Origin of the sequence: Microvirga sp. HBU67558 (assembly GCF_018069605.1) — a bacterium.
GTDB lineage: Bacteria > Pseudomonadota > Alphaproteobacteria > Rhizobiales > Beijerinckiaceae > Microvirga > Microvirga terrae.
Genome location: NZ_JAGPUP010000554.1, coordinates 1 through 54,833, shown reverse-complemented (window position 1 = coordinate 54,833; position 54,833 = coordinate 1). Strand labels below are relative to the sequence as shown.

The 54,833-nt window shown below is 67.4% G+C and carries 57 protein-coding genes (1 of these 57 running past the window's edge); 28 read left to right on the top strand and 29 right to left on the bottom strand.

Going from position 1 to position 54,833, the window contains the following annotated elements; all coding sequences use genetic code 11:
* A protein-coding gene (pnp, locus tag KBI52_RS25855) for a polyribonucleotide nucleotidyltransferase (protein WP_173948756.1) crosses the window boundary here: on the top strand, positions 1-1,863 show its 3' portion. The gene continues 312 nt to the left of window position 1, outside the view; 1,863 of the gene's 2,175 nt are visible here — the last part of the coding sequence; the start codon falls outside the window, past its left edge; it ends in the stop codon at positions 1,861-1,863.
* Between the two features lie 74 nt (positions 1,864-1,937).
* Here the strand turns inward: pnp and KBI52_RS25850 are convergent, their stop codons facing one another.
* Both KBI52_RS25850 and KBI52_RS25845 read right to left on the bottom strand, forming a co-directional pair.
* A complete protein-coding gene (locus tag KBI52_RS25850; protein WP_210812207.1) occupies positions 1,938-2,786 on the bottom strand; it encodes a GyrI-like domain-containing protein in 849 nt (282 codons plus the stop codon).
* A 74-nt stretch (positions 2,787-2,860) separates the two neighbouring features.
* Positions 2,861-4,540, bottom strand: a complete 1,680-nt coding sequence (locus KBI52_RS25845; RefSeq protein WP_173948754.1) for an adenylate/guanylate cyclase domain-containing protein — start codon at positions 4,538-4,540, stop codon at positions 2,861-2,863.
* Between the two features lie 114 nt (positions 4,541-4,654).
* On the opposite strand from KBI52_RS25845, the gene KBI52_RS25840 reads away from it, so the two are divergent.
* Together KBI52_RS25840 and KBI52_RS25835 are read left to right on the top strand one after the other, a co-directional pair.
* Complete coding sequence (locus KBI52_RS25840) at positions 4,655-5,269, top strand: pyridoxamine 5'-phosphate oxidase family protein (protein WP_173948753.1); 615 nt, start codon at positions 4,655-4,657, stop codon at positions 5,267-5,269.
* Positions 5,270-5,349: 80 nt separating this feature from the next.
* Entirely contained in the window at positions 5,350-5,700 is a 351-nt protein-coding gene (locus KBI52_RS25835) for a RidA family protein (RefSeq protein WP_173948752.1), read from the top strand.
* 60 nt (positions 5,701-5,760) lie between these two features.
* On the opposite strand, the gene KBI52_RS25830 is transcribed toward KBI52_RS25835, so the two are convergent.
* From KBI52_RS25830 to hslV, 4 genes are all read right to left on the bottom strand, one after another.
* Complete coding sequence (locus tag KBI52_RS25830) at positions 5,761-6,237, bottom strand: BA14K family protein (RefSeq protein WP_173948751.1); 477 nt, start codon at positions 6,235-6,237, stop codon at positions 5,761-5,763.
* 73 nt (positions 6,238-6,310) lie between these two features.
* Complete coding sequence (gene nth, locus KBI52_RS25825; protein WP_247654664.1) at positions 6,311-7,081, bottom strand: endonuclease III; 771 nt, start codon at positions 7,079-7,081, stop codon at positions 6,311-6,313.
* A 149-nt stretch (positions 7,082-7,230) separates the two neighbouring features.
* The gene (hslU, locus tag KBI52_RS25820) at positions 7,231-8,544 is read right to left on the bottom strand and encodes an ATP-dependent protease ATPase subunit HslU (protein WP_173948750.1); all 1,314 of its coding nucleotides are present in this window, start codon (positions 8,542-8,544) and stop codon (positions 7,231-7,233) included.
* Positions 8,541-9,071 carry an ATP-dependent protease subunit HslV gene (gene hslV, locus KBI52_RS25815; protein ID WP_173948799.1) on the bottom strand — a complete coding sequence of 177 codons (531 nt, stop codon included), beginning with the start codon at positions 9,069-9,071 and terminating at the stop codon, positions 8,541-8,543. The genes hslU and hslV overlap by 4 nt, the downstream gene beginning before the upstream one ends.
* Before the next feature lie 254 nt (positions 9,072-9,325).
* Here hslV and hisB point away from each other — a divergent pair, with 254 nt between their 5' ends.
* From hisB to KBI52_RS25770, 9 genes are all read left to right on the top strand, one after another.
* Positions 9,326-9,913, top strand: coding sequence for an imidazoleglycerol-phosphate dehydratase HisB (gene hisB, locus KBI52_RS25810; protein WP_210812206.1), 588 nt, complete (start codon positions 9,326-9,328; stop codon positions 9,911-9,913).
* A gap of 177 nt (positions 9,914-10,090) precedes the next feature.
* Positions 10,091-10,603, top strand: a complete 513-nt coding sequence (locus KBI52_RS25805) for a DUF2628 domain-containing protein (protein ID WP_210812205.1) — start codon at positions 10,091-10,093, stop codon at positions 10,601-10,603.
* On the top strand, positions 10,600-11,250 hold the full coding sequence (hisH, locus tag KBI52_RS25800; RefSeq protein ID WP_173948748.1) for an imidazole glycerol phosphate synthase subunit HisH: 651 nt from the start codon (positions 10,600-10,602) through the stop codon (positions 11,248-11,250). The genes KBI52_RS25805 and hisH overlap by 4 nt, the downstream gene beginning before the upstream one ends.
* Positions 11,238-11,990 carry a 1-(5-phosphoribosyl)-5-[(5-phosphoribosylamino)methylideneamino]imidazole-4-carboxamide isomerase gene (gene hisA, locus KBI52_RS25795; protein ID WP_173948747.1) on the top strand — a complete coding sequence of 251 codons (753 nt, stop codon included), beginning with the start codon at positions 11,238-11,240 and terminating at the stop codon, positions 11,988-11,990. The genes hisH and hisA overlap by 13 nt, the downstream gene beginning before the upstream one ends.
* Positions 11,990-12,793, top strand: a complete 804-nt coding sequence (hisF, locus tag KBI52_RS25790; RefSeq protein ID WP_173948746.1) for an imidazole glycerol phosphate synthase subunit HisF — start codon at positions 11,990-11,992, stop codon at positions 12,791-12,793. The genes hisA and hisF overlap by 1 nt, the downstream gene beginning before the upstream one ends.
* A 58-nt stretch (positions 12,794-12,851) precedes the next feature.
* Positions 12,852-13,601, top strand: a complete 750-nt coding sequence (map, locus tag KBI52_RS25785; RefSeq protein WP_173948745.1) for a type I methionyl aminopeptidase — start codon at positions 12,852-12,854, stop codon at positions 13,599-13,601.
* Positions 13,602-13,608: 7 nt separating this feature from the next.
* A complete protein-coding gene (locus tag KBI52_RS25780; RefSeq protein WP_173948744.1) occupies positions 13,609-13,929 on the top strand; it encodes a phosphoribosyl-ATP diphosphatase in 321 nt (106 codons plus the stop codon).
* 23 nt (positions 13,930-13,952) lie between these two features.
* On the top strand, positions 13,953-14,930 hold the full coding sequence (gene coaA, locus KBI52_RS25775; RefSeq protein ID WP_173948743.1) for a type I pantothenate kinase: 978 nt from the start codon (positions 13,953-13,955) through the stop codon (positions 14,928-14,930).
* Positions 14,931-14,986: 56 nt separating this feature from the next.
* A complete protein-coding gene (locus KBI52_RS25770; RefSeq protein WP_173948742.1) occupies positions 14,987-15,505 on the top strand; it encodes a YidH family protein in 519 nt (172 codons plus the stop codon).
* A gap of 141 nt (positions 15,506-15,646) precedes the next feature.
* Here KBI52_RS25770 and KBI52_RS25765 read toward each other — a convergent pair whose 3' ends face one another.
* From KBI52_RS25765 to KBI52_RS25745, 5 genes are all read right to left on the bottom strand, one after another.
* The gene (locus tag KBI52_RS25765) at positions 15,647-16,648 is read right to left on the bottom strand and encodes an adenosine kinase (RefSeq protein WP_173948741.1); all 1,002 of its coding nucleotides are present in this window, start codon (positions 16,646-16,648) and stop codon (positions 15,647-15,649) included.
* 70 nt (positions 16,649-16,718) lie between these two features.
* Positions 16,719-17,126, bottom strand: a complete 408-nt coding sequence (locus KBI52_RS25760) for a helix-turn-helix domain-containing protein (RefSeq protein ID WP_210812204.1) — start codon at positions 17,124-17,126, stop codon at positions 16,719-16,721.
* A gap of 4 nt (positions 17,127-17,130) precedes the next feature.
* Positions 17,131-17,697 (bottom strand): Smr/MutS family protein, encoded by a 567-nt coding sequence (locus KBI52_RS25755; protein ID WP_210812203.1) that lies wholly within the window; start codon positions 17,695-17,697, stop codon positions 17,131-17,133.
* Positions 17,694-18,809, bottom strand: a complete 1,116-nt coding sequence (locus KBI52_RS25750; RefSeq protein ID WP_247654657.1) for a murein transglycosylase A — start codon at positions 18,807-18,809, stop codon at positions 17,694-17,696. The genes KBI52_RS25755 and KBI52_RS25750 overlap by 4 nt, the downstream gene beginning before the upstream one ends.
* Before the next feature lie 50 nt (positions 18,810-18,859).
* Positions 18,860-19,582 carry a Tim44/TimA family putative adaptor protein gene (locus tag KBI52_RS25745; protein ID WP_173948737.1) on the bottom strand — a complete coding sequence of 241 codons (723 nt, stop codon included), beginning with the start codon at positions 19,580-19,582 and terminating at the stop codon, positions 18,860-18,862.
* 262 nt (positions 19,583-19,844) lie between these two features.
* On the opposite strand from KBI52_RS25745, the gene secB reads away from it, so the two are divergent.
* The gene (gene secB / locus KBI52_RS25740; RefSeq protein ID WP_173948736.1) at positions 19,845-20,324 is read left to right on the top strand and encodes a protein-export chaperone SecB; all 480 of its coding nucleotides are present in this window, start codon (positions 19,845-19,847) and stop codon (positions 20,322-20,324) included.
* A gap of 158 nt (positions 20,325-20,482) precedes the next feature.
* Here the strand turns inward: secB and dnaQ are convergent, their stop codons facing one another.
* From dnaQ to KBI52_RS25715, 5 genes are read right to left on the bottom strand one after another with little or no spacing between them, the layout of a single operon-like run.
* Entirely contained in the window at positions 20,483-21,208 is a 726-nt protein-coding gene (dnaQ, locus tag KBI52_RS25735) for a DNA polymerase III subunit epsilon (RefSeq protein WP_210812202.1), read from the bottom strand.
* Positions 21,209-21,215: 7 nt separating this feature from the next.
* Positions 21,216-21,830: a dephospho-CoA kinase gene (coaE, locus tag KBI52_RS25730; RefSeq protein ID WP_210812201.1), complete on the bottom strand. Its 615-nt coding sequence runs from the start codon at positions 21,828-21,830 to the stop codon at positions 21,216-21,218.
* Positions 21,827-22,675 (bottom strand): shikimate dehydrogenase, encoded by an 849-nt coding sequence (locus KBI52_RS25725; protein ID WP_210812200.1) that lies wholly within the window; start codon positions 22,673-22,675, stop codon positions 21,827-21,829. The genes coaE and KBI52_RS25725 overlap by 4 nt, the downstream gene beginning before the upstream one ends.
* Positions 22,676-22,687: 12 nt before the next feature.
* On the bottom strand, positions 22,688-23,305 hold the full coding sequence (locus KBI52_RS25720; RefSeq protein ID WP_210812199.1) for a nucleoside triphosphate pyrophosphatase: 618 nt from the start codon (positions 23,303-23,305) through the stop codon (positions 22,688-22,690).
* Positions 23,306-23,309: 4 nt separating this feature from the next.
* Positions 23,310-24,140, bottom strand: a complete 831-nt coding sequence (locus KBI52_RS25715) for a pyruvate, water dikinase regulatory protein (RefSeq protein ID WP_173948731.1) — start codon at positions 24,138-24,140, stop codon at positions 23,310-23,312.
* Between the two features lie 379 nt (positions 24,141-24,519).
* Between KBI52_RS25715 and hemE the strand changes: the two genes are divergently transcribed.
* A complete protein-coding gene (hemE, locus tag KBI52_RS25710; protein WP_210812198.1) occupies positions 24,520-25,557 on the top strand; it encodes a uroporphyrinogen decarboxylase in 1,038 nt (345 codons plus the stop codon).
* Position 25,558: 1 nt separating this feature from the next.
* Positions 25,559-25,984: a protoporphyrinogen oxidase HemJ gene (gene hemJ, locus KBI52_RS25705; protein ID WP_173948729.1), complete on the top strand. Its 426-nt coding sequence runs from the start codon at positions 25,559-25,561 to the stop codon at positions 25,982-25,984.
* Positions 25,985-25,991: 7 nt separating this feature from the next.
* Here hemJ and KBI52_RS25700 read toward each other — a convergent pair whose 3' ends face one another.
* The gene (locus KBI52_RS25700) at positions 25,992-26,426 is read right to left on the bottom strand and encodes a pyridoxamine 5'-phosphate oxidase family protein (RefSeq protein WP_210812197.1); all 435 of its coding nucleotides are present in this window, start codon (positions 26,424-26,426) and stop codon (positions 25,992-25,994) included.
* A 256-nt stretch (positions 26,427-26,682) separates the two neighbouring features.
* On the opposite strand from KBI52_RS25700, the gene rho reads away from it, so the two are divergent.
* On the top strand, positions 26,683-27,948 hold the full coding sequence (gene rho / locus KBI52_RS25695) for a transcription termination factor Rho (RefSeq protein WP_173948728.1): 1,266 nt from the start codon (positions 26,683-26,685) through the stop codon (positions 27,946-27,948).
* Positions 27,949-28,162: 214 nt separating this feature from the next.
* Here rho and KBI52_RS25690 read toward each other — a convergent pair whose 3' ends face one another.
* On the bottom strand, positions 28,163-29,011 hold the full coding sequence (locus KBI52_RS25690) for a DMT family transporter (protein WP_210812196.1): 849 nt from the start codon (positions 29,009-29,011) through the stop codon (positions 28,163-28,165).
* 119 nt (positions 29,012-29,130) lie between these two features.
* Between KBI52_RS25690 and KBI52_RS25685 the strand changes: the two genes are divergently transcribed.
* Complete coding sequence (locus tag KBI52_RS25685; RefSeq protein WP_173948726.1) at positions 29,131-29,640, top strand: Lrp/AsnC family transcriptional regulator; 510 nt, start codon at positions 29,131-29,133, stop codon at positions 29,638-29,640.
* 155 nt (positions 29,641-29,795) lie between these two features.
* Here the strand turns inward: KBI52_RS25685 and KBI52_RS25680 are convergent, their stop codons facing one another.
* On the bottom strand, positions 29,796-31,814 hold the full coding sequence (locus KBI52_RS25680; protein ID WP_210812195.1) for a thioredoxin domain-containing protein: 2,019 nt from the start codon (positions 31,812-31,814) through the stop codon (positions 29,796-29,798).
* Positions 31,815-31,925: 111 nt separating this feature from the next.
* Between KBI52_RS25680 and mnmE the strand changes: the two genes are divergently transcribed.
* From mnmE to KBI52_RS25655, 5 genes are all read left to right on the top strand, one after another.
* Positions 31,926-33,236: a tRNA uridine-5-carboxymethylaminomethyl(34) synthesis GTPase MnmE gene (gene mnmE / locus KBI52_RS25675; protein WP_173948724.1), complete on the top strand. Its 1,311-nt coding sequence runs from the start codon at positions 31,926-31,928 to the stop codon at positions 33,234-33,236.
* Between the two features lie 313 nt (positions 33,237-33,549).
* Positions 33,550-35,433 (top strand): tRNA uridine-5-carboxymethylaminomethyl(34) synthesis enzyme MnmG, encoded by a 1,884-nt coding sequence (gene mnmG, locus KBI52_RS25670; protein ID WP_210812194.1) that lies wholly within the window; start codon positions 33,550-33,552, stop codon positions 35,431-35,433.
* Between the two features lie 11 nt (positions 35,434-35,444).
* Complete coding sequence (gene rsmG / locus KBI52_RS25665; RefSeq protein WP_173948798.1) at positions 35,445-36,059, top strand: 16S rRNA (guanine(527)-N(7))-methyltransferase RsmG; 615 nt, start codon at positions 35,445-35,447, stop codon at positions 36,057-36,059.
* Positions 36,056-36,895, top strand: a complete 840-nt coding sequence (locus KBI52_RS25660; protein ID WP_173948722.1) for a ParA family protein — start codon at positions 36,056-36,058, stop codon at positions 36,893-36,895. Before rsmG ends, KBI52_RS25660 begins: the two co-directional genes overlap by 4 nt.
* A 17-nt stretch (positions 36,896-36,912) precedes the next feature.
* Positions 36,913-37,797: a ParB/RepB/Spo0J family partition protein gene (locus tag KBI52_RS25655; protein ID WP_173948721.1), complete on the top strand. Its 885-nt coding sequence runs from the start codon at positions 36,913-36,915 to the stop codon at positions 37,795-37,797.
* Between the two features lie 132 nt (positions 37,798-37,929).
* On the opposite strand, the gene holA is transcribed toward KBI52_RS25655, so the two are convergent.
* Genes holA through leuS form a run of 3 tightly spaced genes read right to left on the bottom strand, consistent with a single transcriptional unit; the run spans position 37,930 to position 42,099 of the window.
* Positions 37,930-38,949, bottom strand: a complete 1,020-nt coding sequence (holA, locus tag KBI52_RS25650; protein WP_210812193.1) for a DNA polymerase III subunit delta — start codon at positions 38,947-38,949, stop codon at positions 37,930-37,932.
* Positions 38,950-38,954: 5 nt separating this feature from the next.
* The gene (gene lptE / locus KBI52_RS25645; RefSeq protein ID WP_173948719.1) at positions 38,955-39,491 is read right to left on the bottom strand and encodes an LPS assembly lipoprotein LptE; all 537 of its coding nucleotides are present in this window, start codon (positions 39,489-39,491) and stop codon (positions 38,955-38,957) included.
* Positions 39,478-42,099 (bottom strand): leucine--tRNA ligase, encoded by a 2,622-nt coding sequence (gene leuS, locus KBI52_RS25640; RefSeq protein WP_210812192.1) that lies wholly within the window; start codon positions 42,097-42,099, stop codon positions 39,478-39,480. Before leuS ends, lptE begins: the two co-directional genes overlap by 14 nt.
* Positions 42,100-42,224: 125 nt before the next feature.
* On the opposite strand from leuS, the gene KBI52_RS25635 reads away from it, so the two are divergent.
* Entirely contained in the window at positions 42,225-42,905 is a 681-nt protein-coding gene (locus KBI52_RS25635) for a YggS family pyridoxal phosphate-dependent enzyme (protein WP_210812191.1), read from the top strand.
* 24 nt (positions 42,906-42,929) lie between these two features.
* Here the strand turns inward: KBI52_RS25635 and KBI52_RS25630 are convergent, their stop codons facing one another.
* Positions 42,930-43,823 carry a LysR family transcriptional regulator gene (locus tag KBI52_RS25630; RefSeq protein WP_210812190.1) on the bottom strand — a complete coding sequence of 298 codons (894 nt, stop codon included), beginning with the start codon at positions 43,821-43,823 and terminating at the stop codon, positions 42,930-42,932.
* Between the two features lie 95 nt (positions 43,824-43,918).
* Between KBI52_RS25630 and KBI52_RS25625 the strand changes: the two genes are divergently transcribed.
* Positions 43,919-44,785 carry an SDR family oxidoreductase gene (locus tag KBI52_RS25625; protein ID WP_210812189.1) on the top strand — a complete coding sequence of 289 codons (867 nt, stop codon included), beginning with the start codon at positions 43,919-43,921 and terminating at the stop codon, positions 44,783-44,785.
* Between the two features lie 113 nt (positions 44,786-44,898).
* Here KBI52_RS25625 and KBI52_RS25620 read toward each other — a convergent pair whose 3' ends face one another.
* Positions 44,899-45,894: an aldo/keto reductase gene (locus tag KBI52_RS25620; protein WP_210812188.1), complete on the bottom strand. Its 996-nt coding sequence runs from the start codon at positions 45,892-45,894 to the stop codon at positions 44,899-44,901.
* 118 nt (positions 45,895-46,012) lie between these two features.
* Between KBI52_RS25620 and KBI52_RS25615 the strand changes: the two genes are divergently transcribed.
* Together KBI52_RS25615 and KBI52_RS25610 are read left to right on the top strand one after the other, a co-directional pair.
* Positions 46,013-46,939, top strand: coding sequence for a LysR family transcriptional regulator (locus KBI52_RS25615; protein WP_210812187.1), 927 nt, complete (start codon positions 46,013-46,015; stop codon positions 46,937-46,939).
* A gap of 281 nt (positions 46,940-47,220) precedes the next feature.
* The gene (locus KBI52_RS25610; RefSeq protein ID WP_210812186.1) at positions 47,221-48,735 is read left to right on the top strand and encodes an ABC-F family ATP-binding cassette domain-containing protein; all 1,515 of its coding nucleotides are present in this window, start codon (positions 47,221-47,223) and stop codon (positions 48,733-48,735) included.
* Positions 48,736-48,871: 136 nt separating this feature from the next.
* Here the strand turns inward: KBI52_RS25610 and KBI52_RS25605 are convergent, their stop codons facing one another.
* On the bottom strand, positions 48,872-49,405 hold the full coding sequence (locus KBI52_RS25605) for a L,D-transpeptidase (protein WP_210812185.1): 534 nt from the start codon (positions 49,403-49,405) through the stop codon (positions 48,872-48,874).
* Positions 49,406-49,690: 285 nt separating this feature from the next.
* Here KBI52_RS25605 and KBI52_RS25600 point away from each other — a divergent pair, with 285 nt between their 5' ends.
* The gene (locus KBI52_RS25600; protein ID WP_173948710.1) at positions 49,691-50,377 is read left to right on the top strand and encodes a response regulator transcription factor; all 687 of its coding nucleotides are present in this window, start codon (positions 49,691-49,693) and stop codon (positions 50,375-50,377) included.
* A 6-nt stretch (positions 50,378-50,383) separates the two neighbouring features.
* Positions 50,384-50,878, top strand: a complete 495-nt coding sequence (locus KBI52_RS25595) for a cyclic nucleotide-binding domain-containing protein (RefSeq protein ID WP_173948709.1) — start codon at positions 50,384-50,386, stop codon at positions 50,876-50,878.
* Positions 50,879-50,891: 13 nt separating this feature from the next.
* Here the strand turns inward: KBI52_RS25595 and KBI52_RS25590 are convergent, their stop codons facing one another.
* The 4 genes from KBI52_RS25590 to KBI52_RS34300 form a co-directional block, all read right to left on the bottom strand.
* Positions 50,892-52,604 carry a methyl-accepting chemotaxis protein gene (locus KBI52_RS25590; RefSeq protein WP_173948708.1) on the bottom strand — a complete coding sequence of 571 codons (1,713 nt, stop codon included), beginning with the start codon at positions 52,602-52,604 and terminating at the stop codon, positions 50,892-50,894.
* Between the two features lie 87 nt (positions 52,605-52,691).
* A complete protein-coding gene (locus KBI52_RS25585) occupies positions 52,692-53,507 on the bottom strand; it encodes an exodeoxyribonuclease III (protein WP_210812184.1) in 816 nt (271 codons plus the stop codon).
* A 204-nt stretch (positions 53,508-53,711) separates the two neighbouring features.
* On the bottom strand, positions 53,712-54,632 hold the full coding sequence (locus KBI52_RS25580) for an outer-membrane lipoprotein carrier protein LolA (RefSeq protein ID WP_210812183.1): 921 nt from the start codon (positions 54,630-54,632) through the stop codon (positions 53,712-53,714).
* A 99-nt stretch (positions 54,633-54,731) separates the two neighbouring features.
* The coding region (locus KBI52_RS34300; RefSeq protein ID WP_210812227.1) for a DNA translocase FtsK at positions 54,732-54,833 on the bottom strand (102 nt) is incomplete at its 5' end.

Here is a 54,833-nt window from a genome sequence, read left to right as displayed (position 1 = left end):
GCAGGCTACAAGAACGACACCCAGGTCGTCGTGACCGTGCTCTCGCACGATCTCGAGAACGATCCCGACATCGTCGCCATGGTGGCGGCCTCCGCGGCCCTGACCCTGTCCGGCGTGCCCTTCATGGGCCCGGTCGGCGCGGCCCGCGTCGGCTATATCGGCGGCCAGTACAAGCTGAACCCGCCGGTCCAGGAGATGGAATCCTCCGCTCTCGACCTCGTGGTGGCCGGCACGTCCGAGGCCGTGCTCATGGTCGAGTCCGAGGCCAAGGAGCTGCCCGAAGACGTGATGCTCGGCGCCGTCATGTTCGGCCACAAGCACTTCCAGCCGGTCATCGAGGCGATCATCCGTCTCGCCGAGAAGGCCGCCAAGGAGCCGCGCGACTACCAGCCGGCGGACGTCTCCGACGTGGAGAAGGCCGTTCTGGAGATCGCCGAGGCCGACCTGCGCGAAGCCTACAAGATCACCAAGAAGCAGGACCGCTACGCCGCTGTCGACGCCGTCAAGGCGAAGGTGATGGAGGCGCTGGTCCCGGCCGATGGCGAAGCCAAGTTCGACCCCGAGAAGGTCAAGGCCGTCTTCAAGGAGGCCCAGGCCAAGGTCGTGCGCTGGAACATCCTCGACACCAGCACCCGCATCGACGGCCGCGACCTCAAGACGGTCCGCCCGATCCTGTCGGAAGTCGGCGTCCTGCCGCGCACCCACGGTTCGGCCGTGTTCACGCGCGGCGAGACCCAGGCGCTGGTCGTGACCACCCTGGGCACCGGCGAGGACGAGCAGTTCATCGACGAGCTGGAGGGCACCCGCAAGGAGACCTTCCTGCTGCACTACAACTTCCCGCCCTATTCCGTCGGTGAGACGGGCCGCATGGGCTCGCCCGGCCGCCGCGAAATCGGCCACGGCAAGCTCGCCTGGCGCGCCATCCACCCGATGCTGCCGCCGTCGCACGAGTTCCCCTACACGATCCGCGTCGTGTCGGAGATCACCGAGTCGAACGGCTCCTCGTCGATGGCGTCCGTCTGCGGCGGCTCCCTGTCGCTGATGGATGCGGGCGTTCCCCTGCGCCGTCCGGTGGCGGGCATCGCCATGGGCCTCATCCTCGAGGGTGAGCGCTTCGCGGTCCTGTCCGACATCCTCGGCGACGAGGATCACCTCGGCGACATGGACTTCAAGGTGGCCGGCACGGACCAGGGCATCACGTCGCTCCAGATGGACATCAAGATCGCCGGCATCACCGAGGAGATCATGCGCGTCGCGCTCGATCAGGCCAAGGACGGCCGCGCGCACATCCTGGCCGAGATGAACAAGGCCCTGACGGCGCCCCGCGCCGAGCTCGGCGAGCATGCCCCGCGCATCGAGACCATGCAGATCCCGGTCGACAAGATCCGCGAGGTCATCGGTTCGGGCGGCAAGGTCATCCGCGAGATCGTGGAGAAGACCGGCGCCAAAATCGACATCAACGACGACGGCCTCATCAAGATCGCGTCCGCCGACGGCAAGTCGATCAAGGCGGCCTACAACTGGATCCGCTCCATCGTGGCCGAGCCCGAGGTCAACGTGATCTATGACGGCACGGTCGTGAAGGTGATGGAGTTCGGCGCCTTCGTGAACTTCTTCGGGTCCCGCGACGGCCTCGTGCACATCTCGGAGCTCGCCAAGAACCGGGTCGGCAAGGTCACCGACGTGGTCAAGGAAGGCGACAAGGTGAAGGTGAAGTTCCTCGGCATGGACGAGCGCGGCAAGGTCCGTCTCTCCATGAAGGTGGTCAACCAGGAGACCGGCGAGGACATCACCGAGCAGCTCAAGGCCGAGCGCGATGCGGAACGCGCCCAGCGCGACCAGCAGAAGCAGGCCGGCGAGTAAGGCTTCGGTCCCCTCTTAGGACCAGAGAAGGCGCGGCGAATGCCGCGCCTTTTTCTTTGTCTGCAGGCGTTGTCTTACGTCAATGGAAGACAGATCTCCGTCCGCAGCTCGGTCGGCGCCGTATCGCGCGGACTATTGAGATAGTCCTCGAACACCGGCGCATCGGCGGCCTCTCGGCCGGACGACGGCAGCCATTGGCCATAAAGCCAGTCATACGCCGCGCGCATGTCTCCGTAGGGACCTTTGTATTTCAGCACCGCATAATCACCGCCCCGGATCCGACTCGCGAATAGGGGTGCGTCGACCGCCATCGGTTCATTCACGACAACGGCGGCCTGTGATCTCAATTCGGATTCGGGAACGCTCGTGGGATCGTCGAGATAGACGCCGACCATAGGCAGATTCGGGCGGATCAGGCCGCGTTGGGCGAGGGTCGTGAAGAGCAGGTCGAAGCTCTTGCCGATGGCCATATAGGAACCGCGATGCTCGACGGCGATCAGGGTCTTGGGCGCAACGGTCGTGATGCCGACATCGTACATGGCATGAACTCCTTGAGGCGTTTTTGCTTTGAAGACGGAATGGCTGCCGACCTCGCGGTATTTCGCGGGCGGCAAGCCGAAGGCGGCACTGAAGGCACGGGTGAACGAGGCTTGGCTGTCGTAGCCGGCCCGCTCCGCCACATTCAGGATCGGCCTGTCGGAATGGGCGAGGTCGGCGGCTGCGCGCTGCAGTCTCAAGCGCCGGACAGTGGCGGCAACTGTTTCCCCGAAATGGGCGTGGTAGATCCGATGCCAGTGATAGGGCGAGAGACATGCAATACCGGCCAGCACATCGAGGCTGAGTTCCTCATCCAGATGATCGTGGATGTAGGCGGATACCCGCGTGAGGCGGCTGGCATAGCTTTCAAAAGTCGCTTGTTCCATCGTGTGGCATCCGCCTTCAAGGTCGTCGGTCCAACCTTAAGCGGAACGCCTTTGATAAATCCTGCTCTTCCGCATCACCGCCCCAAACCGTCCGCCCGCGGGATGATCCAGCTCCCCAGGGGAGCCGCCCGTCCCCTGATCTGGACGATCCGGCGGTCGCGGTCGGAGAGGTCGAGGCCGGCCCGGGAGGCGAGGTCCTCGGAGATGACCAGTTCCACGTCGAGTTCCTTGGCGAGGCCTTCCAGGCGGCTGGCGGCGTTGATGGTGTCGCCGACGGCCGTGAGGCTGGTGGCCTGGCCGTAGCCCATCTGCCCGACGATGGCCGGGCCGGCATGGAGCCCCATGGCGATCGTCAGGGGCTGCTCGAACTCGCTCGCATATTCCTCGTTGAGGTGCACGAGCGCGGCCTTGATCCGCAGCGCCGCGTCGAGGGCCTGCCGGGCCGCCTGCTGGGGCGAGGCCTTGAGGCCGAAGAGGGCGAGCACGCCGTCGCCGATGAACTTGTCGATATAGCCGCCCGCATCCTCCACCGCCTGGCCCACCGCCTCGAAATAGCGGTTGAGGATGAAGACCGTGTCGAAGGGCAGGCGCCGCTCGGCGAGGCTCGTGAAGCCGCGCAGGTCGCAGAACAGCACCGCGATCTCCTGCTCCTGGCCCTGGGCCCGGCCGCCGCGCACCAGCGCGGTCACGCCGTTGCGCCCGGTGGACAGGATCGGTACGACCGAGACGTCGTGGGTGGGCCGGAACTGGCAGGCGAGCCGCACGTTCGGACCCGCCTTGATGCGGGCGAGCGTGCCACGCTCCTGGGGCGTGGGCGGCGGCTGGCGCTGATGACCGTCGAGCACCCGCACCCGGCAGGTGGAGCAGCGCCCGCGCCCGCCGCAGACGGAGATGTGGGGAATACCGGCGCTGCGGCTTGCCTCCAGGACGCTGAAGCCGAGCGGCACGGTGGCCACCTGATCGTTCGGGTAGAACACGCGCACGCGCCGCGACCACAAGGGCACGCTGCGGATGAAGCGGGCGGCGAGCGTCGCCGCGATGAGCCCGCCGAAAGCCGCATAAAGAAGCGGGCCGGCCGCCGGCAGGATGTCGGACGAGGGGGGAACGGGCGTCCCGAACCGGCCGGGCGCGTCCGCGATCTCCCGCCCGGCCTCCGCGAAGCCGAGCAGCGCGAGGACCGGGACAAGGACGGCGCCCGTGTAGAGAAGCAGCGCCGAGCGCGGGAACCAGCTTTTCGGACGCAGCCAGAAATAGACCCCGAGGCACCCGTGCAGCCAGGCGATCAGGAGGGCGACGGACTGGCGGGCCCCGATCCCGGGATTGAGGACCCAGAGGTTGCGGACCACTTCGGGATAGCCGGAATCGTGCCCGGTCAGGGCCCATTCGATCCGGGTTCCGACCACGTGCCCGACCAGAAGGAACGGCAGGCTCACTCCCAGGATCAGCTGGGCGGCCTCGCGCCAGGGCATGCGCAGGGTCCGGCGCCGGTAGAGCGCCAGCAGCGCGAGCAGGAAATGCACCAGGATGGACCCGTAGAGGAGCACCGTGCCGGCCGGGTTGCGCCACAGGCGGTTGAACCAGGAGCGGCCGTCCTCCATGGCCTCGACTGACACCAACCCGAGGGCATGATTGGAGAAATGGGTGAGGAGAAAGGCCCCGAGCACGAGCCCCGTGAACAGACGGATCTCGCGGGTCCGGAGATGGATCTCGGAGCTCCCTGAATCGGGTGCCGGTTTGCCTCGAACACTGGTCATACGCGTCTTTCAGATCAGCCCGGCGGCGTCTCGTCTTCAGGCTTGCCTGCCGCCATGCAGTTGCACCAAGGTGCCGGTTGTCAAATCACGATCCCTGCACCGGCTCTCCGCACCATGTCCCACATCATCACCAGCGTTACAGAACTCGAAGCCCTCTATGGCGAGGTCAACAGGGGCTCGCTCCTGAAGGAGACGGACCGGGTCGTGCCCGAATACCGGGCCTTCATCGAGGCGGCGCCCTTCGTGGCCTTGGCCACACGCGGCCCGGAGGGGCTCGACTGCTCCCCCCGCGGGGACGGACCGGGCTTCGTGCGGGTGCAGGACGACAAGACCCTGCTCCTGCCCGACCGGCGCGGCAACAACCGCATCGATTCGCTGAAGAACATCGTGCGCGAGCCCGCAATCGCCCTGCTGTTCCTGATCCCGGGGATCGGCGAGACCCTGCGGGTCAACGGCCGCGCGGCCATCTCGATCGAACCCGCCCTGCTCGACAGCTTCGCGGTCGACGGCAGGGCACCGAAATCGGTGATCGCGATCACCGTCGAGGCGGTCTATTTCCAGTGCGCCCGCGCGATCCTGCGCTCGGAATTGTGGAACCCGGCAAAGCACGTGGCGCGCGCCTCGCTGCCGAGCGCCGGCCAGATCCTCGCGGCCCTGACGGCCAATGAGATGGGCGGCGAGACCTACGACAAGGCCCTGCCGGAGAGGCAGCGGTCGACCCTCTATTGAAGCGGATGCTCTTGACCTGACGTCCCCTGCCCCCGAAAAGGCAGATCCCACCTGTTCTGGAAAAGGCACAAGGACATTCCATGACGATCCAACGCATCAAGCCCGGCCCGCGCATGAGCGGCGCCGTCGTCCACGGCAACACGGTCTATCTCGCCGGCCAGGTCGCCAATCAGACCGCCGGGCAAAGCGTCGCCGAGCAGACGAAGGAAATCCTCTCGATCATCGACGGCCTCCTCAGCGAGGCGGGCACCGACAAGTCGAAGATCCTGATGGCCAATATCTGGCTCACCGACATGGGAGCGTTCCAGGAGATGAACGCCGTGTGGGATGCCTGGGTGTCGGCCGGCAACACCCCGGCCCGCGCCACCGTCGAGGCGAAGCTCGCGGCTCCGGCCTTCAAGGTCGAGATCGCCGTCATCGCGGCGAAGTGAGGCTTCTCAAAAACGAAGCGGGCCGTCAGGCCCGCTTCGTTCCGTCTCGCGCCGTCGTGCTTACGGGCAGGGATGGCGCAGGCCATCGTAGCCCAGATAGGTGCCCGAGGCCGGGTCGTAGGACTTGAAGCGCTGGGCGCAATAGGCCGAGCCGCCGCCGGGGGCGACATAGGTCGGAGCGGCCTGAGCCTGCGACTGGGCGATGGCCCCGCCGATGATGGCGCCCGTGGCAAGACCGATGGCGCCGGCCGCCGCCGCCGAGCCGTAGTCGCGGCGGTAATAGCGCGGACCGTAATAGCCGTAACGCGGGCCGTAGTAGCCGCGGCGCGGCCCGTAGGCGCGGCGCTCCACGTAGCGCGGGCCGCCGCGGTAGTAGCGGCGATACTGCACGTAATCGGACTGAACCTCACCCTTCTTCAAAGCGGCAACGAGTTCGTTCACCGGCGCCGTCTGCGTCTCGGCCGCGGAGGCCGGAGCGGCGAGACCGAAGGTACCCAGGACAGCCGTCGCAGCGGCCGCCAAGACAAACTTACGCATGAGCTAACTCCTCTAATCGTGGGGAGCGAACGCGAAGAACCCGCCGGTCGTTCCGTTTTTGCGGGATTTCGGACTATCTCTCGCGGGAACGTGAGGATGAATGATCCTGCACGATGCCGTCGGGTTTGGCGGCAACGACCCGCCTGCCCTCCACCCGCCCCTGCCCGGTCGGACAGAGATCGAGAATCGCGCAGCGCCCGCAGGCCGGGCTCTTGAAGAAGCAGCAGCGCTGGCCGTGCAGCATCATGACCTCGTGGTGATCGTAGACCTGCTGCGCATCCCAGTCCTCGGGCAGCAAGGATGCCAAGGCCGCATGGGACGGGCCGACGGCAACCGATTGGGGAATGAGTCCGGTGCGTTGCGCCACCCGGTGGTGATGGCTGTCGACGGGCAGCGCGGCCTTGCGCAGCACCGAGAACGACAGCACCGCAGCGCTTGTCTTCGGGCCGATCCCCGGAATGCTCTCGAGCCACGCCCTCGCCTCCCTGACCGGCATGGCGCCAAGGAAATCGAGCGACAGGCTGCCGTGCCGCTCCTCGACGGCGCGCAGCACCGCCTGCAGGCGCGGCGCCTTCTGCTCCGGCCAGGTGACGCCCTGGATCGTCGCCTCCACCTCCTCGGTGGGCGCGCTCATCATCGCGCGCCAGTCGGCATAGCGGGCCTTGAGCGCCTTGAAGGCGCGGCCCGAATCCGCGTTGCGGGTGCGATGGGAGAGCAGCGACGAGATCAGCTCGCTCAGGGGGTCGAGGGAATGGAAATACGCGATCGGACAGCCATAGATCTGGCAGAGGCGCTCGTGGATGGCGAGCGCCTTCGCCTTGAGGTCCTGCAGGTCCGGATTCATCCCGAGGCAAGTCGCGAATCGGGAGTGTGGTTCCATTCACGCGTCATCGCCGGACTCGTCCCGGTGATCCCGATGCGAGAGGCGCCACGCTCGAGACAATCGCGATGGCCGGGACAGGCCCGGCCATGACGGCGTCATGGTCGTCGATCTTACAGAATGAACCGGCTCAGATCCGTGTTCCTGGCCAGGGTCTCCACCTCGCCGCGCACATAGGACGCATCGATGGTGACCGTCTCGCCCGAGCGGTCGGGCGCCGTGAACGAGACATCGTCGAGCACCCGCTCGAGCACCGTCTGCAGCCGGCGTGCCCCGATGTTCTCGACGGAATTGTTCACGTCGACGGCCACCTGCGCGAGCGCGTCGATGGCATCGTCCGTAAACACGAGGTCCAACCCCTCCGTCTTCATCAGCGCCACCGACTGCTTGATGAGGCTCGCCTCGGTCTCGGTGAGGATGCGCTTGAAATCCTCCACCGTCAGCGGGGCGAGTTCGACGCGGATCGGCAGGCGGCCCTGCAGTTCGGGCAGCAGGTCCGACGGCTTCGACACATGGAAGGCCCCGGAAGCGATGAACAGGATGTGGTCGGTCTTCACCGGCCCGTATTTCGTCGACACGGTCGTGCCTTCGATCAGCGGCAGCAGATCGCGCTGCACGCCTTCGCGGGAGACGTCCGCGCCCGTGCGGCCCTCGCGGCCGGCGATCTTGTCGATTTCGTCCAGGAACACGATGCCGTTGTTCTCCACCTGGCGCAGAGCCTCCTGCACGATGGCGTCCTGGTCGATCAGCTTGTCGGCCTCCTCCGTCACGAGCGGCTCGTAAGCCTCGCGCACGGTGGTGCGGCGGGTCTTCGCGCGTCCGCCGCCGAAGGCCTTGCCGAACATGTCGGAGAGGTTGATCGCGCCCACGGACGCCCCCGGCATGCCCGGGATGTCGAACATCGGCATCCCCTGCCCTCCGCCGGATTGCAGCTCGACCTCAATCTCCTTGTCGTCGAGTTCGTTGGCGCGCAACTTGCGGCGGAAGGAATCGCGGGTGGCGGCGCTGGACGTGGCGCCCACGAGGGCATCGAGCACGCGCTCTTCGGCCGCCACATGGGCCTTGGCCTGCACCTGGCGGCGGCGCTCCTCCTTGACGAGGCCGATGCCGATCTCCACGAGATCGCGCACGATCTGCTCCACGTCGCGGCCCACATAGCCCACTTCCGTGAACTTGGTCGCCTCGATCTTGATGAAGGGTGCGCCCGCCAGCTTGGCGAGACGGCGCGAGATTTCGGTCTTGCCGCAGCCGGTGGGGCCGATCATGAGGATGTTCTTGGGCGCCACCTCCTCGCGCAAGGAACCCTCGAGCTGCTGCCGGCGCCAGCGGTTGCGCAACGCGATGGCGACCGCGCGCTTGGCGTCGTTCTGGCCGACGATGTAGCGGTCGAGTTCGGAAACGATTTCGCGGGGAGAAAACGTGGTCATTCGATGTCCAGGGTCTCAATGACGATATTCGAGTTGGTATAGACGCAGATCTCGGCGGCGATCGCCAGCGACCGGCGCACGATGGCTTCCGCGTCCATGCCGGAATCGGCGAGCGCGCGGGCGGCCGCCAGCGCGTAATTGCCGCCGGACCCGATGGCCATGATGCCGTTTTCGGGCTCCAGCACGTCGCCGGCGCCGGAGAGCAGCAGGCCGACCTCCTTGTCGGCCACCAGCATCATGGCCTCGAGGCGCCGCAGGTACCGGTCGGTGCGCCAGTCCTTGGTCAGCTCCACGCAGGCGCGGGTGAGCTGGCCGGGATATTGCTCGAGCTTGGCCTCGAGGCGCTCGAACAGGGTGAAGGCATCGGCCGTCGATCCGGCGAAGCCGCCGATCACGCCGCCCTTGGCGAGACGCCGGACCTTGCGCGCATTGCCCTTCACCACGGTCTGCCCCAGGCTCACCTGCCCGTCGCCTCCGATGACGACGCGGCCGCCCTTGCGGACCATGAGGATCGTGGTGGCATGCATGCGGGGGGTGGCGTCTTCGGACACGAGGGTCAAACTCCGGTAGAGAGAAATTCGTCGTCAGCAATGCGCGCCTTCAAACGCACCATGAGCCTTATCCTGAGAAGCCGTCAGGCCGACTCGATGGACGAGGTGGAGCTTGGTTGGGCGCCTGAGGCCTGACTTAATCATTCATCGGCCAAAAGCAACGCGGGTGGCGTTTCTCGCCGCGGCTTGCTAGAAGGCCCCTGTCTCCTGTTCCGCAAAGGATTTTGATGATGCGCTCCGCGAGCGTCAGCCGTCGCACCGCCGAGACCGATGTTGCCGTGTCGATCGCCCTCGATGGCACCGGCAAGGCCGAGATCTCCACGGGGGTCGGCTTCCTCGACCACATGCTCGAACTGTTCGCCCGGCACGGTCTCTTCGACATGACCGTGAAGGTGACCGGCGACCTGCACGTGGACCAGCATCATACCACCGAGGACACCGGCATCGCCTTGGGCCAGGCCATCCTGCAGGCGCTTGGCGATAAAAAGGGCATCTCGCGCTATGCCGACATCCATCTGCCGATGGACGAGACCTTGACGCGCGTCGCCCTCGACATATCGGGCCGCCCCTTCCTGGTCTTCCGGACCACCTTCCCGACGGAGAAGATCGGCGTTTTCGACACCGAGTTGGTGCGCGAGTTCCATCAGGCCTTCGCCATCAATGCGGGGCTGACCCTGCACGTGGAGACGCTCTACGGCGAGAACAGCCATCATATCGCCGAGAGCTGCTTCAAGGGCTTGGCACGGGCCTTGCGTCAGGCCGTGGCACTGGACCCGAGGGAGGAGGGCCGCGTTCCCTCCACCAAGGGAACGCTCTAGATCACTCACGCATCGTGCGGAAAAGTCGGTCCTGTCGTCCCGCATGATGCGCCGTCTTTGAATGGAGCATTGGATCGTTCCGGAAGCGGCGTCCGCTTCCGGGTCCGATGGTCGAAGAGCCTCTTGCCTGGCGAGATCGTCGTCGTCACCTCACCGGGCAAGGCCTGAGGAAACGTCATGACCACCTATACCCTGCACCTCCCGCGCGACGCGCGGCCGGGCGACCCGACCGCTCTCGACGAGTCGGAGCTCGTGAGGGACGCCTTTTCCTGGGGGGCGTTCTTCTTCACGTTCCTGTGGTTCTTCTACCATCGGCTCTGGCTCGCCGGTCTCGGGGTCCTGGTCCTGGTCCTCGCCTTCGGGGGCCTGATGGCCCTGCTCGACGTGCATCCCCTGGCCGGCTCCCTCGCGCAGCTCCTGCTGCAGGGTCTGATCGGGCTCGAGGCCAACAGCCTGCGGCGCTGGACCCTGGCCCGCCACGGCCTGCCGGTGGCCGACGTGGTGACGGCCGAGGACCAGGACGAGGCGGAGGCCAAGGCCTTCGCCCGCTGGCTCGCGGCCAAGTCATCCTTGGCCTCATCCCTGGCCTCGTCCCCGCCCCGCGGCCCGGCACCGGCAGCCATTCTGTCCACCCCCCGGAGGTCCGAGCCGGTGATCGGCCTCTTCCCCGATGCGGAGCGTCCCCGGTGAGCGTCGTCATCATCGATTACGGGTCCGGCAACCTGCACTCCGCCGCCAAGGCCTTCGAGCGAGCGGCCCGGGAGGCCGAGCTCGACCTCTCCATTGCCGTCTCGTCCGACCCGGCCCTCGTCGCCAGGGCCGACCGGATCGTGCTGCCGGGCGTCGGCGCCTTCGCCGATTGCCGCCGCGGCCTCGACTCCGTTCCCGGCATGGTGGAGGCCCTGCAGCGGCGCGTCCATGAGGACAAGCGCCCCTTCTTCGGCATCTGCGTCGGCATGCAGCTCATGGCGACCCGCGGCCTCGAGCACACGGTCAGCTACGGCCTCGACTGGATCCACGGTGACGTGAAGCCGATCCAGCCGGGCGATCCCGCGCTCAAGATCCCCCATATGGGCTGGAACACGCTGACCCTGGCGAAGCCGCACCCCCTGCTCGACGGCATCCCGACCGGGCCGGACGGGCTGCATGCCTATTTCGTGCATTCCTACGCGCTGACGCCGGAAAGCCCCGACGACGTGGTCGCCACCGCCGATTACGGTGGCCCGGTGACCGCCATTGTCGGACGGGACAATCTCGTCGGCACCCAGTTCCATCCCGAGAAGAGCCAGGCGCTCGGCCTCAAGCTCATCGCCAATTTTTTGAGGTGGCGCCCGTGATCCTTTATCCTGCCATCGATCTCAAAGAGGGCCGCTGCGTCCGCCTCGTCCAGGGCGACATGGACCAGGCGACCGTGTTCAACGACGATCCGGCCGACCAGGCCGCCACCTTCGAGGCCCAGGGCTTCGAATGGCTGCACGTGGTCGATCTCGACGGCGCCTTCGCGGGCAAGCCGATGAACGCGGCCGCGGTCGAGACCATCCTCAAGCGGGTCGGCATCCCGGTGCAGCTCGGCGGCGGCATCCGCGACATGAAGACCGTGGAGGGCTGGCTCGGGAAGGGGGTGTCCCGCGTCATCATCGGCACGGCCGCCGTGCGCGATCCCGCTTTCGTGCGCGAGGCCGCCCGGCTCCATCCGGGCAAGATCGCGGTCGGCATCGACGCCAAGGACGGGCTGGTGGCGGTCGAAGGCTGGGCCCAGACATCGACCCTGTCGGCCGAGGAGCTCGGCCGCCGGTTCGAGGATGCGGGCGTGGCCGCCATCATCTACACGGACATCGCCCGCGACGGGATCCTCAAGGGCCTCAACTTCCCCATGACCCTAGGGCTCGCCCGCGCCGTCTCGATCCCGGTCATCGCCTCGGGCGGCCTCGCCTCCATGGCCGATATCGAGCGCCTGACCCAGCCCGATTGCGCGGTCCTTAACGGCGCCATCTCCGGCCGCGCCCTCTATGACGGACGCATCGACCCGCAGGAAGCGCTGACGCTGCTGCGCTCCGTGCGCAAGGAGCCCGCCTGATGCTCAAAGTGCGTCTCATTCCCTGCCTCGACGTGAAGGACGGGCGCGTCGTGAAGGGCGTGCAGTTCGTCGATCTGATCGACGCGGGCGACCCGGTCGAAGCCGCCAAGGCCTATGACGCGGCCGGCGCCGACGAGCTCTGCTTCCTCGACATCACGGCAAGCCACGAGGCGAGGGGGATCCTGCTCGACGTGGTGCAGCGCACGGCCGAAGCCTGCTTCATGCCGCTCACCGTCGGCGGCGGCGTGCGGACCGTCGAGGACATCCGCAGGCTGCTGCTCGCCGGCGCCGACAAGGTCTCGATCAACACGGCCGCGGTGAAGAACCCGGATTTCGTCCGCGAGGCGTCGGAAAAATTCGGCAACCAGTGCATCGTCGTGGCCATCGACGCCAAGAAGGTGTCGGGCGCAGGCGAGGAACCGCGTTGGGAGATCTTCACCCATGGCGGTCGCAACGCCACCGGGATCGACGCCATCGCGTTCGCCCGACAGGTGGCGGAGCTCGGGGCAGGGGAGCTTCTGGTCACCTCCATGGACCGGGACGGCACCAAGGGCGGCTACGACCTCGCGCTGGTGCGCGCCATCGCGGATGCGGTCTCGGTGCCGGTCATCGCGTCCGGCGGCGTCGGCAATCTCGACCATCTGGTCGACGGCGTGAAGGACGGCCATGCCAGCGCGGTGCTCGCGGCCTCGATCTTCCACTTCGGCACGCATACGATCGGCGAGGCCAAGGGCTACATGGCCGGGAAGGGCCTCAAGATGCGGCTGGACGAGCCGGCGCAGAGCGCGTCAGGTCGGCCGTGAGCGTGGCCGTCACGACGCGCGTGCCCGATCATGACCCCCAGTTGAAGGGATTCAGCGAATGACGGTCTCCAACGAGGACGATCTGACCAAGCTCCAGGACATCGGCCGGATCGTCGCCAATACCCTCGAGGCGATGGCGGCGGCCCTCGAGCCGGGCATGACCACGGCGGAGCTCGACCTGATCGGCCGCCGGCTGCTCGAGAAGGCCGGCGCCCGCTCCGGCCCGGAACTCGTCTACGATTTTCCCGGGGCAACCTGCATCAGCGTGAACGAGGAGGTGGCTCACGGCATTCCCGGCCCCCGGCGCATCGAAGCGGGCGACCTCGTCAACATCGACATCTCGGCGGAAAAGAACGGCGTTTTCGCCGATACCGGTGCGTCCTTCGCGGTCCCGCCGGTCACGAATGCGACCAAGCGGCTCTGCCGGGACGGCCGTCGCGCCATGTGGGTGGGATTGCGCCAGGTCGGTGCGAACCGGCCGATGGCCGGCATCGGGCAGGCCATCGGACAATTCGCCGAGAAGAACGGCTATACCCTGGTGCGCAACCTGGCGAGCCATGGCATCGGCCATTCCCTGCACGAGGAGCCGAAGGAAATCGCCACGTGGCCGGACCGCTCCGAGCGTCGTATCATGGCCGAGGGCCTGGTCTTCACCGTGGAGCCCTTCCTGTCCCTGGGGGCGAACTGGGCAACGGACGGCGAGGACGAATGGACCCTGCTCAGCGATCCCCGCGCCCCGACGGTCCAGTACGAGCATACGGTCGTCGCCACCCGAAACGGTCCTCTCGTCGTCACATTGCCGGGTTAGTTCCATCATGACCACCTTCACCCTCGACGACCTCGCCCGCATCGTGTCCGAGCGCGCGGCCGCGCCGGCGACCGAATCCTACACGGCCAAGCTCATTGCCGGCGGGCCGGCCAAGGCGGCCAAGAAGCTGGGCGAGGAGGCCGTCGAAGCGGCCATCGCGGCCGTCGAGCGCGACCGGAAGAACCTGACGGCGGAAGCCGCGGACGTGCTGTATCATCTTTTGGTCGTGTTGCAGGGCGCAAACATTCCTCTAAGTGACGTCATGGCCGAACTGGAGCGCCGCACGGCGCAGTCGGGTCTTGCCGAGAAGGCCGCGCGCAAGACCTAAAACCTGGAAAAGAGGTGGTTCGCATGGACCAGCCCAACCTGATGTCCGCCGACGAGGACGATGACGGCCTCTTGCCCTACCGCATCTTCTCGCGTGACGAATGGGCCCGCCTGCGCGCCGACGCGCCCATGACGCTCACCGCCGACGAGGTGGTGCAGCTGCAATCCCTCAACGATCCGATCTCCCTCGACGAGGTCGCGGCGATCTACCTGCCGCTCTCGCGCCTGCTCTCCCTCTACGTCGCGGCCACGCAGGGCCTGTTCAAGGCGACTCAGCGCTTCCTTCTGGCCGAGCAGCAGGAGAAGGTGCCCTACATCATCGGCGTGGCGGGATCGGTGGCGGTCGGCAAGTCCACCACGGCCCGCGTGCTCAAGGCGCTGCTGGCCCGCTGGCCCAACACCCCGAAGGTCGACCTCGTCACCACGGACGGGTTCCTCCTGCCGAATGCCGAGCTGACCCGGCTCAACCTGATGGAGCGCAAGGGTTTTCCGGAGAGCTACGACACGGGCAAGCTCCTGCACTTCCTGGCCGACATCAAGGCCGGCAAGCGCAACGTGAAGGCGCCGCTCTACTCCCACCTCGTCTACGACGTGGTGCCCGGCGAGGAGACCACCGTCGACCGGCCGGACATCCTGATCGTCGAGGGCCTCAACGTGCTCCAGCCCGCGCGCATGCCCAAGGACGGCACGGCCATTCCGTTCGTGTCCGACTTCTTCGACTTCTCGGTCTATATCGACGCCGACGAGGAGGACCTGCACCGCTGGTACGTGAACCGCTTCCTGCGCCTGCGCCACACCGCCTTCCGCGATCCGCTGTCCTATTTCCGGCGTTATGCGGAACTGTCGGAGTCGGAAGCCATCACCATCGCGGACGGCTTGTGGAGCCGCATCAACCTGGTGAACCTGCAGGAGAACATCGTGCCCACCCGCCAGCGCGCGAGCTTGATCCTGAAGAAGGGCCCGAGCCACCGGATCGAGACGGTGGCGCTGAGACGGCTCTAACGGGTCCAACCATTTCTCAACCGTGAGCGTTGTGCCTCCGGATGAGGGGAGGAGCCATGACGACGCACCCGGTCGACGAAAAGCTCAAGCGCAGCGCCGAGCACGCCCAGGAAGCGGCGGAGCAGAGCCAGGAGGCCGCCGAGCAGACGCAGGAAGCGGCCGCGCACACGCAGGAAGCCGCCAAGACCACCGCCAAGGCCAGCGTGCAGATGAAGGACAGCGCGGACCGGCGCACGGAGCTGGCCGCCAACCGCACGGTCTTTGCCGCCGAGCGCACCTACGCGGCCTGGGTGCGCACGGGTCTCGCCGCGCTCGCCTCCGGGATCGGGGCGAAGAAGCTCCTGGAGGGCGTGGTGCCGGACTGGATGATCGTCTCGACCGGATCGATCCTGGTGCTGTTCAGCGCCTTCTGCTTCGGCTCGGCCGTGTGGCGCCAGATTTTTACGGGCTCGCAGCCGCCACACCCGGACGTGCAGCGCCTCCCGCCGTTCCTGCTGGTGCTGTTCAACGGTTTTCTCGCGCTCGTCTCGCTCGCGGCCCTGTTCGGCCTGTGGTTCGGGCGGACGGGCGGGTGAAGCGATCACCCTATCGGGTCATCACCGGCCTCGTGCCGGTGATCTCGATGCTGTGAGTCGCGGCGCACTTCGGATCGGGATGGCCGGGACAAGCCCGGCCCCGACGGGGAGAGTATTGCCGATAAAGGGGCAGGGCGGTTCTTAGGACAGCAGCCCTTCCTGCTCGGCGAGCCCGCGCAGGTTCGCCTGAGGGCGGGCGCCGAGATGGCTGATGATCTCGGCGGCCGCGAGGCCCCCGAGCCGGGCGCAGTCGGTGAGGTCGAGATTCTTCACGAGGCCGGCCAGAAAGCCCGACGCGAAGAGGTCGCCGGCGCCCGTGGTGTCGACCACGCGCTCCACCGGGAAGGCCGGGACGGCCCTGGTCTCGCCCCGGCTGACGATGAGCGCGCCGTCCGCCGAGCGCGTGATCGCGCCGAGCACGTTCTCCTCGCGCAGGGCGGCGAGCGCTGTGTCGGCATCGGACGTGCCGTAGAGGCTCTGCAGCTCGTGGATGTTGGCGAACAGGATGTCGAGGCTGCCGTCGCGCATCAGGCCCAGAAACTCGTCGCGGTAGCGGTCGACGCAGAAGGCGTCGGAGAGGGTGAGCGCCACCTTGTTGCCGGCCTCGTGGGCGATCCTGACCGCCTTGCGGAAGGCCTCCTTGGCGGCCGGCGGATCCCAGAGATAGCCTTCGAGGTAGACGATGGACGAGGCGCGCACCGTGTCCGGGTTCACGTCGTCGGGGGTGAGGTTCTGGCAGGCGCCGAGATAGGTGTTCATGGTACGCTCGCCGTCCGGCGTCACCAGGATGAAGCTGCGGGCCGTGGCGGGGCCGTCCTCGGCCGGGGTCACGTCGTAATGGACGTCGATGGCCTTGAGGTCGTGGGCGAAAAGCCGGCCCGTCTCGTCGTTCTTCACCTTGCCGATGAAGCCGGCCTTGACCCCGAAGGAGGCGACGCCCGCCGCCGTGTTGGCGCCCGAGCCGCCCGACACGATGACCGCCGGACCCATGTCGCCGTAGAGCTCCTCGGCGCGGGCTTCGTCGATCAGCTGCATGGCGCCCTTGTGGACCTTCTTCTGGAGGAGGAAGGCCTCGTCCGTATGGGCGAGCACGTCAACGATGGCGTTGCCGAGGGTGAGGACGTCGATGCGGGTCTGGGACATGAGCCACCGGGATTGAGAAAGGACGGGGCGCTTTCGCATCCGGGGCAGGGGAGGTCAAGGCGGGCGTCCGCTAAACCTTGTCCTGCACCGCCTGGATCGGCACCGGGGCGCGCCGCTCCCGGGTCTGCGCCCGGTCGAGAATGGCCAGCATCTCCTCGAGTTCGGCCTCCGACAGGGAGCGGATCTCACGGGCGAGGCGGTTGGCGAGCAGGGTCGCCCGCGGGTCGCCGCCGGCCGTGTCGATCTTCACCCGGGGGTCGGACAGGTCGGCGAGGCGGGTCAGCTCGTCGGCCTCGTCCCAGATGATGTGGAAGTACTGCAGGACGCCCTGGATCAGCGCCCAGGTGGGCTTGCCGCGCTCGCCGCGCTCGAGGGCCGAGAGATAGGCGCTCGACACGCCGAGATGGGCGGCCATGTCCTTCAACATCCGCCCGCGCTCCTGGCGCAGCTGCCGTACTCGTTCGCCGAAGGGAGTCATCCGTCTATCCCGCGCCCCGCCGGCGGCGGAGCCTGACATAGAGTGCACCGGATCCGCCGTGCTGGGGAGAGGCCTCCTCGAAGCCGACCACCAGGGAGCGCAGGTCCGGCAGGCGCAGCCAATGCGGCACCATGCGCCGCAGCACGCCCCGTTCCTCGACGAGGCCGGAACTGACGGCCGCGCCCCCCTTGCCGGTGATCACGAGCACGAGCCCGTGGCCGGAGCCCTGCGCCCGATGGAGAAAGCGCAGAAGGGCGAAATGGGCCTCCTCCTGGCGCATCCCGTGCAGGTCGATGACGCTGTCCACGTCCTTGCGGCCGCGCCGCAGGGCCTGGAGGGTCCTGCGCTCCACCGGAGCGAGCGGCGGCAGGGCCGGCTTCGGAGGCGGGAGCGGGGCCGGAACGGGCGCGGGAGCGGCGACCTGCGGGGCCGGGGCCGTGGCGGCTCGGTCCCCCGGCTCGGGCTCGGGCGTCAGGCGCTTGCCCGCCATGGGCTTCACGTGCCGGGCCACATGGGACCAGAGCCGCTTCTCCTCGGGGCTGAGCTGGCGGGTGCGGCTTTTTCTGGTCATGAACGGGGTTTGGGCTGCAGGACCACGAAGCGCACGGGGTGGCGCAGGAGGCCGGCGCGGCGCCCCGCCTCGGCGCCGCTGCCGAAGAAGAAGTCGCCCCGCGCCGGGCCGACGATGGCCGAGCCCGTATCCTGGGCGATCATCAGCCGCCGCAGGGGTTCGGTCCTGTCGAGGGCGAGGGGCAATTCTCCGTCGAGCCAGACGGGCAGGCCGTAGGCCCAGAGGGACCGGTCGACCGCGAGGCTGCGGCCGGGCACGAGCGGGATGCCGGCCCCGCCGATCGGCCCGTCCGCGGGCGCAAGCTCGCTCGCCTCGCGGAAGAAGATGTAGGATTGATTCTGCCGCATCAGGGCCTTGGCGGGCTCCGGATGGTCCTTCAGCCAGCCCATGAGCCTGTCGAGCGTCATGGTCTCCAGATCCATCTCGCCCCGCTGGACCAGCAGGCGACCGATCGACGTGTAGGGCCGCCCGTTGCGTCCCGCATAGGCGACGCGCATCACCGTGCCGTCGGAGAGCCTGATGCGGGCGGAGCCCTGGACATGGATGATGAAGGCCTCCCCGGGCTCGCGCAGATACACGATGGGCCTCGCGCGGGCGCCCAGGGCGCCCGCCTCGATGGCGGCGCGGTCCGGATAGGGCTCGTATCCGTTCTTCGTAAGCCTCGCGGCCTGGAGGCCTTTGTCCAGACCCGGCAAGGTTTCCCCTTGAGGAACGGTGACGAGATCCGCGGGCCGGTCGAGCAGGGGCACCCGATAAACGGCGTCGGGCGCGCGCGAACCCTGGAATTCAGGCTCGTAATAACCGGTGAGAAAACCGCCGCCGGAACGGGGCGTGACGGCGACGGGCTGAAAATGGGCCTCGAAGAATCGGCGCGCCTCGGCGGGCGACGGCTCGGGGTTCCTCAGGGCCGCGCGGCAGACGGTCAGAAGGTCGTGCTGCGGCGGCTGGGCCGGGCGCAGGGCGGCGGCAGCGCCGTCCAGGGCGCGACAGGAGCGGAGAAAGGCCCGGTACGCGGCCGCATGATCGTCGGCTTCCCAGCCGGCAAGCGCCGCGAAGGGCAGGGGCTCCAGGCGCGCCTGATCCTGCAGCGCCGCAGCCGCTCCGGCGGACATGTTTAAGCCCCAGGCGAGAGAACAGGCGAGGAGAGCCCGCGCGGCATGCCTCATTGCCCCGCTTCGGTGGCCACGAGCTGCCAGTTGGGATCACGGCTGCCGAGCGTGCGGGCGAAGGTCCACACGTCGGTGACGTCGGCCACGGTCTCCGGGCTGCCGTCGACCACGGTTCCCGAAGCGTCGCGCGTCGCGGTGATCAGCTTGGACAGGAAGCGGACCACGATCTGGGCTGTCTTGCCCTGAAGCTCGGCTCCGGCCATCTCGGCCTTGTCGATGGACACGAAGGTGGTCTCGACCGTCTCGCCCCGGCGCTCGCGCTCGGTGATGGCCCGCTCGAAGCCCTCGTAAACGTCGCGGGAGAGGAGATCCTTCAGAGTCCGGCGGTCGCCCTGCGCGAAAGCCGTGACGATCATCTCATAGGCCGACTTGGCCCCTTCGAGGAACTGAGCCGGGTCGAAATTCGGCTCGGCGCGGGCAATGCCGTCCAGCGCCTGGGCCGTGGTCGAACCGGGCTCGGCAATGCCCTTCCAGCGCTCGGCGGCCGGAACCTCGGCGGCGGGACGGGCTCCGTTGGCGCCGGGCAGGCGCACCACATTGTGATCGGGCTCGGCCGGCGCATTGCCGGGGCGAAGCGGCGCATCCCGGCGCGACATCGGGTCGAAGGGGGGCTGCTCGTTGCCGGTCTTCTGTCCGAGAACGGAGCGCAGACGCCAGATCACGAAAACGGCCAGTACAATGAAAATGAGGGTCGTGATGTCGAAGGAATCCTGCATCGTCGATCCGTTGTGAGCCTGCCCGCGCCCGGTTGTCGCCGGGCGTTGTGTCGAGGAGGTGAAGGTGTCATCCTTCGCATATGGGGTCTTGAGGTCGTAACATCCACCTCCGGCCCCGACAAGCAAATGAGTCGGCTGAAATCTTGCTTCGTGTAGGAGAAGCTGATAGCGCGAAGACCCATGGCCCGAAGCGAGCCGGCGCTTTGCCTGACGACGTGTTCCGTCCGGGCCCCACAAGACACCCCTGAGGGAGCATGAACCCATGGCCGAGAACCCGGCAAACAACGGAGCGCCCGCGCTCAACGCCCTTGCGCAGTACTGCAAGGACTTTTCCTTCGAGAACCCCAACGCGCCCCGCTCCTTGCAGCAGCAATCGGAAGGCCCGCAGATCAACCTGCAGGTCAACGTAAACGCCAAGCAGCTCGCCGAGGCCGATTTCGAGGTCGACCTCACCCTCGAGGGCGATGCCAAGATCGGCGGCAAGGAGGTGCTGTTCGCCTTCGAGCTGACCTATTCGGGCGTGTTCCGGATCCAGAACATCCCGCAGGAGCAGCTGCACCCGGTCGTGATGATCGAATGCCCCCGCCTGCTCTTCCCGTTCGCCCGCCAGATGGTGGCCGACGCGGTGCGCAACGGCGGCTTCCCGCCCCTCTACATCGACCCGATCGACTTCGTCGCTCTCTATCGCCAGCGCGCCGCCGAGGTGCAGGGCCAGCAGAACGGCGGCCAGACCCTGTCGTAAGCGGTCGGTCGCGTTCCACCATGTGGATCGGGCGAGGCGGGCGACCGCCTCGCCCTTTTTGTGCCGCGTACCCCTTCAGAGATCGGCCGAACGTCGACCCCGTTCCTCATCACCGGCACAAGGCCGGCATGACGTCGAGGATCGAGCTCGCATTGAGATCAGGAGGACGCCTCGGGTGTCGTTTCTCCGAGATACTCGCGCCAGAGGGCGCTGGGCCCGAGCGACTGGATGAAGGCCTCGTGCGCCGCGCGCTCGGCCTCGGTCAGACGTGAGATCAGGGTGCGCGGACGCGCATCGCGATCCGAGGTCGTCCCCGCCAGGGCCGCAACGGCCCGGGCGGCGGGCTGCAGCGACAGGTCGAAGCCCACCTGTTTCCCACCGATCAGCTCGATATAGACCTCGGCCAGGATCTCGGCGTCGAGGAGCGCCCCGTGCTTGGTGCGCCGGGAATTGTCGATCCCGTAGCGGGAGCAGAGCGCATCCAGGTTGTTCGCAGCACCCGGGTGCTTGCGCCGGGCCATCGAGAGCGTGTCGACCGCGTCGGACAGGACGAACTGCGGGTGCCCGGTGCGGGCGAATTCCGCATTGAGGAAGCCGATGTCGAAGGCCGCGTTGTGAATGACCAGGCGGGCGTCGCGGACGAACGCCGCGAACTCGTCGGCCACGGCGGCGAAGACCGGCTTGTCCTTGAGGAATTCGTCGGAGAGCCCGTGCACCGCGAAGGCGCCGGGCGAGACCGGGCATTCGGGGTTGATGTAGACGTGGTAGCTCTTGCCCGTGGGGATGTGGTTGAGAAGCTCGACGCAGCCGATTTCGATCACCCGGTCGCCGTTCGCATGACTGGTGCCGGTGGTTTCGGTATCGAGAACGATTTCACGCAACATGGCTGGCTCACTCTGACTCGAAAGGGCGCCGCCGGCCCGGGCGGCCGGCGAGACAGGCGAGAACCGACCGCACCTGCGCCTCGGCGGAGGCGAAGCCGCGGCTGGTATCGACCAGGAAATGGGCCCTGGCCCGTTTGTCCCCGTCTTTCATCTGCTTGTCCAGGATGGCATGAAACTTTTCGTCCGTCATGCCGGGCCGGGCGAGCACCCGGGCGCGCTGAACGGACGCAGGCGCCGTGACCACGAGAACCGCGTCGCAGCGCCTCTCGCCGCCGGTCTCGAACAGGAGCGGGATGTCCAGCACGGCGAGCGGCGACTGGGCCGAGACCCGCGCAAGGAAGGCCTCCTCCTCGCCCCGCACCAGCGGATGCACGATGGCCTCGAGCTGCCTCATGCGGGCCGGATCGTTGAGGACGGCCGCGCCGAGCCGCGCACGGTCGACCGCACCGTCGGTCACGGTGCCGGGAAAGGCCCGGTCGATCACCGGCACAGCGCGGCCCCGGTAGAGCCTGTGCACGGTGGCGTCCGCGTCGTGAACCGGCACGCCGAGCCGCCGGAAGAGATCGGCCGTGGCCGATTTCCCCATCCCGATGGAACCGGTGAGGCCGAGCACGAAGGTCATCGGTGTCCCTCGATGTCGGCGAGGATCAGGGCCCGCAGCTCCGGCGTCACCTCGGGGGTCACGCCGAACCAGCGCCGGAAGCCCGGCACGGCCTGGTGCAGCAGCATGCCGAGACCGTCGACCGTTCTCAGGTTCTGCGCCGCCGCGGCCGCGAGCAGGGGGGTCGCGAGCGGAACGTACACGATGTCGGCCACGGCGGCGTTGCGCGGGGCCCGGGCGAGATCGAGGGCGAGCGGCGGCTGGCCGGCCATGCCCAGCGACGTGGTGTTGACGATCAGCCGGGCATGGGGGATCACCCGCGGCAGCGCTTCCCAGGCCGAGGTCTCAAGTCCGACCGGACTCCCGGGCCTGAGATCGGCGACCAGGTCCTCGGCCTTGGACGAGGTGCGGTTCGCCACGAAGATGCGCTTCAGGGGCCTGTCCTGGAGGCCGGCCGCCACGGCCCGCGCGGCTCCGCCGGCGCCGAGCACGAGAGCAGTTTCCACCTCCTGTTCCCAGCCCGTCCCCAGGCTCGCGTCGAGATGGGCCATGAAGCCGGCGACGTCCGTGTTGTCGCCCCAGAGCACCCCGTCGTCGATCCAGAGGGTGTTCACGGCGCCCACGCGCTGCGCCTGCGCGGTGCGGCGCTCCACATTCAGGAAAGCCATCTCCTTGTGCGGGATGGTGACATTGCCGCCGGCAAAGCCCCGGGACGGGAAGTCCTTCAGAAAATCCCCGAAATCCACAGGCGCCACGTCGATGCGCTCATAGGAGCCGTCGAGCCCATACCGCTTCAGCCAGTAGCCATGGATCAGGGGCGAGCGGGAATGCTTGATCGGATGGCCGACGACGAAGGCCTTCGTCATGGAACAGGGTCCTTAAAGGGCAAGGCAGCCGAGGCGGCGCAAGGAGGCGAGAAGCGGCAGGAGAGGGAGCCCCAGGATGGTCGAATGGTCCCCCTCGACCGCCTCGAACAGATGAACCCCGAATCCTTCGAGCTGGTAAACCCCGACGCTCCTGAACACGTCGGGCCCGGCGAGGTCGAGATAGAGCCCGACCGCTTCCTCGGTCAGAGGCCGCATGGTCAGATGGGCGGTGCCGAGAATGCGCTCGACCACTTGGCCGCCGATCGCGAGAGCGCCCGCGGAATGGAGCGCATGGCGCCGCCCGGACAGGGCCATCAGCTGGGCCTCCGCGGCCGGGCGATCCGCCGGCTTGTGAAACACCCGGCCCTCGCAGGCGAGCACCTGGTCGGCTCCGATCACCACCCGGTCCGGATGGCGGCGGCTGACGGCGAGCGCCTTTTCCTCGGCGAGGCGGGCGGCGAGCGCCGGCGGATCGAGGCCCTCATGGGCGGCCGCCTCCTCGACGGCCCGCTCGTCGATAGCGGAATCCTGAGTTTCGACCGGCAGGCCTGCGCTCACGAGCAGGGCGAGCCGCGTCGCACTCATGGACGCGAGGAGGAGCTTGTCGGAAGGGGTCCAGAGTACCGGCATGGGCTTATTCCGCAATGAAGCGCAGACGGTGGTCGCGGTAGAGGTCGATGATCGCCGCCGCCGTCTCCTCGATGGAGCGGCGGGTCACGTCGATGACCGGCCAGCCGTTGCGGGCGAATAGCCGCCGCGACGCCGCGAGTTCCTCCGCCACCGCGTCGCGGTCCACATAGGACGTGTCGTCGTCGGCGTTGAGGCTGAGCAGCCGGTTCTGCCGGATCTGCACGATGCGCTCCGGCGTCGCCACGAGGCCGACGATCAGGGCCTTCCGGGCCGTTTCGAGAACGGCCGGCGGCGGCACGCCGGGCACGAGGGGAATATTCGCCGTCTTCAGGCCGCGATTGGCGAGATAGATCGCGGTCGGGGTCTTCGAGGTGCGGCTCACGCCGACCAGGATCACGTCCGCCTCGTCGAGATCGTGCGGCAGATGCCCGTCGTCGTGGAGAAGCGTGAAGTTCATCGCGTCGATGCGCTTGAAATATTCCGCGTTCAGCATGTGCTGCGCGCCGGGTCGCGCCGTCGAATGGGTGCCGAGATAGGAGGAGAGCAGGGCATGGACCGGCTCGAGCACGGAGAGGTGCGGCGAGCCGGTGGCGCGGCAGACCTCCTCGAGCCGGTGGGCGAGATCCTGCTCGACCAGGGTGTAGAGCACAATGCCGGGCGCGGTCTCAATCTCGCTGATCACCCGCTCGAGCTGCGTGTTCGAGCGCACGAGCGGATAAACATGCTCGATGGCGGCGACGCCCTCGTATTGCGCGACCACCGCGCGGGCGACCGTGATGAGGGTTTCGCCGGTCGAATCCGAGACGAGATGGAGATGGAAATAGCTGCGTCCCACGGCGGAGGCCCTCCAGGAACAGGAGTCGATCAGTGTGGATAAAACGCCGTCGCGCGCAGGTCCAGCCAGGAGGCCTGTGGGATTCGCCTCGAGCCATCAACAGGGCTCGTCGTTGTGCGACTCTCGTGATGTCGAATTGGGAGAATCCGGCACGAATCACCGCCAAGTTTTCGATTCAGTTTTGGTTAAGCTTCGTTAACGGGCTGTTAAGGTTTAACAAATCGGAAAGGATTGTGGCACGCCCGCCCCAACCGTTAACGACCCGTTAACGGCCTGGCCCGTGTGGACCGGCTGTGGACGGGGTTGCGGCTTTGTGATTCACGGCCCAAGAGAAACATCAGATTCTTAGATTCAAAGATTATCTTTTAAGAGAGGGCCTGTGAGCGAGCGTCCCACCAAAGCGATCCTGCGCGTGCTGAACGGCGAGCCGGTCTGGCCGCTGCCGATCTGGATCATGCGCCAGGCCGGCCGCTATCTGCCGGAATACCGCGAGACGAGGAAGCAAGCCGGCTCCTTCCTCGATCTCTGCTACAATCCGAGGCTTGCGGAGGAAGTGACCCTTCAGCCGATCCGCCGCTTCGGCTTCGACGCCTCGATCCTGTTCTCCGACATCCTGGTCATCCCCCATGCCCTGGGCCAGGACGTGCGCTTTGTCGAGAACGAGGGGCCCAAGCTCGATCCGGTCACCTCCGAGGCCGATTTCTCCAGGCTCGCCGACGAGCTGCCGCTGGAGCGGCTGGATCCGGTCTTCGAGACCCTGGACCGCCTCAGCAAGAGCCTTCCCGGGGAAACGACGCTGCTGGGCTTCTGCGGGGCGCCCTGGACGGTGGCGAGCTACATGATCGCCGGCAAGGGCACCCCCGACCAGGCGCCGGCCAGGCTCACGGCCTATCGCGATCCGGCTTTCATGGACGCCCTGATCGACCGTCTGGTGCGGGCCTCCACGGCCTATCTGGTCCGCCAGATCGACGCGGGCGCCGAGGCGGTCCAGATCTTCGAGAGCTTTGGCTCGGCCCTGCCGCCCGCCCTGTTCGACCGGCTGTCCCTCAACCCGATCCGCCGGATGGTGGAGGGCCTCAAAAGCGCACGTCCGCACGCGAAGGCGATTGTCTTCGTCCGCGGGGGCGGGGCCAATCTCCACCGCTTCGCGGCCGCCGGGATCGGCGACGCGCTGGCACTCGACTGGACGCTCGATCCCGCCCTGGTTCTGCCGACCCTGCCCGGCACGGTCGCGACCCAGGGCAACCTCGATCCGCTGGCGCTGATCGCCGGCGGCGAGGCCCTGACCCTGGGCGTCGACCACATCCTGAACGCGGTGCGCGGGCGCCCGCACATCTTCAATCTCGGGCACGGCATCCTGCCGGAGACCCCGGTCGATCACGTGGCGCAGATGATCGCTCGCGTGCGGGGGGCCTGACATGCTGTATCTGTGGATCAAGGCGGCCCACGTGATCGCCATCATCGCCTGGATGGCCGGCATGCTCTATCTGCCGCGCCTCTTCGTGTATCACTGCGACGTGCCCAAGGGCTCGATCCAGTCCGAGACCTTCAAGATCATGGAGCGGCGCCTGCTCAAGGCGATCATCAACCCGGCCATGATCCTGGCCTGGGTTCTCGGCCTAATCCTCGTCTGGCAGGGCGGCTGGCTCACCTCCGGCTGGCTGCACGCGAAGGTGCTCCTGGTGCTCGTCCTGTCCGGCGTGCACGGATTTCTGTCGCGCACCGTGAAGGATTTCGCCGCCGACCGGAACACCCGCCCGGCGAAATTCTACCGGATGATCAACGAGGTGCCGACGGTGCTCATGATCGGCATCGTGATCCTGGTGATCGTGAAGCCGTTCTGACGTCTCCTCAGACCTTCACCTCGCCTTCGTCCATGCCGTGCCAGTAGTGGATGCGGGTTGCATGAACCTTGATCAGGACAAGGCCCGGAGTATCGACACCGTCCTTGAACCAGACTTCAAGATCCTTCGTCCAATGCTCCTCGAAGGCTTTTCTGTCGCGGATCAGCTCGGCGCGCCCTTCGACCGCGATGAAGATCGGGGGCTTGCCGAGGAGACCCTTGCTGCCCTGGAAGGACAGGGACACCTTCGGATCACGCTTGATGTCGTCGACGGTCCGCGTCTCCTCGTAGGAGAAGAAATACGAATCACCCTCGTAGGCAACATCTCCGTTGTTGCTCATGGGACGTCCCGCGATCTCGCCTCCCTTCGTATGGGTCGAGAGCATGGCAAAGTCGATGTCGCGCATCTTGTCGGACAGGTCGGCGAGGGTGAGCTGACTCACGGGCGTCTCCTGGATCGGTCACCGACAACCCCTCTTCGCAACGTTCCGTTCCGGGGAGAGGTGACGAAGGCTCTTGTGATTTCCGGAGAAAACGGCTAGATAAGAGGTCTCTTCCTCAAAGACAGGTGCGCTGCACGGGGCCCTTAGGGCTCTCTCAAGTCACTCCCGTGAACTGAGCGGCCCTGTCGAACGTTTCCCCGATCTCCCCCGCGTACAGCCCCATCTGACCGCGACTTTACCCCGAGAGTGTTCCCCGATGAGGGAAATCAAACTTCAAGACCTGAAATCCAAGACGCCCACAGAACTCATCGCGTTCGCCGAGGAGCTCGAGGTCGAGAACGCGAGCACCATGCGCAAGCAGGAGCTCATGTTCGCGATCCTCAAGCAGCTGGCGGCGCGCGAGGTGGAGATCATCGGCGCCGGCGTCGTCGAGGTGCTCCAGGACGGCTTCGGCTTCCTGCGCTCGGCCGATTCCAACTACCTGCCCGGCCCCGACGACATCTATGTCTCGCCCTCGCAGATCCGAAAGTTCGGCCTGCGCACCGGCGACACGGTGGACGGCCCGATCCGCGGCCCGAAGGAAGGCGAGCGCTATTTCGCGCTGCTCAAGGTCAACACCATCAATTTCGAGGATCCCGAGAAGATCCGGCACAAGGTTCATTTCGACAACCTGACGCCGCTCTTCCCGCACGAGCGCTTCAATCTCGAGATCGCCGATCCGACCCGCAAGGATTTCTCGCCGCGGATCATCGACATCGTGTCGCCCATCGGCAAGGGCCAGCGCGCCCTCATCGTGGCGCCGCCGCGCACCGGCAAGACCGTGCTGATGCAGAACGTGGCGCAGTCGATCACCACCAACCATCCCGAGTGCTACCTCATCGTGCTGCTCATCGACGAGCGCCCGGAGGAGGTGACCGACATGCAGCGCTCCGTGAAGGGCGAGGTCGTGGCCTCCACCTTCGACGAGCCGGCGACCCGCCACGTGCAGGTGGCCGAGATGGTGATCGAGAAGGCCAAGCGCCTCGTGGAGCACGGCCGCGACGTGGTCATCCTGCTCGATTCGATTACCCGCCTGGGCCGCGCCTACAACACGGTGGTGCCGTCCTCGGGCAAGGTGCTCACCGGCGGTGTCGACGCCAACGCCCTGCAGCGCCCGAAGCGCTTCTTCGGTGCGGCGCGCAACATCGAGGAGGGCGGTTCGCTGACCATCATCGCGACCGCGCTGATCGACACTGGGTCGCGCATGGACGAGGTGATCTTCGAGGAGTTCAAGGGCACCGGCAACTCGGAAATCATCCTGGACCGCAAGGTCGCCGACAAGCGCACCTTCCCGGCCATCGACATCACGCGCTCGGGGACCCGCAAGGAGGAGCTGCTGGTGCCGAGCGACACGCTCAAGAAGATGTACGTGCTGCGCCGCATCCTCAACCCGATGGGCACGGTCGACGCCATCGAGTTCCTGCTCGACAAGCTGCGCCAGACCAAGTCCAACCAGGAATTCTTCGACTCGATGAACACCTGAGGCGGAAACAGAGCTTCCGATCGTCAGCCCCATCCTCTCGGCCCGAGAGGGTGGGGTTTTTTCTTGCCCGGTCTCCTCCTGCCGTCAGAACACCCCCATGAGGGCGAGCACGATCACGGTCAGGACGGCGGAGATCAGAAGCGAGCCCGCGCAGCCCAGCCGGTTCGAGAAGACAAAGAACATCCCGGCTCCTGTGCCATGGCGGACGTTCGCCTCACCCCGTCCGGGCAGAACCGAAGACGCCGCTTGCCAGCACAACGCCGAGCGTCGCCACGATGATCCCGATCAGAGCGGCCATGTCCGGGATCTCGCCCAGAATCGGAACCGCCAGCAGGGCCGCGAGCACGATCGACAGGGGCGAGACGGCCGCCGCCCGCGAGGCGCCGAGCCGGTCCACGGCGATGCCGTAGAGGACGATGCCGGCGACGCCCGAGGCAAAACCCTGCACGACCGCCTGCACGATCACGGGTCCGGCCTGGCCGTCGCCGAGCGCCTGGACCAGGGCCGGAGCCCCGAAGGGCAGGAGGAGGAGAAAGGACCACAGGCCGATGAGGGATGCCGCCTGAAGGGCCGACAGGCCGCTGCGGCGATAGGCATGGGTGTAGATCCCCCACTGGCCGGTGATGCACACGATGCCCAGGAGGACGAGACCGAAGCCGGCGACCCGGAGGCGCGCGAGGCGCTCGCCGAAGACGAGCCAACCGACGAGCGCGACGAAGAGCGGCATGGTACCGGGCAGGAGCGGCCCGATCTCCGCCGCCGGCGCATATTGCATGCCGAGCGCGACGATCAGGAAGAAGGGGGCGCCGGAGCCGAGGAGCCCGAGACCTTTGACGATGCCGAGGCCTTTCGGAAACAGTCCGGTTCGCGCACTGATCGGGAGGAGCAGGAGGGCGGGAACCCCGAATCGCAGCAGGCCGATTGCGGCCGGCGGCAGATCGTGCGTGACCGCGTGGCGGGTGGCGACCGCCCACACGGCCCAGATCGTCACCGTGGCGAAGGCGGCAAGCCATCCGGTTAGGTCGAGGCGGGTTCGAGACGGGGAACCGGCGAGATCGGACATGGCGAGCCTCCAGGGTCTGGAGCATAAGCTGGCAGGCGAGGGCATGTCCTTGCGAAGATCGACTTGATGACGGCAGGTTCTTGGCAGAAGATTGCGTCGAAGCGGGGTTTGACGCTGCCATGCCGTTCATTGAACTCGATGCCATCGACCTGCGGATTTTGTCCGCCCTGCAATCCGACGGGCGGCTGACCAACCAGGAACTGGCCGATCAGGTCGGGCTCTCGCCCTCACCCTGCCTGCGCCGGGTGCGGCGGCTGGAGCGCGACGGCTTCATCCGCACCTACCGGGCCGTGCTCGACCGGGATTCGGTCGGTCTCGGACTTACGGTCTTCGTCGAGATCAAGGTCGAGAAGCATTCCCGCGACAATGCCCAGGCGCTGCAGCAGGCCCTGGTCTCGATGCCGGAGGTGGTGGCCTGCCACATGGTGTCCGGTACAGCCGACTTCATGGCCGAGATCGTGGTGGCCAACCTCAAGGCGTACGAGAGGCTTCTGACCGACAGGCTCCTGGTCCTGCCGATGATCGGCGATATCCGGTCGAACTTCGCCCTCACTCGGGTAAAATCCGACGCGGCCCTGCCGCTCACCCACCTGAAGCGGGAGACGCCCGGGCGGGAGCCGGATTGCTGAGGGCGGTTTCTCTCCTTGTCGAAATGGACCGGTGAGCGACACTCGCCACGTCATGGCCGGCCTTGTGCCGCCATCCCGATTGCATGAAGCGCCGCGTCTTTCGCATCGGGATCACCGGGACAGGCCCGGTGATGACGTGAGAACATGGACTCCGCTCATTCCGCTGTCCGTACGGCCAGCATCTCGGCCACTGTGGCTCTCAGCTCCTCGGCATCCGTAACCGGAAGGGAGCAGCGCATGCCGGCGCAGACGAGCGCCCGGGCGCCCGGGCCCTCGTTGGCAAGTGCCTTGGCCGGATGATCGTCGTCGAGGGCCTCATCGGGACGCAGCCGGCGGACGCTGCGATCGAGATAGGGGAGGGCCAAAGCGGCCGCGTACAGGGTGTCGGAATCATGACCCGTCACGAGGATGCTCAGGCCCCGCAGGTGCAGGTCGAGGGCGTTGAGAATCGAGGTATGGCCGAGCGGCGCCGACCGGGCGATTCCCACGAGCGCGCTCAGCACGTCCGAGGCGCGCCGGAGATCGTCCTGCGCCTCGGTGATCTGCGCCAGCCGAACCATCGCCTCGGCGAAGACCCCGTTGGCATTGGGCACTGCGTCGTCCTGGGTGGGCTGCGGACGGACGACGAGAGGATCCGCCCCCCGGCCCGTCATGGCGAGGCTGCCGGTCTCGGCGACCATGAAGTCGGTGAGCAGACCGTCGCGCCAGATTTCCGCGTCCCGGAGATAGGCGGGCTCGCAGGTCGCCTCGAAGAGGGCGAGCGCGGCCCGCATCATGGCGGCCTGATCGAGGGCAAAGCCCGGGAAGATCAGAGCGCCGCCACGCCAGGAATGGCCGAGCCGCCCATCCCGGCTCATCGCGTCACGGACGAACCGGTAGGCCCGGGCCGCGAGGCCGATCCAGTCCGGCCGGTCGAGCAGGGCGGCGGCGCGCACGAGGGCCGCGATCATCAGCCCGTTCCAGTCCGCCAGCACCTTGTCGTCGAGGCCGGGCCGCACCCGCCCGGCGCGGCGCTCCAGAAGCGTCGCCCGCATGAGGGACAGCCGCTCCTCCACGGCGGGCGGGGCCTCGCCGGAGAGGAGCCGGTTGGGGATGTTCCGGCCTTCGAAGTTTCCGTCCTCGGTGATGTCGTAGACCTTCGCGAAGAAGGCCGCATCCCCGTCGCCCAGGGTCTCCTGGATCTCGGACAGGCTCCAGACATAGAAGCGACCCTCCTCGCCTTCCGAATCCGCATCGAGGCTCGACGCGAAGGCGCCTTCCGGCGTGGTCATCTCCCGTTCGAGCCATGCGACGATGCCGGCGGCGGCATCCCGGAAGATGGACCGGCCTGTCTCGGCAAAGGCCAGGGCGTAGAGCTCCAGGAGCTGCGCATTGTCGTAGAGCATCTTCTCGAAATGCGGCACGAGCCAGCGTTCGTCGACGGAGTAGCGAGCGAAGCCGCCGCCGAGATGATCATGGATGCCGCCGAGCGCCATCCGCTCCAGGGTCAGGAGGAAGCCCTTCTCCGCCTCGTCGTCCCCGGTGCGGCGGACATAGCGGGCGAGGAACTCGAGGATCGGCGGGTTGGGGAATTTCGGTGCGCCCTGCAGGCCGCCGTTCTCCGGGTCGATCAGCCCGGCGAGCCGCGAGCCCATGCGGTCGAGATCGGCGAGGCCGAGCGTGCCGCCATCGCTCCGTTCGGCCCGCGCGAGGTGTTGTTTGATCGCGTCCCGGTTCTTGAGGATCCGCTCGGGCTCCGCGTGGTACAGGCGGCTGACCTCCCGCAGCACCGCCGTGAAGCCCGGCCGGCCGAAGCGTGGCTCCTTGGGGAAGTAGGTGCCGCCCCAGAACGGCTCGCCGTCGGGGGTCAGGAACATGGTGAGGGGCCAGCCGCCGGGTTCGCCGAGCAGATGAAGGGCGCTCATATAGACGTGGTCCACGTCGGGGCGCTCCTCGCGGTCGACCTTGATGTTGACGAAGTGCTCGTTCATGACCGCGGCCACGTCAGGATCCTCGAAGCTCTCGTGGGCCATCACATGGCACCAGTGGCAGGCGGCATAGCCGATCGAGATCAGGATCGGCCTGCTGAGCCGCCGGGCCTCGGCCAGGGCGTCGGGTCCCCATTCGCACCAATGGACAGGATTGTCCCGGTGCTGCAGAAGATACGGGGAACTGGCCTCGTTCAGGCGGTTCATGGGTCCTGCTCCCAAGTCGGGCTGACCGGCCGCCACGGATCCCGGCCGCGCCTCACGGTCTTAAGACGTCATCAACCATAACGCCTCTTCGGTCTCACAGGGTTCACCCTCATGCGTTCGGACGACACCATCTTCGCCATCGCCTCGGGTCACGGCCGCGCCGCCGTGTGCCTGATCCGGATCAGCGGGCCGGAGAGCGGCAGGGTTCTGGAGCGGATGGCGGGAGGGCTGCCGGCGCCGCGCCGCGCCGTGGTGCGGATCCTGAAGGATCCTTCGAGCGGAGAACCCCTCGATCAGGCCCTGGTCCTGTGGATGCCGGGGCCGGAGAGCTTCACCGGCGAGGATCAGGCGGAGCTCCATATCCATGGCGGCCTGGCGACCCGGGCCGCCGTGCTGCGGGCCCTCGGGTCCTTGGGCCATTGCCGCCCGGCCCAGGCGGGCGAGTTCACCCGCCGGGCGTTCCTCCATGGGCGGATGGATTTGGCTCAGGTCGAGGGTTTGGCGGATATCATCGACGCCGAGACCGAGGCCCAGCGCCGGCAGGCCATGCGCCAGCTCGGAGGGCGGCTCGGGAACGCCGCCGAGGGCTGGCGCGACACCGTCCTGCAGGTTCTCGCCCTCCTCGAAGCGAGCCTGGACTTTTCCGACGAGGGCGACGTGCCGGAGGATCTCGAAGCGGACATTCTGCGAATGATCGACGGGGTGCGGGACGAGATCGGCCGTGCCGTGGCCGATCGTGGCGGCGAGCGCCTGCGCGAGGGCCTGACCGTCGTTCTGGCAGGCCCGCCCAATGCCGGTAAGTCGACCCTGCTCAATGCCCTGGCGCGCCGGGATGTTGCCATCGTGTCGCCGGTTGCCGGAACCACGCGTGACGTGATCGAGGTGCACTGCGATCTCGGCGGCCTCCCGGTGATCATCGTCGACACGGCGGGCCTGCGGGAGAGCCTCGATCTCATCGAGCAGGAGGGCGTCACCCGCGCCCGCGCCCGGGCGCAGGATGCGGATCTCGTGCTCTGGCTCGTGCCGCCGGACGACCAGCCGGGAGAACCGCCCCAGGCGCGGCACCTGCTGCGGGTGGGCACGAAGGCCGATCTGCCGGGGTCCCGGCAGGATTGCGACCTGATGATCGCGGCGGCGACCGGCGAAGGCCTGCCCGGCTTGATCGCCCGGCTCGAGCAGGAGGCCGGCGCTCTGATGGGGCAGGGCGATGCCTTGGTGACCCGCGAGCGTCACCGCAGGGCCCTTGAACGAGCACAGGACTCGCTTGTACGGGCGCGTGCTCTCCTGGTGGACGGGGGCCCGCTCGAACTTGCCGCTGAAGAGGTCCGCCTTGCCGCGAGGTCGATCGGTGAGATCACCGGTCGGGTCGACGTGGAGGACATGCTCGATCGCTTGTTTTCGAGCTTCTGCATCGGCAAGTGATTGCAGGCTGCACTCCCCATCGGTCGAACGGGGTCGGGTCCCATTTTCCGGTTCACGAATCGGTGGAACAATGCTGAATCATCGCGGCACAACCTGTGAACGGGACGTGCAGAACCGAGGTTTGGCTCGGAATGTTTCACGTGAAACATTTTGCCCTTTTGACCTTCGCTGCGCGGCGGCTTAGAGCCAGATGCATCCGAACAGACAGCAATCCGACGCTCCCGTCCCAGGTCGAGCGTCCGGCGGGAATGACGGCAGCGGAGCGGACGTCAGGCTATTGCCTGAAGCCGGCCTTGCCGCATGGAGAAGATGGATGGGTGACCTTTACGATGTGATTGTCGTAGGCGGCGGCCATGCCGGGTCCGAAGCGGCCGCGGCCTCGGCCCGCATGGGCGCGCGTACGGCCCTCGTCACGCATAAGCTGGCGACCATCGGCGCCATGTCGTGCAACCCGGCCATCGGGGGGCTCGGCAAGGGGCATCTCGTGCGCGAGATCGATGCCCTGGACGGGGTCATGGGCCGCATCGCCGACCGGGCCGGTATCCAGTTCCGCCTGCTCAACCGCCGTAAGGGTCCTGCCGTACGCGGACCGCGCACCCAGGCGGACCGTAAGCTCTATGCCCGTGCCATGCAGGCCGAGCTCCTGCAAACAGAAAACCTCGCCATCGTGGAGGGGGAGGCCGACGATCTCCTGGTCCAGGATGGTCGCGTCACGGGTCTGCGGCTCACGGATGGGCGCGTGCTGGCCGCCGGAGCCGTCGTCATTACGACCGGCACCTTCCTGTCGGGCCTTATTCATATCGGCGAGAGGAAGATTCCAGCGGGCCGCATGGGAGAGCGGCCGTCGCTCGGCCTGCCACAGACCTTTGCGCGGCTCGGCTTCACCCTCGGGCGTCTTAAGACAGGAACCCCGCCCCGCCTCGACGGCCGCACAATCGATTGGGCCGGCGTCGACAAGCAGGCAGCCGATGACGAGCCCGTGCCGTTCTCCCTGCTGACCACCCGCATCACGAACCCGCAGATCGAATGCGGCATCACCCGTACCACGGCCCAGGTTCACGGCCTGATCCGGGACAACCTGCACCGTTCGGCCATGTATTCGGGCGGGATCCAGGGCAGGGGACCGCGCTATTGCCCGTCGATCGAAGACAAGGTCGTCCGCTTCGGCGACCGGGACGGTCATCAGATCTTCCTGGAACCGGAGGGGCTCGACGACTTTACGGTCTATCCCAACGGGATTTCGACGTCGCTGCCGGAGGACGTGCAGCTGGCCTTCCTGAAGCACATTCCGGGCCTGGAGAAGGTCCGGATGATCCAGCCGGCCTATGCGATCGAGTACGACTATGTCGATCCGCGCAATCTCACGGCCACGCTCGAAACGAAGGCGGTCGCCGGCCTGTTCCTGGCCGGCCAGATCAATGGCACGACCGGCTATGAGGAGGCGGCCGCCCAGGGGCTGGCGTCGGGGCTGAATGCCGCCCGTCGCGCCTCGGGCCAGGACGGTATCGTGTTCGACCGGGCGGAGTCCTATCTCGGCGTCCTCATCGACGACCTGGTCACCCGTGGGGTGAGCGAGCCCTATCGCATGTTCACCTCACGCTCCGAGTATCGCCTGAGTCTGCGCATCGACAATGTGGACGAGCGCCTCACCGGCAAGGGCCTGGAGATCGGCTGCGTCGGCAGCGAACGCGCGGCTCACTTCGGGCGGTCCCAGGACGAGATCCGCGCGACGCGCCAGCAGTTGCAGGCGCTCGCCGTGACCCCCAGGGAGGCGTCGCGCCATGGCCTGGACCTGAACCAGGACGGGATTCGCCGCACGGCTTATCAGCTGCTGTCCTATCCGACGATCGTGTGGGAGGACCTGGAGCGGGTCTGGCCTGACCTGAAAAGCGTCAGCCAATCGGTGCGGGAGCGGCTGCAGACGGACGCCACCTATGCGGTTTACCTCGACCGCCAGAAGGCGGATATCGCGGCCTACCGACGGGACGAGAGCGTGGTTCTGGAGGACACGATCGATTTCCAGGGGCTTCCGGGGCTGTCGAACGAAATCAAGGCCAAGCTCGATCTGGTCCGCCCTAAGACCCTTGGCCAGGCTGCCCGGATCGAGGGCATCACGCCGGCAGCGCTGACCCTGCTGGCGGCTCACGCCCGCAGGTCTCCTGGGCATCGCGCCGGTTCGGCTGAGGTCTTGTCGTGACGAAGCCCAGCATGGTCACGGCCTCCGACCTCAATGTTTCACGTGAAACATTCGAGAAGCTCGAATTGCTCGAACGGGAGCTTCGGCGCTGGCAGGCGATCAAGAATCTCGTCGGTCCTGCGACCCTGGACCAGATCTGGCAGCGTCACATCGTCGACTCTCTCCAGCTTCTCGATCTCGCACCGGAGGCCAAGACCTGGCTCGACCTGGGATCGGGTGCCGGGTTCCCGGGTCTCGTGCTCGCCATTGCGGGCGCGGAGAGGGGACTCAGCGTCCATCTGGTCGAAAGCAACTCGCGCAAATGCGCGTTCCTCCGACACATCGCCCGGCTGACGGGCGTCTCGGCGACCATCCGCGAGGCGCGGCTGGAAACCGTCGTGCCGGACTTTCTGGGCCAAGCCGATGTGGTCTCTGCCCGGGCTCTGGCAGCGCTCGACCAGCTGCTGGACTGGACCGCACCCTTGTTGAAATCGGGGACAATCGGCCTCTTTCCCAAGGGGCGCGATGCCGAGACCGAATTGACCGAGGCCCGGAAAAAGTGGACATTCGAGGCAGAGATCCTGCCGAGCCTGACCGATTCCGAAGCCAGGATTCTGCGCATAACCTCCATCGAGAGCCATTCATGATGACCGACCGCAACGGACCCGAAGCAGGCGCGCGTGGCGTGGAGCCGCGCGTTCTCGTGCTCGCCAACCAGAAGGGGGGCGTCGGCAAGACCACGACGGCGATCAACCTCGGCACCGCGCTCGCGGCCATCGGCGAGAAGGTGCTGATCATCGATCTCGACCCGCAGGGCAATGCCTCGACGGGCCTGGGCATCGATCGGAAGAGCCGCCAGATCTCGACCTATCACGTGCTCGCCGGCGAATCGTCGCTGGCCGAGGCGATCACCGAGACTGTCGTGCCCGGATTGTCCGTGGCCCCCTCGACGCTCGACCTGCTCGGCGTCGAACTGGAGATCGCCAACGAGCGGAATCGCTCGCACCGGCTCCGGTCGGCGATCGCGAGCCTTTCAGCCGTCGAGGTAAGCGAACCTTTTACCTATATTTTGATCGATTGCCCGCCATCGCTCAATCTTTTGACCATCAATGCGTTGGTGGCCGCTGACGCGGTTCTGGTGCCCCTCCAATGCGAATTTTTTGCTCTGGAAGGCCTCAGCCAGTTGCTCAAGACGGTCGAGCAGGTCCGGTCGGCCCTCAACCCGGACCTGTCGATCCACGGGGTCGTGCTGACCATGTTCGACCCGCGCAACAACCTGTCGGGACAGGTCGTGGCCGACGTGCGCGAGTTCATGGGCGCCAAGGTGTACGAGACCATGATCCCCCGCAACGTCCGGGTGTCGGAAGCGCCGTCGCACGGCAAGCCGGTGTTGCTCTACGATCTGAAATGCGCCGGCTCGCAGGCCTATCTCCGCTTGGCCTCGGAAGTCATTCAGCGTGAACGCGCCCTGCGCGCGGCTTGAACAGTTTGAGAGAGACAATGGCAGAAGAAGGTAAGTCGCGCCTGGGCCGGGGACTGGCCGCCCTGATCGGCGAAGTCGGAGACGAGATGGGCAATCTCGAGCGCAAGGGCTTCGTCCCGCGCCACGTGCCTGTAGAGTTCCTGCAGCCGAACCCGCGCAATCCTCGCAAGCGATTCGACGAGGAGGATCTGCAGGAGCTGACCCAGTCGATCAAGGATCGCGGCATCATTCAGCCCATCGTGGTGCGCTCGTTGCCGACCAATACGGAGCGTTATGAAATCGTCGCCGGCGAGCGGCGCTGGCGCGCGGCGCAGAAGGCCGGCCTGCACAAGGTGCCGGTCGTGATCGTGTCGATCGACGACAAGACCTCGCTCGAATACGCCATCCTCGAGAATGTTCAGCGCGCCGACCTCAACCCCATCGAGGAATCGGAAGGTTATTCCCGGCTCATGGTCGAGTTCTCCTACACGCAGGAGAACCTGTCGAAGATCATCGGCAAGAGCCGCAGCCACATCGCCAACATGCTGCGCCTCGCCGACCTGCCCGTCGGCGTGCGCAAGCTCATGATGGAGCGCAAGCTCACCGCCGGCCATGGCCGCGCGCTCCTGTCCGTGAAGGATCCGGTGCAGGTGGCCAAGCGGATTCTCGACGAGGGCCTGAGCGTGCGCCAGGTCGAGGAGATCGCCCAGAGCGACAACGCCGATCCGGAGAAGGCGGAGGCCAAGGCGGCCAAGTCCGTCAAAGCCGAGAAGGATCCGGACACCCGCGCCCTCGAAAAGGCCCTGCAGGACGTGCTGGGCCTCACGGTCAGCATCGACCACAAGGGCAAGGGCGGCGAATTGCGCATCAAGTACAAGACGCTGGATCAGCTCGACGGCTTGTGCCGGAGGCTCAATCCATAAAAGGACGGGCGGCAGGCTCGCATGGCATGGAATCACCGGCCTCGTGCCGGTGATTTCGTTTGTGCACAGCGCGGTACTTCTCCGCATCGGCACCGCCGGGACAGACCCGGCCAGGATGAAGCGGGAAGGACTCTACCGCCGCGCCGCCCGGGCGATGTCGAGCAGGGTCTTCGCCGCGATCGTATCATCGAGATCGGCCAGGCGGCGGGTCTGAAGGAGGCTGGCCTGCAGGAGGGCGATCGCGTTCCTGAGGCTGCCGCCGGTCCAGCGCTGCAGATGACGCTCCACAAGGGGCTTGCGCCGGAAATGCAGGCTGCGCAGGGTCTCCATCACGGTCGGGATCGGGCGTCCTTCCTCAACGGAAAGGCGCGCCGTCAGCAGCATCAGGGCATGACGGAGCGCGGCGCCCAGCAGCACGGATGCGTTCACCCCCTCGGCGGCGAGACGCCGCGAGCCCACCTCGAGACCCGTGCCCTCGCCGGCGAAGGCGGCATCGATCACCGCGTCCATGGCGAGGCTGGAGACGTCGCTCATGATCGCGTCCACGTCCGCGAGCGTGATCTCGCTCTGGCCATGGGCGTAAAGCATCAGCTTGGCGAGTTCGCCCCGGGTGGCGAGCCGGTCGCCGCCGAGGCTCGCGATCAGGGCGGTCCTGGCCTCGCGCTGGATCGAGAAGCCGTTCGCCTTCAGGGTCTCGTCGACCACCGTGCCGAGATCCCGGCCCGTATCCGCATAGCAGGGCAGGGCCAGCGCCTTCTGCGAGCGCTCGCAGAGGGTCCGCAGGGGGGACGATTTCTGGAGGTCGCCGCCCTCGATGACGATCACCGTATCCTGCAGCTCTCCTTTCAGGACGGCATCGACGGCCGGGGCGATGTTGCGCGAGGTGGACTTCACCCAGATGGCGCGCTTCGACCCGAACAGCCCCATGGTGCCGGCCTCATCCGCGAGGCGAGCCGGGTCGGCCGCGATATCGTCGCCGTCGATGCGGATGAGCTGGAACGGGTCGGACGGATCGTCCACGGCGCGCTCGGCCACCGAGCGGGCGCGCTCGTTGATCAGCCCCATGTCGGGCCCGTAGAACAGGAACACGCCGACGCGCGGATCGGGGCGCCGCAGCGCCCCGTCGACGTCACCGGCTTTGACGGCGACCATCGGCGTCAGCCGGCGGTGGCGAGCGCCGCCGACAGCCGGGTTCTCACCTGCTGCGCCAGGTCCCTGGCGAGCCTGATCTCCGCATCGCGTCCTGCCCGGATGTTGGCGAAGCGCTGCGGGAAGCGGTCGAAGCTCGTCGTGGAGGTCGCCGTGCCCTGGGTGACCACGGTCTTCCCGTCGAGGCTCGTCAGGGTATAGGTCAGGGTCCCGCCGACGATCACGGAGCTCGCCGTGCCGGTCTCGGTGTCGACCACCGGGCTCGACCGGCTTTCCTGCAACGCCAGCTTCAGGTTGTAGCGCTTGGGCGTGTCCGATCCCGAGCCGTTGAGCAGGTAGACCAGCTCGCTGCGCAGATAATGCCCCGAATTCGCGAGGGCCGGCGGCCACTTCACCTCCGGCACGTCGATGGAGGCCAGCACCGTCTGGAGGGACTCGCCCGAAGCCGTCGGGCCGTAGAGGGGCCGGAAGCAGGCGGACAGGCCGAGAGACAGGCTCGCCACGAGAACGACCGAGGCGAGACCTTTCAGGTTAAACGACGACATTCACGATCCTTTGGGGAACCACGATGAACTTGCGGGCGGGCTTGCCTTCCATAGCCTTTTGCACGCCGTCAAGCGAGAGCACGGCCGCCTCGATGGTAGCCTGATCGGCATCGCGGGCAACCGTCACGTCGGCGCGCTTCTTGCCGTTGACCTGCACCGGCAGGGTGACCGTGTCCTCGACCAGCAGGGACCGGTCGACCGCCGGCCAGGCCGTGTCGGACACCAGGCCGGGCTGGCTCAAGGCCGCCCAGCACTCCTCGGCCAGGTGCGGCATCATCGGGGCGAGCAGTTGCACGAAGATGCGCCCGGCCTCGGTGAAAGCCTGGCCCAGGCCCTGCTCGTCGCTGCTTTTCGCCTGGTTCGCCAGATCCTGCAGGGCGTTGGCGAGCTCGTAGAGATGAGCCACGCAGCGGTTGAAGCGCAGGCGCTCAATGTCGTCCTCGACGGCCGCCAGGGCCTTGTGTGCGGCCTTGCGCACGGCGAGCGCGATCGGACCCTCGGCCGCGGCGCCGTTGCCGCCGTCCATACGGTCCGCAATCTCGCCGATCAGGCGCCACACCCGCTGCACGAACCGGCCGGCGCCCTGGACGCCCTCCTCGGTCCAGATCACGTCGCGCTCAGGGGGCGAGTCGGACAGCATGAACCAGCGCGCCGTGTCGGCCCCGTAGGACGCGATGATCTCGTCGGGATCGACCGTGTTCTTCTTCGACTTCGACATCTTCTCGATGGAGCCGATCTCGATCGGGGCGCCGGTCTCCACATGGAAGGCCTTGCGGGTTGCGCCTTGCACCTCGAAGCGCACGTCGGCGGGCAGCACCCAGCCGCCAGTGGCGTCCTTGTAGGTCTCGTGCACCACCATGCCCTGCGTGAACAGGCCGGCGAACGGCTCGTCCAGGCCGGCATGACCGGTCTTCTTCATCGCCCGGGTGAAGAAGCGCGAATAGAGCAGGTGCAGGATCGCGTGCTCGATGCCGCCGATATACTGATCGACCGGCAGCCAGCGGTCCACGGTCGCCGGGTCGGTGGGCTCGTCCGTCAGGGTCGGGTCCGTGAAGCGTGCGAAGTACCAGGACGAATCCACGAAGGTGTCCATGGTGTCGGTCTCGCGCCGGGCCTTGCCGCCGCATTGCGGGCAGTCCACGTGTTTCCACGTGGGATGGCGGTCGAGCGGGTTGCCCGGCACGTCGAAGGACACGTCCTCCGGCAGCACCACGGGCAGCTGGTCCTTCGGCACCGGCACGACCCCGCAGGCATCGCAATGGATCACCGGGATCGGGCAGCCCCAGTAGCGCTGGCGCGAGATGCCCCAGTCGCGCAGGCGGAAGTTCACCTTGCGCTCGGCCACCGCGTGATTGCCCCGGGTCTCGGCCTCCAGGCGCCGGGCGACCTCCTCCTTCGCCTCCGCGATGGTCAGGCCGTCGAGGAAGCGGGAATTGATCATCCGACCGTCGCCGTCATAGGCCACGTCCGTCACCACGAAGCTGGCCGGGTCGACGTCCGGCGGGCAGACCACGGGGGTGTTGCCCAGGCCGTACTTGTTGACGAAGTCCAGGTCGCGCTGGTCGTGCGCCGGGCAGCCGAAGATGGCGCCGGTGCCGTATTCCATCAGGATGAAATTCGCCACATAGACCGGCAGGGTCCAGTTCGGATCGAACGGATGCTCGGCGCGGATGCCCGTGTCGAAGCCGAGTTTTTCGGCCTTGTCGATGGCTTCCTGGGCCGTGCCCATGCGCTTGGCCTCCTCGATGAAGGCGGCCAGCTCCGGGTTCTTCTCGGCCGCGGCCTTCGCCAGCGGATGATCGGGCGCGACGGCCATGAACTTGGCGCCGAACAGGGTGTCGGGCCGCGTCGTGTAGATCTGCAGCTCGGTCTCGCCGTTCGGCACCGTTTCCGGCTTCAGGGCGAAGCGGACCAGCAGGCCTTCCGAGCGGCCGATCCAGTTGCGCTGCATCAGGCGCACCTTCTCGGGCCAGCGGTCCAGGGTGTCGAGCCGGTCGTCGAGATCCTGCGCGAAATCGGTGATCTTCAGGAACCACTGGGTCAACTCGCGCTGCTCGACCAGGGCGCCGGAGCGCCAGCCGCGCCCGTCGATCACCTGCTCGTTGGCGAGCACCGTATGGTCGACCGGGTCCCAGTTCACCTTGGCGGTCTTGCGGTCGACGAGGCCGGCCTCCAGGAAGTCCAGGAACATGCGCTGCTGGTGCTTGTAATAGCTCGGATCGCAGGTTGCGATCTCGCGGCTCCAGTCGATGGCCAGGCCCATGCTCTGCAGCTGGGCGCGCATCGTGGCGATGTTGGCATAGGTCCATTCCTTCGGGTGGACCTTGTTCTGCATGGCGGCGTTCTCGGCCGGCATGCCGAAGGCGTCCCAGCCCATGGGATGGAGCACGTTGAAGCCGCGGGCGCGCTTGTAGCGCGCCACCACGTCGCCCATGGTGTAGTTGCGCACATGGCCCATGTGGATGCGCCCCGACGGATAGGGGAACATCTCGAGCACGTAGTATTTCGGACGCGGGTCGTCGTTGTTGGTCTTGAACAGGTCCTGGTCGTTCCAGACCTTCCGCCATTTCAGCTCGGCTTCCTTGGCGTTGTAGCGCTCGGGCCTCATGTCTCGTCTATATCCGTCGTGAATGGTGCGAAGCGGCTTGCGCCGCCGGGTTGCGGCGGACTAGGACACAGCTCTCCCGCGCGGTCAACGGTTTCGCGCGCGCGAGGCGGCTTTAAGAGGATCCCATGAACGACAACCACGCGGTCGACGGCCTGAGGCAGGTGCAGGAGAGCATCCGGCGCGCGGCGTCCGATTACGGGCGCGACCCGTCCGGCATCACCCTCGTGGCGGTCTCGAAGACCTTTCCCGCCGAGGCCATCGAGCCGGTGCTCGCTGTGGGCCAGCGCGTCTTCGGCGAGAACTACGTGCAGGAGGCCAAGACGAAATGGCCGGGCCTGCGCGCACGCTTTCCGGATGTGGAGCTCCACATGATCGGCCCGCTCCAGTCCAACAAGGCCCGCGAGGCCGTGGAGCTCTTCGACGTGATCCACACCCTCGACCGCCCGTCGCTCGCCGAGGCGCTCGCCAAGGAGATCGCCCGGCAGGGCCGGACGCCCCGCCTGCTGGTTCAGGTGAACACCGGCGAGGAGCCGCAGAAGGGCGGCGTGGTTCCGACCGAGGTCGACGCCTTCCTCGAGGCGTGCCGCGAACGGTACGGATTGCAGATCGAGGGCCTCATGTGCATCCCGCCGGCCGAGGACCCGCCGTCGCCTCATTTCGCCCTGCTCAACACCATCGCGAAGCGTCACGGGCTTGGCGTGCTGTCCATGGGCATGAGTGCCGATTTCGATGCGGCGATCCAGCTCGGCGCGACCCATGTACGGGTCGGCAGCGCGATCTTCGGAGCAAGGCCGTCGAAGGCCTGAGCCTGCATCGGAGCGAAGGATCCGTCAGCGCCTTCGCGCGGCCTGGAAATGGTCGATGAAGGCCCTGAGGCCCGCCGAAGGCAGGCGCTGGCGCGGATAATAGAGGCAGATGCCCGCAAAGGGCGGCGTCCAGTCAGCCAGGACGCGCACCAGGCGCCCGGTCGCGAGATCCGCTTCCGCCGAGCGCCGGTTGACATAGGCAAGGCCGGCGCCGGCCCGGGCCGCCTGCAGGCCGAGATCGTGGGTTCCCAGAGTCAGGCGGCCCGGAACGTCGAGGCGGATCGCCTCGCCCGAGCGCTCGAACTCCCAGCGGTAGATGGTCCCGCTCGGCAGGCGGGTGCGGATGCATTCGTGCTCGAACAGATCGGCCGGGTTCTGCGGCAGGCCGTGGGCCGAAACATAATCGGGTGCTCCCACCACGGCGAACTCCTCGTCGAGCCCCAACGCTATGGACACCATCTCCTGCGGCACGGCCTCCGCGATGCGAAGGCCGGCATCGAAGCCGCCCGCCACGATGTCGACCATCCGTCCCTCGCAGACCACGTCGACCCGCATGTCGGGATAGGCCTGCAGGAAGTCGAGGAGGATCGGCAGGACCCGCATGGCCCCGCCCTCGGAGGTGTTCAGGCGCAGGAGGCCCGCCGGGGTCTGCCGGTAGCGATTGACCCTTTCGACCGCTTCCTCGAGCTCCCGCAGGGCTGGCTGCACCCGGGCCAGAAAGGCCTCGCCGGCTTCGGTGACGGAAACGCTGCGGGTCGTGCGGTTGAAAAGCCGCACGCCGAGGCGTCTCTCAAGGCTCGCCACCGTATGGCTCAGGGAGGAGGGCGACAGGCCGAGGTCGAGCGCCGCCGCCCGGAAGCTGCGATGGGCCGCCACGGCCGCCAGAGCCTTGAGATCGTTGAGGCCCAGATCCGCCATTGTGCGAAATCCTTCATCATCCCGTGTAGAATTGAACGGCTTATCACACTAATCGCGCGGATCCATATGGAAGCTCCAGCACAGGAGCTTTTCCCATGACTCGTACCGTTCTCATCACAGGTGCCTCCACCGGCTTCGGCGAGGCCACCGCCCGCCTCTTCGCCTCCCGCGGGTGGAACGTCGTCGCGACCATGCGCCGTCCCGAGGAGGGAGCGGCCCTGGCCGGTCTCGACAATGTCCTCGTCACGCGGCTCGACGTTCAGGACCAGGCCAGCATCGACGCCGCATTGGCGGCCGGGATCGAGCGCTTCGGGCGCCTCGACGTGCTCGTGAACAATGCGGGCTTCGGCCTGTTCGGGGTGTTCGAGGGAACGTCGCGCGACAAGATCCGGGAGCAGTTCGACGTCAACCTGTTCGGGCTCATGGACGTGACCCGGGCGGTGCTGCCGCATTTCCGCGCCAACCGGGCGGGCGTGATCGTCAATGTCAGCTCGGGCGCCGGCGTCTTCGCCCTGCCGATGATCTCGCTCTATTGCGCGTCCAAGTTCGCCCTGGAGGGGTTCTCCGAATCCCTGTCCTATGAGCTCGCGAGCCTCGGGATCGCCGTGAAGGTCGTCGAGCCCGGCGGCGTCACCAGCACCCGGTTCGGCGAGCGCAGCGGCGGCGAGGCCGCTCGGGCTGCCATCCCGGCCGATTACGAGCCCTTCGTGACGGCCGCCCAGGAGGTCTTCGCCGGCCTGCGCGCCGCCCGGGCCGATGCGACAAGCGACGAGGTGGCCGAGGTGATCTGGACGGCCGCCACGGACGGCAGCGACCGGCTGCGCTATGTCGCCACCGACGACATCAAGCCCCTGGTCGCCGCCCGCCGAGAAACCTCGGAGGACGCTTATCTCGCCTTCATGCGCGAACGGGTCGGGCCGAAGACCGGGCAGGAAAGACCGGGGAGGGGTGAGGCGGCCTGACCAGCCACACGTTTCCGTCATGGCCGGGCCTGTCCCGGCCATCCCGATACGGTGAGGCTCGGCGTTCCAAACGATCGGGATCACCGGCACAAGCCCGGTGATGACCGGGGATCTTACCCCCGTTCGCTGTCCAGCATGGCCATCTGGGGCGCAGCGTAGCGGTCGCCCGCGGCGGCGCCCTTGGGCACGGCCTGCTCGATGGCCGCGAGATCGTCGCGCGTCAGCCGCACGTCGAGGGATCCGAGTGCTTCCTGCAGCCGATCCCGGCGGCGGGCGCCCACGAGCGGCACGATGTCGTCGCCCTGAGCGGCCACCCAGGCGATGGCGATCTGCGCCACGCTGACGCCCTTGCGCTCCGCCACGCTCTTGAGTGCGTCGACCAGCGCCAGGTTCCTGTCCACGTTGCCGTCCTGAAAGCGCGGGCTGTGGGCGCGGAAATCGCCGGCCCCCGCCTGGTCCTTGCGCCAATGGCCGCTGATCAGCCCGCGGGAGAGCACCCCATAGGCCGTGATGCCGATGCCGAGTTCGCGGCAGGCCGGCAGGATCGCGTCCTCGATGCCCCGGGAGATGAGGGAATACTCGATCTGCAGGTCGCAGATCGGATGCACGGCCGCCGCCCGGCGGATCGTGTCGGCCCCGACCTCGGACAGGCCGATCTGGCGCACATAGCCGGCCTTCACCATGTCGGCGATGGCCCCGATCGTGTCCTCGATCGGCACGTTCGGATCGAGCCGCGCCGGCCGGTAGATGTCGATATGATCGACCCTCAGGCGCTGGAGCGTATAGGCGAGGAAGCTTTTGACCGCCTGCGGCCGGGCGTCGTAGCCGAGCCAGGCGCCGGACGGCTCGCGCATGGCGCCGAACTTGACGCTGATCACGGCCTGGTCCCGGTTGCGGCCCTCGAGGGCCTCGCCGATCAGCATCTCGTTGTGGCCCATGCCGTAGAAATCACCCGTGTCGAGCAGGGTGATGCCGGCGTCAAAGGCCGCATGGATGGTCGCGATGCTCTCGGCCCGGTCCGCCGGACCGTACATGCCCGACATGCCCATGCAGCCGAGGCCGAGGGCGGACACGGAGGGGCCGGTTTGCCCCAAGCGGCGGTGTTGCATTGTCTGATCTCCTGAAAAATGGCGGCCAGCTGTCCTGCCGGCATGAACGGATCATGCCCGCTTCCGGTTCGTGCGATAATCCGGCATAACCGGAACAGGCTGTTTGGATTTTCGAACAATGAGCGATGTGGATCTGGCGGATCTCGAAGCCTTCGCGGCGGTCGCGCGGGCGCGCAGCTTCCGCAGCGTGGCGCGGCTGCGCGGCGTCTCGGCCTCGTCCCTGAGCGAGGCCCTGCGGCGGCTGGAGGCGCGGCTCGGCGTGCGTCTGCTCAACCGGACCACCCGCAGCGTCACGCCGACCGAGGCCGGCCAGCGCCTCCTGGAACGCCTGGGGCCGGCCTTGAGCGAGGTCGCAGCCGCCCTCGACGCGGTGAACGGCTTTCGGAACTCGCCGACCGGCACCCTGCGGCTCAACGTTCCCACGGCGGTGGCCCGCCTGGTGCTGCCGCGGCTCATCGGGCCGTTCCTCGACGCCCATCCGGGCATCACCCTGGAGGTCGCCACCGACGACAGCTTCGTCGACGTGCTGGCGGCGGGCTTCGACGCAGGCATCCGCTACGACGAGCGTCTGGAGAAGGACATGATCGCCGTGCCCATCGGCCCGCGCACCCAGCGCTTCGCGGTGGCGGGAGCGCCGGCCTATTTCGCCGCCCATGGCCGGCCCTCGCACCCGAGGGGCATCCTGAACCACGCCTGCATCCGGCACCGCTTCGCCAGCGGCATCATGCATCCCTGGGAGTTCGAGCGCGACGGCGAGGTCGTGAAAATCACGCCCACCGCCCGGGTCGTCGCCAACAGCATCGACCTGGAGATCGCCGCCGCCCTGCAGGGCCTCGGGCTGATCGCCACCTTCGCGGGATTTCTGGAGCGCGAATTCGCGAGTGGCGCCCTCGAGCCGGTGCTGGAGGATTGGCAGCAGCCCTTTTCAGGACCCTTCCTCTATTATCCGAGCCGCCGCCACATGCCCGCGCCCCTGCGCGCCTTCGTGGACTTCGTCAAACGCCGGCCGGCACCCGAGATTGCATCCGCGGGCGTTTCCGGTTAAGCCTACCGTCTCGATCCACCATGTCGAACCGGGGAGGGCTGCATGATTGAAGCGATGCATCAACGCACGTTCGGCCCCGGGCACGCCCTGCAGCAGCTTGTTGCAGGGCCGGCCATCGAGCGGATCTGACGGCTTTTCTCCGTCCTCATCTCACTCCGGTCAGCTCTGAACGGCTCACCCGCGCCCGTGGCTCCGCAAGGATCCGGCGCGTCTGACACGTTCCAGATCGTTCGCGCCTCGACGGCCTTCGCCCGGGCGCGCCGCACCCGTGAGATCCTCCCATGGCCTCCTTGAGCCTTCGCAATGTCAGCTTCATCGCCCAAACCCCCCTGTTCCGGAACCTGAACCTCGTCATCGGCCAGGGCGACCGCCTCGGCCTCGTGGCGGCCAACGGGGCCGGCAAGTCGACCCTTCTGAAATGCCTCGCCGGCCTCATCGAACCGACCGAGGGCGACATCGTGCGCTCGCGCGGTCTGCGCGTCGCCCTCGTCGAGCAGGACGTGCCCGCCGGTCTCGCCGATCTGTCGCTGCACGACGTGCTGCTGCAGGCCCTGCCGGCAGGCGAGCGCGAGAGCCAGGAATGGCGCGTCGACATGGTGCTCGACGAATTCGACACTCCGGCCGATCTGCGCACCCTGCCCGTGCGGGCGCTGAGCGGCGGCTGGCAGCGGCTCGCGCTGATCGCCCGCGCGTGGATCACCGAGCCCGACCTGCTGCTCCTCGACGAGCCCACGAACCATCTCGATCTCGAAAAGCTCTTCACCCTGGAGGCCTGGATCAACCTGGCGGGTTTCACCGCGCCCATCGTGGTGGCGAGCCACGACCGCGACTTCCTCGATGCCTGCACGACGAAAACCCTGTTCCTGCGGCCCGAGGAATCCGTCTCCTTCGCCCATCCCTACCGGCGGGCCCGTGCGCTCCTCGACGCCCATGACGAGGCCGCCCGGACCCAGCGCGACAAGACCTTGCGCGAGGTCAAGCGCCTGCGCGAGAGCGCCCAGGAACTGCGCAATGTGGGCCTCAACAGCGGCAGCGACGCGGCGCAGATCAAATCCGCCCAGATCAGGCGCCGCGCCGATGCGCTGGAGCAGCGCGCGCGCGCCGTGCACCGGGAGCGGCCGGGCGAGATTCGGCTCGGCAACCGGGGCACCCATGCGCGGGTGCTCGTCGGGCTCGACAACGTCGGCGTTCAGGCGCCGGACGGGCGCAGGCTGTTCACGATCCCCAAGCTCGAGGTGGCGCAGGGCGACCGCGTCGTGGTGCTCGGCCGCAACGGCGCCGGCAAGTCGCAGTTCGTCCGGCTGCTGCACGCCGCGATGACCCGCCCGGACGGCTTCCCGGGCATCCGCACGAGCCCGAGCCTCGCCCTGGGCTACGTGGACCAGGACATGGGGCAATTGCCGCAGACGAGCACGGCGCACGATTTCATCCTGTCGCGCTTTCGCCTCGGCGATCAGCGCAGCCGCGCGGTTCTAGCGGAGGCGGGCTTTCCCGTCGACAGGCAGGGGCTTCCCATCGCCCGGCTGTCGCCCGGCCAGAAGGCGCGGCTCGGCCTCCTCGCGCTGCGCCTCTCCGAGCCCAATGTCTACCTCATGGACGAGCCCACCAACCACGTGGACATCCCGGGTCGCGAGCAGCTGGAAGCGGAAATCCTCGACGCACAGGCCACCTGCATCCTCGTGTCCCACGACCGCAGTTTCGTGAAAACCGTCGGCACCCGCTTCCTGCTCATCGACCGGGGCCGGCTGCGCGAGGTGGATGGGCCGGAGGCGTTCTACGAGAGCGTGGCGCGGTGAGCGATGTGGCCGATGATGCCCACCCCGAGATCACCGGGCTTGTCCGGTAATCTCGACCGGAAGAGCTCCGTGCTTCTCAGGATCGGGGCGGCCGGGACAGGTCCGGCCATGACGGGCCGGGGAGGGCGACGGCGGCTCACCCGACGATCTCGATCCGCGTGTTCGGCCCGATCCGTTCCATGAGGCGGCGGATCATGCGCCTGTCGACGGCCACGCAGCCCTCGGTCGGCAGGAATCCGGGACGGGCGAGATGGAGGAAGATGGCGCTGCCGCGGCCTTTCACGACCGGGCCGCGGTTCCAGGCGATGTCGAGCACCACGTCGTAGAGATGATCGTCCCGCCACATCGTCTCGTGACCGGTCGGGCAGGGCAGGGGAACGAGGCGGTTGTAGCGCCGGTCCCTCACGTCGTCCGACCAGCCGTCGGCGGGGCGGATGCGCCTCAGGGGCAGGCCCGTCCGGGGGCGCGGGCCGTGGTCCGGGCGGTAGAAAGCCTGCAGGATCCGGAACCGCCCGACCGGCGAGGCGCCGTCGCCCTCGCGCTTGGCCCGGGCCGTGCCGGAGCGGCCCAGCGCGCACGGCATGACGAGATTGCCGGCCTCGAGACGCCCGCGCCTGTGGTCGAGCGGGGAGCGGAACACACGGATGACATTGACGCGGGACGGTTTCATGGGCAGTGGAAGGGACGGAAGGTCCCTCTTGTTGTCAAGCTGGGAATGACTACTCTTATGCATCGAGCATGATCCAAAGCTCAAGGCTCGCGCCCGCGGGCGCATCGTTCGGCAAAACCCGAACCCGGTTTTGCCGAACGATGCTCTCGCGTCAGGCGGCGATTTTCGATCCGGATCATGAGCGGTGACAGGAGGCGAACGGACCGGCCCGGAGATGTCCGGGTTCTTCGCTGTTTGAAGACCGCTCTCGCGACTTTCGCAGTCCATCGTGTTGAAGGGTTTGAGATGTCGAATGCCAGCCGCCTCCTCGTCGTCGATGACGATCAGGACCTGCGCGACACCCTAGCCGAACAGCTCGGATTCTATGACGAGTTTCAGGTTGCGACCGCCGAGAACGCCACGGGCGCCATCGATGCGGTGAAAGGGGACCGGATCGATCTTGCCATCATGGATGTGGGCCTGCCCGACATGGACGGGCGCGAGGCGGTCAAGGTCATGCGCCAGAACGGCTTCCGCAGCCCGATCATCATGCTCACCGCCCAAGGGTCGGACAGCGATACGGTGATGGGCCTGGAGGCCGGCGCCAACGATTACGTGGTCAAGCCGTTCAAGTTCGCCGTGCTGCTCGCCCGCATCCGGGCGCAGCTGCGCCAGTACGAGGCGAGCGAGGATGCGGTGTTCCAGATCGGGCCCTACATCTTCCGCCCGGGCTCGAAGCTGCTCACCACCGACAAGGGCTCCAAGCTCAAGCTGACCGAGAAGGAGACCGCCATCCTGCGCTATCTCTACCGCGCCGGTCAGTCCGTGGTCGGGCGCGACACCCTGCTCACGGAGGTGTGGGGCTACAATTCCAACGTCACCACCCACACGCTGGAAACGCATATCTACCGCCTGCGCCAGAAGATCGAGTCGGACCCGTCCAACGCCACCATCCTGGTCACCGAGCCCGGCGGCTACAAGCTGATTCCCTGACCGGCCATGGCGCTCGACGACGACATCGCCACGCTCAGCCGGGCTCCGCTGTTCAACCTGCTGGAGCGCGACGCCCTACGCCTCGTGGCCTTCGCGTCCGAGAGCCGGACCTACCGGGAGGGCGACGTGCTGTTCAAGAAGGGCGACCGCTCGGACGGCGGCTACGTGGTGAGCCGCGGCGCCATCGCGCTCGACGCCAAGGACGACGGCTCGCCCGAGGCCTTTCTCGCCGGTCCCGGTGCCCTGATCGGGCAGGCGGCCCTGTTCGCACGCATCGAACGCCGCGCCACCGCGACGGCCCGCGAGCCCTCGGCCATCATCCGGGTGACCCCGAGCCTCATGCGCCGGGTGCTGGAGGAGTTCCCGGACGCGGCCGCGGCCATCCAGGACGCGATGGCGGACGAGCTGGCCCGCCTCACGGAGGGCCTGGAGCGCGTCCGCCAGCAGCTCATCGCCATCGACGGCGGGGAGATTTCCGCGAAAGCGCCGGATGAGACGTGAGAGGTTGAACCTCTCACGCGGCCTTCACGTCTGACAGGAACACATCCACTTCGCGGCTGAGGTTCTCGGCGTAGCGGGCGAGCTCCTGGGCGGCGCCCAGAACCTGCGTGGCCGCAGCCCCCGTCTCGCCGGCCCCGTGCTTCACGCTCTCGATGCTGTCCGTCACCTGGCCGGTGCCGCGGGCGGCCTCCTGGACGCTGCGGGAGATCTCGCCCGTGGTGGCGCCCTGTTCCTCCATGGCGGCCGCGATCCCGGTCGAAATGGCCGAAATCTGGTCGATGATGGTCTGGATGCCGTGGATCGCCCCCACGGCCTCCTGGGTGGCGCCCTGGATCTGGGCGATCTGCGAACCGATCTCGTCGGTGGCCTTGGCCGTCTGGGTCGCGAGGTTCTTCACCTCGGAGGCGACGACCGCGAAGCCCTTGCCGGCCTCGCCGGCGCGGGCCGCCTCGATGGTGGCGTTGAGCGCCAGCAGGTTGGTCTGGGCGGCCAGGTTGTTGATCAGGGTGATCACGTCGCCGATGCGCTCGGCGCTGCTGGAGAGCGCCTGCACGATGCCGTTGGTGCGCTTGGCGCTCTCGACCGCCTCGAAGGAGATCTGGGACGATTGCGTGACCTGACGGGCGATCTCGCGGATCGAGATCGACATCTCCTCGGTGGCCGCCGCGACGGTCTGCACGCTGCTCGAGGTCTGCTCGGCGGCCGCCGCCACGCTGACGGATTGCCGGTTGGTCCGGTCGGCCGTGCTCGTCATGGTCTGGGCGGTCGCCTCCATCTCCGAGGCCGCGGCGGCGAGCCCCTGGGTCAGGGCCGAGACATTGGCTTCGAACCGGCGGGTCAGCTCGTCGAGCTTGAGGGCGCGCTGCAGCTTCGCGTCGCTCTCGGTGGCCTGCTCGACGGAGAGCCGCTGGCGCTCGACGGTGTTCTCGCGGAAGATCTCCACGGCACGGGCCATCTCGCCGATCTCGTTCCTGGCGGCCGTGTAGGGGACCGTCAGGGCGGTCTCGCCATGGGCGAGGCTTTTCATGGCCTCGGCGAGCCTCGGGATCGGCCGGAACAGCATGCGGCCCGCCAGGATCGCGGCGAGCGTCAGCAGGAGCACGACCGCCAGGGAGACCATCCCCATCTGCCACATGAGCTCATGGGCCGAGGCTTCGAGGGCGGTGACCTGGAATCCGCTGCCGAGCACGCCCAGCACCTGTCCGCTCTGGCCGAAGACCGGAAGATTCACCAGGAGATAGTCGGCCCCGAGGATCTTGGCCTTGCCCACATAGGTGCCGCCCGCCGATACGATGGGGAAGATCACCCCGTTGCGGTCCATGGCCGTGCCGACCGCGCGCGACCCGTCGGGATTGCGCATGTTGGTGGCGCGCCGGATGAGGTTGCCGCTGGCCTTGTCCTTCACGAACAGGGTCGCGGGGGCCTGCGTGGCCTCGGCGATGCGGTCGGCGAGCTCGTCGCTGTAGAACACGGCGTCGTCGTTCACCGTGATGCCCGTGACCGCCCCGGCGGCGTCCTTCTTCACGCTCAGGCTGTCGATGGAGCCGCGCAGGATGCCCACGAAGGTCCGCACGTTGGACTGCAGCTGGGCGAGCGCCTTGGTCTCGACGTCCTGGCGGGTCTGAAGGGAGACGACCGCGAAGAGCGCGGCGGCGGTCACAACGACGAACGCCACCATGGCGGCCGTCGTGAGGTGGGAAAGCTTCCGGTTGGCGAGGAACTGCACGGGTATTTACCTTAGGGAAAGTCGTGCAGAAGCCTTCGCAAAAACCGGTTAAAAAGGTGTCAAAGGGCGACGGGCAGGGCGGCTTTTCTACAGCTCCAGCACGGCCGTCACGGGGGCGTGGTCCGAGGGACGCTCCCAGCCGCGGGTCTCCCGGGTCACGTCGATGGAGCGCAGGGTGCCCTGCAGGCCCTTCGACAGCCAGACATGGTCGAGGCGGCGGCCCTTGTCGGCGGCCGCCCAGTCGGGCGAGCGGTAGCTCCACCAGGAATAGATCTTTTCCGGCTCCGGCCGCAGGATCCGCATGGCGTCGATCCACTCCGCCTCCTGGCGCAGCTCCTCCAGCATTGCGGTCTCGACCGGGGTGTGGCTCACCACGTCGAGGAGCTGCTTGTGGCTCCACACGTCGTGCTCGAGGGGCGCCACGTTGAGGTCGCCCACGAGAATGGCCGGTCCGGAGGTCGGCTTCGCGCGGCCGCCCCAGGAGCGCATCTCGGCCATGAAGTCGAGCTTGTGCCGGAATTTCTCGTTGAGCTCCGGATCGGGAATGTCGCCGCCGGCCGGCACATAGAAGTTATGGATCGTCAGGCCGGCCGCCGCCTTGGCCTCCCGGCTCAGGGTGACGGTGATGTGGCGCGCGTCCTGGCGCCCGCACATCTCCATCACGCCGGTCTCGGAGAACGGGTAGCGGGACAGGATCGCGACCCCGTTGTAGCCCTTCTGGCCCATATGGACCACGAAGGGATAGCCGAAGGCCTGCAGGTCCTTCAGGGGCAGCTTGTCGTTCGGGCACTTGGTCTCCTGCAGGCACAGGATGTCGGGGCGGCGCTCCTTCAGGAAGCGGCCCACCTGGTCGATGCGCAGGCGAACGGAATTGATGTTCCAGGTCGAGACGGTCAGTTGCACGGGAGGAAGCCCTTCGGAAGATCCCCTTCGGCTACGACAGATTCCGGCCCGAGGGAAGGGCGACGATCACCGGAAATAACAGCCCCTCGGCATCACCGGCCTTGTGCCGGTGATCCCGATTCCGTAAGGCGCGGCGCTTTTCCATATCGAGATGGCCGGGACAGGCCCGGCCATAACGCCGAGAGTGTCACATCCACGGCGGCCTCATTTGTTCCCGCCGACGAGGATGTCGTACTGGATCTTGAACAGATCCTGGTCGATGCGGCGGCCGCGCTCGCTCTTGCCCAGCATCACCACCGTCTGGAAGCCCTGCGCATCGACGATGCGCCACTGGTTCAGGGTCTCCACCTGGCCGTCGAACACGAGGACGATGCGCGAGGTTCCGCCGAGCGTCGACGAATCCTCCAGGCTGATGCGCACGCCGTCGCCGTCGCTGGCGATGCCCGTGATCCGGATGTCCTGGCCGAGATTCACCTGTTCGCGCAGCAGGAATTTCAGCGGCGTCTGCGAGATGGAATAGAGGTCCTGCGTCGCGAGCTTGCGGTCGCGCACGGCGACCGAGCGTCCGTCGGCGATCACCTCGAGGGTGGCGGGCGGATCGTATTCGAACCGCACCCGGCCGGGGCGCTGGAGATAGAGGGTGCCGCCCTGCCGGCGCCCGTCGCCGCCCATCTGGGTGAAATCGGCCACCAGGGTGGTCAGGTTCGTGAAATAGGCATTCGCCCGCGCCACCACCTCGCCGTTCGGCAGCGGCTGGCGCAGGGCCACGGGCGTCGCCGCGGCAACCACCGGCCGGGACGCGATGACGACGGGCTCCGATTCGGGCGTGTGGCGGGGATCCGCGGTCGCGGGGCGGCTCGGCGGGAGCGGCGCGGTGACGGCCAGGACCTGTTCCGCATTGGCCGGCCTCGGGATGACCGGGCGGGACGGCTGGGTCTCGGCCGCTGCGGGCGTCGCCCGGTGGAACGAGGCGGTCGGCAGATGCGGGAGCGACGGGCCGAAGCCCTGCGCGGCCATCGGACGGACGGGCGGGAGGAACAGGTCGATCGGAACCGTCTGGGCCACGGCCGGCAGGGCGCCCGCGATGAGCGCCGTCACCAGGCCGGCAAGAAGGACGGGACGCATCCGAATCGGTCTCCTTCGGACCATCATCATGGACGCTGCCCGGCCATTGGGAATGGCCCAGGAATGACGCAGGGCCGCGGCCAAGGTTCCGAGACCGCCTTAATCCTCTCCCATGCCCGGAGTTTCAAGCAGAATTTCGCGTTTACCGGCGTGGTTGGCGGGTCCGACGATGCCCTCGTTTTCCATGCGCTCCATGAGCGA

Coding starts and splice junctions, on each gene's coding strand:
- KBI52_RS25850 (WP_210812207.1), bottom strand. CDS start 2,786: ATGGAACAAGCGACTTTTGAAAGCTATGCCAGCCGCCTCACGCGGGTA.
- KBI52_RS25845 (WP_173948754.1), bottom strand. CDS start 4,540: ATGACCAGTGTTCGAGGCAAACCGGCACCCGATTCAGGGAGCTCCGAG.
- KBI52_RS25840 (WP_173948753.1), top strand. CDS start 4,655: ATGTCCCACATCATCACCAGCGTTACAGAACTCGAAGCCCTCTATGGC.
- KBI52_RS25835 (WP_173948752.1), top strand. CDS start 5,350: ATGACGATCCAACGCATCAAGCCCGGCCCGCGCATGAGCGGCGCCGTC.
- KBI52_RS25830 (WP_173948751.1), bottom strand. CDS start 6,237: ATGCGTAAGTTTGTCTTGGCGGCCGCTGCGACGGCTGTCCTGGGTACC.
- nth (WP_247654664.1), bottom strand. CDS start 7,081: ATGAATCCGGACCTGCAGGACCTCAAGGCGAAGGCGCTCGCCATCCAC.
- hslU (WP_173948750.1), bottom strand. CDS start 8,544: ATGACCACGTTTTCTCCCCGCGAAATCGTTTCCGAACTCGACCGCTAC.
- hslV (WP_173948799.1), bottom strand. CDS start 9,071: ATGCATGCCACCACGATCCTCATGGTCCGCAAGGGCGGCCGCGTCGTC.
- hisB (WP_210812206.1), top strand. CDS start 9,326: ATGCGCTCCGCGAGCGTCAGCCGTCGCACCGCCGAGACCGATGTTGCC.
- KBI52_RS25805 (WP_210812205.1), top strand. CDS start 10,091: ATGACCACCTATACCCTGCACCTCCCGCGCGACGCGCGGCCGGGCGAC.
- hisF (WP_173948746.1), top strand. CDS start 11,990: ATGCTCAAAGTGCGTCTCATTCCCTGCCTCGACGTGAAGGACGGGCGC.
- map (WP_173948745.1), top strand. CDS start 12,852: ATGACGGTCTCCAACGAGGACGATCTGACCAAGCTCCAGGACATCGGC.
- KBI52_RS25780 (WP_173948744.1), top strand. CDS start 13,609: ATGACCACCTTCACCCTCGACGACCTCGCCCGCATCGTGTCCGAGCGC.
- coaA (WP_173948743.1), top strand. CDS start 13,953: ATGGACCAGCCCAACCTGATGTCCGCCGACGAGGACGATGACGGCCTC.
- KBI52_RS25770 (WP_173948742.1), top strand. CDS start 14,987: ATGACGACGCACCCGGTCGACGAAAAGCTCAAGCGCAGCGCCGAGCAC.
- KBI52_RS25765 (WP_173948741.1), bottom strand. CDS start 16,648: ATGTCCCAGACCCGCATCGACGTCCTCACCCTCGGCAACGCCATCGTT.
- KBI52_RS25760 (WP_210812204.1), bottom strand. CDS start 17,126: ATGACTCCCTTCGGCGAACGAGTACGGCAGCTGCGCCAGGAGCGCGGG.
- KBI52_RS25755 (WP_210812203.1), bottom strand. CDS start 17,697: ATGACCAGAAAAAGCCGCACCCGCCAGCTCAGCCCCGAGGAGAAGCGG.
- KBI52_RS25750 (WP_247654657.1), bottom strand. CDS start 18,809: ATGTCCGCCGGAGCGGCTGCGGCGCTGCAGGATCAGGCGCGCCTGGAG.
- KBI52_RS25745 (WP_173948737.1), bottom strand. CDS start 19,582: ATGCAGGATTCCTTCGACATCACGACCCTCATTTTCATTGTACTGGCC.
- secB (WP_173948736.1), top strand. CDS start 19,845: ATGGCCGAGAACCCGGCAAACAACGGAGCGCCCGCGCTCAACGCCCTT.
- dnaQ (WP_210812202.1), bottom strand. CDS start 21,208: ATGTTGCGTGAAATCGTTCTCGATACCGAAACCACCGGCACCAGTCAT.
- coaE (WP_210812201.1), bottom strand. CDS start 21,830: ATGACCTTCGTGCTCGGCCTCACCGGTTCCATCGGGATGGGGAAATCG.
- KBI52_RS25725 (WP_210812200.1), bottom strand. CDS start 22,675: ATGACGAAGGCCTTCGTCGTCGGCCATCCGATCAAGCATTCCCGCTCG.
- KBI52_RS25720 (WP_210812199.1), bottom strand. CDS start 23,305: ATGCCGGTACTCTGGACCCCTTCCGACAAGCTCCTCCTCGCGTCCATG.
- hemJ (WP_173948729.1), top strand. CDS start 25,559: ATGCTGTATCTGTGGATCAAGGCGGCCCACGTGATCGCCATCATCGCC.
- rho (WP_173948728.1), top strand. CDS start 26,683: ATGAGGGAAATCAAACTTCAAGACCTGAAATCCAAGACGCCCACAGAA.
- KBI52_RS25690 (WP_210812196.1), bottom strand. CDS start 29,011: ATGTCCGATCTCGCCGGTTCCCCGTCTCGAACCCGCCTCGACCTAACC.
- KBI52_RS25685 (WP_173948726.1), top strand. CDS start 29,131: ATGCCGTTCATTGAACTCGATGCCATCGACCTGCGGATTTTGTCCGCC.
- KBI52_RS25680 (WP_210812195.1), bottom strand. CDS start 31,814: ATGAACCGCCTGAACGAGGCCAGTTCCCCGTATCTTCTGCAGCACCGG.
- mnmE (WP_173948724.1), top strand. CDS start 31,926: ATGCGTTCGGACGACACCATCTTCGCCATCGCCTCGGGTCACGGCCGC.
- mnmG (WP_210812194.1), top strand. CDS start 33,550: ATGGGTGACCTTTACGATGTGATTGTCGTAGGCGGCGGCCATGCCGGG.
- rsmG (WP_173948798.1), top strand. CDS start 35,445: ATGGTCACGGCCTCCGACCTCAATGTTTCACGTGAAACATTCGAGAAG.
- KBI52_RS25660 (WP_173948722.1), top strand. CDS start 36,056: ATGATGACCGACCGCAACGGACCCGAAGCAGGCGCGCGTGGCGTGGAG.
- KBI52_RS25655 (WP_173948721.1), top strand. CDS start 36,913: ATGGCAGAAGAAGGTAAGTCGCGCCTGGGCCGGGGACTGGCCGCCCTG.
- holA (WP_210812193.1), bottom strand. CDS start 38,949: ATGGTCGCCGTCAAAGCCGGTGACGTCGACGGGGCGCTGCGGCGCCCC.
- lptE (WP_173948719.1), bottom strand. CDS start 39,491: ATGTCGTCGTTTAACCTGAAAGGTCTCGCCTCGGTCGTTCTCGTGGCG.
- leuS (WP_210812192.1), bottom strand. CDS start 42,099: ATGAGGCCCGAGCGCTACAACGCCAAGGAAGCCGAGCTGAAATGGCGG.
- KBI52_RS25635 (WP_210812191.1), top strand. CDS start 42,225: ATGAACGACAACCACGCGGTCGACGGCCTGAGGCAGGTGCAGGAGAGC.
- KBI52_RS25630 (WP_210812190.1), bottom strand. CDS start 43,823: ATGGCGGATCTGGGCCTCAACGATCTCAAGGCTCTGGCGGCCGTGGCG.
- KBI52_RS25625 (WP_210812189.1), top strand. CDS start 43,919: ATGACTCGTACCGTTCTCATCACAGGTGCCTCCACCGGCTTCGGCGAG.
- KBI52_RS25620 (WP_210812188.1), bottom strand. CDS start 45,894: ATGCAACACCGCCGCTTGGGGCAAACCGGCCCCTCCGTGTCCGCCCTC.
- KBI52_RS25615 (WP_210812187.1), top strand. CDS start 46,013: ATGAGCGATGTGGATCTGGCGGATCTCGAAGCCTTCGCGGCGGTCGCG.
- KBI52_RS25610 (WP_210812186.1), top strand. CDS start 47,221: ATGGCCTCCTTGAGCCTTCGCAATGTCAGCTTCATCGCCCAAACCCCC.
- KBI52_RS25605 (WP_210812185.1), bottom strand. CDS start 49,405: ATGAAACCGTCCCGCGTCAATGTCATCCGTGTGTTCCGCTCCCCGCTC.
- KBI52_RS25600 (WP_173948710.1), top strand. CDS start 49,691: ATGTCGAATGCCAGCCGCCTCCTCGTCGTCGATGACGATCAGGACCTG.
- KBI52_RS25595 (WP_173948709.1), top strand. CDS start 50,384: ATGGCGCTCGACGACGACATCGCCACGCTCAGCCGGGCTCCGCTGTTC.
- KBI52_RS25580 (WP_210812183.1), bottom strand. CDS start 54,632: ATGCGTCCCGTCCTTCTTGCCGGCCTGGTGACGGCGCTCATCGCGGGC.